This is a genomic window from Cryobacterium sp. MP_M3 (genome assembly GCF_015752155.1).
In the GTDB taxonomy this organism is placed as follows: domain Bacteria; phylum Actinomycetota; class Actinomycetes; order Actinomycetales; family Microbacteriaceae; genus Cryobacterium.
This window is the reverse complement of record NZ_JADOVI010000019.1, coordinates 1-54909: the sequence shown is the minus strand read 5'-3', so window position 1 is coordinate 54909 and position 54909 is coordinate 1. Positions and strand designations below refer to the sequence as shown.

Below are 54909 nucleotides of genomic sequence, written 5' to 3'. Positions count from 1 at the left end.
AGTCCGCGGCCCCCAGCCGGCCCGTGAGGGAGTCCGGTTCGGAAGGCGCTTCCGTGGAGGTGTCGGAGCCGAAGGGGTAGGGCGCTGCCGCCCCACCGGCGACGGCCGCGATGATGGCGCCGAATGTCGCCGCGAAGGCGATTGCGAGCACCACGAACAGCGCCGTGGCGGCGATGCCGACGTAGCCGATGATCAGGCCGGCGAGGGCGAGGCCTCGCCCTGCCTCGCCGCGCCGCTTGATCTGGCCGAGCGCGATGTGCCCGGTGATGATGGCGACGAGGGAGACGAAGAACGACGACACGAGCGACACGATCGCCAGGGTGTTGGTCTTCGGCCAAACGGGATACGGCTGCTGGTCGGACGCCTGCGGGTAGGCCGGGTAGCCCTGCGGCTGGCCGGACGGAACAGCCGGGTCTGCCGGAGTGGTCGGGCCGGTCGGGTCGCTGGTCATGGTTGTCCCCCCTGGTGCACTACGCGGATGGAGCGGTTTGGGCGATCCGGCCGAGCAGTCCGTTGACGAAGCCGGCGGAGTCATCCGTCGACAGGATCTTCGCGGACTCGACCGCTTCGTCGATGGCGACCGCGTGCGGCACGGCATCGTTGAAGAGGATCTCCCAGATGCCGATGCGCAGGATCGCGCGGTCGACGGTGGGCATCCGGGCCAGGGACCAGCCCTGCGAATACGTTTCGATCAGTTCGTCGATCTCCTCGCGATGCTCGACGACCCCGTCGACGATGTCGCGCGCATACAGCCAGGAGGCCATCCGAGCGGGCTCGTTGGCAGCCCGCTCGGCTTCGATCGCGAGCGACTCCGGGATGGTCGTCTGGCGCACATCGGCGGCGTAGAGGATGTCGAGTGCGCGCTTGCGCGCCTTGGTCCGTGCGCTCACTAGTTGACGCGGCCCAGGTAGTCACCGGTGCGAGTGTCGACCTTGACTCGGGTGCCCTGCTCGAGGAACAACGGCACCTGGATCTGGAAGCCGGTCTCCACGGTGGCCGGCTTGGTGCCGCCGGTGGAACGGTCGCCCTGGAGGCCAGGCTCGGTGTAGGTGATCTCGAGCACAACGGATGCCGGCAGCTCGACATAGAGGGGGTTGCCGTTGTGCAGGGCGATGGTCACGTTCTGGTTCTCGAGCATGAAGTTCACGGCGTCGCCGACGACGACGGCCGGAACGTGCAGCTGGTCGAAGTCGGAGATGTCCATGAAGACGTAGGAGTCGCCGTCGGCGTACAGGTACTGGAAGTCCTGGCGGTCGACGTTCTCGGTCTCGATCTTGGCGCCGGCGTTGAAGGTGCGGTCAACGGTCTTGCCGGTGACGACGTTCTTCAGTTTGGTGCGAACGAACGCACCGCCCTTGCCCGGTTTGACGTGCTGGAAATCGGTGACTGCCCACAGCTGGCCATCGATGTTGAGGACGACGCCATTGCGAATATCGGCGGTTGATGCCATGGAAGGGTGTTCCGTTCAATTGGTTCAATTAGGAAGGTGCGCGGCCGAAACGGCCTCAGACGAGTGTAGTTGGCCCCGGGGTCGTGCGCCAAAGGGAGCCTCCGGCCAGGTCAGTGGCCGACGGCCGGCGTCAGAGCGAGCGGGTGATGAAGTCCAGGGCGAGCCGGTAGGACTCGAAGCCGAAACCGGCGATCACGCCGGTCGCCACGGCGCTGACCACGCTGGTGTGCCGGAAGGTCTCCCGCGCGTGCGGGTTGGAGAGGTGCACCTCGACCAGGGTGATGCCCGCCTTGGTGACGAGGGCTGCCGCATCCCGCAGGGCGTAGCTGTAGTGGGTGAACGCGGCCGGGTTCAGGATGACGGGGATGCGCTCGTCGACGGCTTCGTAGAGCCAGTGGATCAGCTCGGCCTCGTCGTCGGTCTGCCGCACGTCGACCGTGACCCCCTCCGGGGCCGCGTCCGTGAGCATGGTGCGCAGTTGCTCGAGGTTTGCCGAACCGTACACATCGGGTTCGCGACTGCCGAGGCGCCCCAGGTTCGGACCGTTCAGGACGAGGACTGTGCTCATCCACCCAGCCTAGGGGGCGGCTCGAGGCCCCGGCCGCTCCCCCGGGTCTTATCGGCGCCGCGGATGGGCATGAAGCGTCGTCGGTCGCTTGAAGACTCGTTCGGCATCGGATTTACTGGTTGGCACACGCCAGACGAAGTCGCCACCGAATTCGTTCCCGTGGCAACTCACATCCGCGCCGTCGCAATCGTCTACCGATCCTCAGCCGGCCGCTCGCGGCGTCGACATCTCGCACGGGAGTTCCATGATGACCGCCCCATCCTCGATCCTGATCACGCCCATCCACGTTGGCGATCTACTCGCCGAGGGCGAGGTGATGCCCATCTATGTACACGTCATCGACCATCCCGATGCGCGCGTATTGGTCGATACCGGTATGACCGAGCTGCACCCGGCGGTGGCAGATCTTGATCCCCGCCTCCATCCCCTGACCGAAGAGGGATTCGACCTTGACACCGTCGACATGGTCGTCAACACCCACCTCCACTTCGACCACTGCGGCGGCAACAAACTCTTCACCGGCAGGCCGATCTACGTTCAGCGCCAGGAACTCGATGATGCCCGCTCCGAGGACGAGTACACGATCCGCGACTGGGTGGACCCGCCCGGGGTGCGCTACGTGCCGGTCGACGGCGAGTTCGAGCTGCTTCCAGGGCTCCGCCTTCTGCCCGCGCCAGGCCACACCCGCGGCACGCAGATCGTCGTCGTCGACACGGGTGAACGACCCCTGATTGTCGCCGGCGACACCGCAGTCTGGTTCGGCGAACTGGACAAGCCCAGCACCCCAGGCCAGTTGCTCATCCGCGCTCTGAATCCAGAACTGGTCTGGCTCTCCCACGTGCACGAGCCCTGGAGACCCGCCCGTTGACCATCCGGCTTCCGGGCGGTCAGTGAGTGCTGAGGCGCGATCGGGTGCCGAGAGACGTCAGCTGATCCCCAGTCGCTCGAAGACCAGCGTGGCCTGGATGCGGTCGCCGCCCCCGAGGCCCTTACTGCCTGAGGCTGACGTCGTGATGGTGTGCAGTCGATAGCCGAGGGCGGCCTGGGCGTTGATCGACCTTTCCAGCTCGGTGAGGTTGCCAGATCCGGTACCGAATAGCTTCTCCTTCAGCACCACCTGCAACACGACGTAGCTCTGCCCGTTTTGCGCCGGTCGTGGTCTACCTCCCGCGACGGACTCCGACTTGATGTGGTCGATCAGCGCGGCGGGACTGTTCACCGGCGCCTCATCTTGCCAGACATCCGTCCACTGGTCGCCGTCCCACCGTCGCTGGCGACCCGAACCGTCGTCGTACCAACCTGCTGCTGCGTTCGCCACCATTGCCTCGTTTCAGTCATTCAGGTCGCGACGCGCCTGCACGTGCGCTTCAACGTATCAGCCGGTTTCGCTGGCGAGACCGGCTGCCTCTGGCGTCGAAACCGAAAGTGGCCCCATGATCGCGGACACTCTGTGCGGCATTGGCTGAGGAGCGCGTCAGCGTGCGAATGCGTCGGAGGCCAGGCAAAGGGCCTCTGTGGTGACGGGCCCGCCATGGCCCTCTGATTCGATGATGACGAGATCACTGGCCGTCCAGGATTGATGCAACAGCCAGGGCGTCACTGAGGGGCCACTGACGTCACGTCGCCCATGGATGAGGACGGCGGGAATATCAGCCAGTTCGCCCACCCGCTCGAGGATTGCGTGCCCTCCGCTCGGAAGGAACCCGTCGTGTGCCCAGTAGTGAGTGACCAAGGTCGCGAAGACGAGGCGACGGACTGGGTCTTCATGCAGCGCACCCGGGTGCCAGTTCGGGTCCAGGGAGACGTGGACCGACTCCCAGTGATCCCAGTCCTGAGCCGCCCGACGGCGATCTTCGATGTCGCCCTGGGCCAGCCGTCGGGCGTAGGCCTCGACGACTCGTTCTCCTGGCCGCCGTCCAGAGTGGGCCTCGAAGCGCGCCCACGCCTCCGGGAAAATCCGCCCGACGGTCTCGGTGATCCAGTCCACCTCCGCCCGGCTGGTGGTGGTCACTGCAGCCAGGATCATCTGGGTGACCCGGTCCGGGTGTGTCAGGGCGTAGGCGAGGGCGAGCGTCGTGCCCCACGAAATCCCACAGAGAAGCCACCGATCCAGATTCAGGTGCATTCGCACCGCTTCGATGTCGGCGATGACCGCCTGAGTGGTGTTCGACGAGATCTGGTCGAGGGAGTCGATCACGAGGGGTCGGCTGCGTCCGCATCCGCGCTGGTCAATTCCGACGATCAGATACCTCTCCGGATCGAAATTGCTTCGGTAGCCGCCCGCACCTAACCCGCTCCCAGGGCCACCGTGCAAGAACAGCGCCGGTTTGCCGCGCGGGTTGCCGGAGAGCTCCCAGTAGATCTGGTTTCCGTCCGGCATTGCCAGCAGCCCTGAATCGAAGGGGCGGATCGGTGGGTAGGACACGGCTACGAGCCAATGAGAGATGAAGGGGACACCTGTCAGACGGATTCTGCGCTCAATGGGTCGGGCGATGAAGTGGGTCGCATCCGCGGCTTGAAGCTGGGTGACGGCGAGGAACTCAGCGTCGTACGTTGTATCCCAGTTCTGTTCGCGCGCGAATCTCCAGGCGGTACGGCGTGAGACTCGGTCACCGAGCAGCCGCATCTTCAGCTCGGTGAGGCGCTCGTGATGCACAAGCGCCAAGGCCTCCGTGAGTTCACCCTTCCGCACGGCCTCAAAGAGCAGGGAGAGCGCCTGGGAGCGGATCACATTCGGAGCGACAATCTGGTGCCTTGGGCTGAGTTGGATGCCGTTGGCGACGATGTGCAGGAGCGTGCGGGCGTCGATGACGTAGCGGGCCATGTCGCGACACTACGCGCGTCTCGGTCGAGCAACCAACCCACTTTCGACATGCGCGGAATTCTCCGGGTCCCGGCGCAAGAGCTTACAGAAGCACTCATCGACTGTCTTGTTATGAACGCTCATCACTTGAGCCGCTATCCGTAAGTGTTGACTTATATAAGCGGTGATGCAATGATATCGCCATGCACGCGCTCGATATCCTCGGTGATCCAGTCCGCCGGCGCATCCTCGAATTGCTCGTCGATGGCGAGGAATCGGCCGGTGATCTCGGCCGCGTCATCCAGTCGGAGTTCGGCATCTCACAACCCGCCGTGTCGCAGCATCTGCGTGTGCTCCGGGAATCCGGGTTTGCGACTGTGCGACCAGATGGCGCGCGACGGCTCTACTCGGTCGATCCGACTCCCCTGGCCCAGGGCGACGCGTGGTTCGACGTGTTCCGCCGATTCTGGGAGCCGAAGCTCGACGCCCTCGGCACTGAGCTCGCGCGCGGGCGACTCGCGCAGAAGAAGGCCGCTGCGGCGGCATCCACCCAGGACAGCAGCACCCACGAGAACGACGTAAAGGGAGACGACCAATGGATGTGAACGCCCAGCTCGAGGCTGTCGCGCGCGGTATCGAGACACGCGACGTGGAGGGCGTGCCGTCATTCGTGCAGACCCTCACCCAGACCTATCCGTCCCCGATCGAAGACGTGTGGGATGCCGTGACCTCTGCTGAGCGGATCCCCCGGTGGTTTCTGCCGGTGAGCGGCGACCTGCGACTCGGCGGCCACTACCAGTTCGAGGGCAACGCCGGCGGCGAGATCCGACGCTGCTCTCCGCCGAGCGGGGGCACCGCAGGCTATACGGTCACGTGGGGCAACGGGATGGGTGAGCCGGCGATCGTGCACGTGCGGCTCACTGCGGTGGATACGGCATCCACCCGCTTCGAGCTCGAGAACGTCGCCGCGGTCGACTCCCTACCCGACGGTTTCTGGGAGCGGTTCGGGCCGTCGGCCACCGGCATGGGCTGGGACTCGGGCCTCCTGGGGCTCGCGTCGCACTTCGGCGATGGTTCAGCGGGCATCTCGCCCGAGGAGGGCCAGGCCTGGCTCGCGACCGATGAGGGCAAGCTCTTTCTGCGCGGATCTGCCGACGCATGGGCCAGAGCGCACGTCGCGGATGGTGCGGATCCCGTCGTCGCGAACGCTGCCGCAACAACGACGTACGGCCTGTACACCGGGGAACTTCCGCCGCCCTCGATGGACTAGCGTCACCGCCGGGAAAGCTCGTGGCCTTGGCGGAGCGGCTCGGCTGATGCGATCGCTGCGGAATATCCCAGTGGCCTCTGTCAGTCCTTCATGTCATCGTGAAATATGACCATCGAACGCATCCGCCCCGAGGGGCTTGTCCATAGTCCAGCCTTCAGCCACGTCGCGATCGTGCCGCCAGGGGCAACCACGATCTACGTCGGCGGGCAGAACTCCGTCGCCGCAGACGGCTCACTCGTCGGTGAGGGCGATGTTGCGGCGCAGTCCATTCGCACTCTGCAGAACGTCAAGACGGCGCTGGCCGCAGTTGACGCAACCATCGACGACGTTGTTCAGTGGACAGTGCTGTTCGTCGATGGGGTCGACCTGGCCGCGGCCTATCAAGCCATTGGGTCTCAACTCGCTTCGGATGAGCCGGCTCTCGTGACGGCGGCTCGAGTTGCCGGACTCGGCGTTCCGGGAGCCCTCGTCGAGATCAGCGCAATCGCCGCCGTCTTTCGGTAGCGGCCACGTTTTCTGTGACTGCTCGTGGATCGTTCGGCCGCCGCAGTGCCGAACCGGGCTATGCCAGGGTCGGCTGCAACAGACCTTCGAGGCGCTGGTAGCTCGTCTCCATTCCGTCGGTCATGCCGGTCGCGAGGACCGCGTCGCGCTGCTCGGCGTTCGCATACGTGATCACGAGCGAGAGCAGGGTCCCACCCTCGACAGCAGTGAGGGTCAGCTCGTTGAGCGTTGCCGGGAAGTCCATCCCGATCATCGCCTCGGTCGTGACCGCCCGGTACGGCTCTACCGACTCGAGCAGCTCCCCGGTGAAACCGAATCGCTCCTCGCCGCCATCCCTCTGCCACTCGTAGCGGTACGTGTCGCCGACCGCCATCGCGACCTCACAGACGGGCATCGCCCAGCCATCCGGGCCGAGGAGCCACTGCTTCATGAGCGCCGCATCGGTATGTGCACGCCACACCTGCTCCACGGTGCCGCGGATGACCCGCGCCACGCGCACCTGGGTGTCGCTGAGGACCTGTGCCTCCGCAATGCGCTCGGTGGCGAATGACGCCAGATCGGCCAGCACCGTGTCGATCTGCGCCATCGCCTCACGGGTACCCTCCAGCATGCCCATGGCCAGGAGCTGCTGCATGTGTTCGAGTGAGTCGAAGTACGAGGTCGTCCTTAGTCGGCTGCCACCGTTCGTCTCCTCGAAAGCGAAGTCCATCCGCGTGGTCGGGAGGCCGGGGTCGGGCCGGCCGGCTGCGTCTGCGAACCTGTCGAGCACCTCGAACGCGCGGGGGGCGTCGGCCGACGTCCAATCCCAGCACCCATAGTGTGCGTCTCCCTCGGGGCCGGTCATCACGTACACGCTGCGTCCGCCTGCCACGGCGTCGTGCCGGAGGAACGTTGCCGGATAGGTCGGCGGTCCCCAGAACCGCTCGAGCTGGCGCGGATCGGTGTACGCGTCCCAGAGCCGAAGGAGCGGGGCCGTGAAGTCGGCGACGATCGTGATGGTGAGCTGGTCGAGGTCCTTCTCGACGGATGTGACGGGCATGATTGTTCCTTTCGGTCAGGTGTCAGGTGTCAGGTGGAGCGGGATCGCTTTCAGCCAGAAGGATGTCGAGGCGGTCAATGCGCGATCGCCAGATCTCGTCGAAGCGGTCGAGGAGGATCTGGGCCTGGCGGATGCGATCAAGGTTCCCCCGCACCATCCGCTCGCGGCCGCGTGGTTCTTTGGTCACGAGCCTCGCGCCCTCCAGAACGGCGACGTGCTTCTGGACCGCCGCGAAGGACATCTCGTAGGAGTCCGCCAACTGAGACACCGACACGTCCGTGAACAGTGTGCGGCGCAGGATGTCGCGCCGCGTCGAGTCCGCGAGAGCGCGGAAGATGCGGTTCACATCCTGATCGGAAAGCTCTGATACAACCATTTGATTGTACAATAATCGACGAGGACGGATCCCGCAACAGCCCGGAGGAATCAGTCCGGCGACTGATCAGACCCCCTCAGGGGGTCCCGGTCCGGGCAGCGTTCACCGGTTCGCCGGGAGGTGCGGCTGGCGGTCATCGTAGGCTGAATCCCACACGTGACGGCAGGAGGCTGAAATGGCACAGACGACGGCAACCGGAACGACCTTGACCGAGGTGATGGCCGAATTGGCTGCTCTCTACGACCCCCGGTCCCGCGAGGTGAACGCCCGGCATGGCGATGACCACGGCGTGAACCTCGGCAAGCTTCGCGCGCTCGCCAAACGGCTGAAGACCCAGCCCCGGCTTGCCGGCGAACTCTGGGCGACGGAGGACACGGCAGCGCGACTTCTCTCCCTGCTGGTCTGCCGTCCGGGAGCGTTGGAGCGCGACGAACTGGACGTCATGGTGCGGCAGGCGAGGACGCCCAAGGTGCAGGACTGGCTCGTGAACTACGTCGTGAAGAAGAACCCGCACGCCGAGGAACTGCGCCGGGTCTGGTTCGCCGACCCCGACCCGGTGGTCGCGAGTGCCGGCTGGGCGCTGACCTCCGAACGTGTCGTGAAGGCACCCGCCGACCTTGATCTTCCCGGTCTGCTCGACACCATCGAGGCGGAGATGCGGGATGCCCCGGATCGGCTGCAATGGGCGATGAACCAGTGCCTGGCCCAGATCGGGATCGAGCACGCCGGGTACCGCACTCGTGCCGTCGACATTGGTGAGCGCCTGGAGGTGCTCAAGGACTACCCGACTCCCCCGGGCTGCACCTCACCGTTCGCGCCGATCTGGATCACCGAGATGGTGAGTCGACAGCACGACAGGTAGGCGCCCGGCGGGCGGCCGGATTCCCTGAGGCAGCCTGGCCGGTCAGACCTTCTTCACCAGGCTGGATTTGAGCTGCATCGGGCCGACGCCGTCCACCTTGCAGTCGATGTCGTGGTCGCCTACACCGTCGACCAGACGGATGCCGCGCACCTTGGTGCCGACCTTGATCACGATCGAGCTGCCCTTGACCTTGAGGTCCTTGATCACCGTGACGGTGTCGCCGTCGGCCAGGACGGTGCCGAACGCATCCGTGATCACGGCCTCTCCGGCCGGCTCTGCCTCGTCGCCGGGCTCGGCGGCCCATTCGTGCGCGCAGAGCGGGCAGACCAGGAGGGCACCCATCTCATAGGTGAGTTCACTGGAGCATTCAGGGCACGGGGGCAGGGTCTCGTTCACCTCCCCAGAATAGTCGAGGGGTGCTGGGCCCCGCTCAGGCGGTCAGGTCGCAGACGCCGTCGTCGTGCGCCACGAACATGCCCGTGATGGGGACGACCTTGCCGAATGCTGCGGCGAGTTCTCCGGCCCAGGCCTGATCGGGAGCGGTCAGGGCCGCGGAGCCGGGCCGTTCCAGGGTCAGGATGACGCTGCCTCCGGGGGCGAGTTCGCCGAGCAGGTCGTTCAGCCCGGCCGCCAGCACGGTCGCACTTCCGGGCTCCGGGCGCAGCGGGATGCCGTCCACCGGGATGAGCAGGGGCAGCTGGCGGCCGTGACGGTCGAGCAGCATGAACCAGAGCTGGGGCCGGATCGCGTGCCCGACCAGGTCGCGCACCCGTTCCCGTGCCTCGTCGCTGGTGGTCACGGGGGCGGAGTCTTCGATGCGGAGGGAGAGTGTCATGCCGATCAGGATGCCCCGGCGTGCGCCGGCGGTGATGCTGTGCACAGGGTCGGCCTCGCCGCGGCCCCGGTGGAGGAGAACCGGGCCAACCGGTCAGGTGAGCGGGTCAGGCCGGCGGATCAGGCGAAGGAGTCCATCAGGCGTGACCGGATGAGGAACCGCACGCCACGCGGTGCCTCCACCGAGAAGCCGCTCCCACGACCGGGGACGACATCGACGGTGAGGAAGGTGTGGCTCCAGTACTCGAACTGCTCGGCGGAGATCCAGAATTCGATCAATCGGGATTCGGCCCCGGCCGGGGCGATGTCGAGGCGGCCGAGGAGTACGTCGCGGTCGGAGGTGATGAACTCCCCGGCGGGGAAGCACATCGGCGAGCTGCCGTCGCAGCAGCCGCCGGACTGGTGGAACATCAGGGGCCCGAATTCGTCCCACAGCTCTCTCAGGGTGGAGACGGCCGTGGCGCTGAGTTCGACCCGGGGCAGCTGCTCCCCCGGCACGGTGATGGTGCCGACGACGGTGGCCGTGGATGCGGGTTCGGACATGGTCTGGTTCTCCTCCGTGTGACGAGTGGCTGGGGTTCCGTGGCTGGGGTTCGGCCGGGGAGCGGCCGCCGCCGATTCGGCGGCGACCGCTCCCCCCGCGATCCGCTCCGGTTAGAAGAAGCCGAGCGGCTTCTCGGAGTACGACACGAGCAGGTTCTTGGTCTGCTGGTAGTGCCCGAGCGCGAGCTTGTTGTTCTCCCGGCCGATCCCGGAGCTCTTGTACCCGCCGAACGCGGCGCCGGCCGGGTAGTGGTGGTAGTTGTTGATCCAGACCCGACCGGCGTGGATGTCCCGTCCGGCCCGGTAGGCCACGTTGCCGTTCCGCGACCAGACGCCGGCGCCGAGCCCGTAGAGGTTGTCGTTGGCGATCGAGATGGCGTCCTCGTAGTCGGTGAAGCTCGTCACGGCGAGCACCGGGCCGAAGATCTCCTCCTGGAAGATGCGCATCTTGTTGTTGCCTTCGAAGATGGTCGGCTCCACGTAGTAGCCGCCGCTCAGGTCGCCGCCGAGGTCGACTCGCTCGCCGCCGAGCGCCAGCCGGGCGCCCTCCTGCTTGCCGATGTCGATGTAGGAGAGGATCTTCTCGAGCTGGTCGTTGCTGGCCTGCGCGCCGACCTGGGTGTCGGTGTCGAGCGGGTTGCCCTGGATCGCCTTGCGGGTGCGCTCGACGGCGGTCGCGAGGAAGCTCTCGTAGATCGGCTTCTGCAGCAGGGCCCGGCTCGGTGCGGTGCACACCTCGCCCTGGTTGAAGGCGAAGAGCACGAAGCCCTCCTGCGCCTTGTCGTAGAAGCTGTCCTGCTCCTGGGCGACGTCGCTGAAGAAGATGTTGGCGCTCTTACCGCCGAGCTCGACGGTGGCGGGGATGATGTTGGCGCTGGCGTACTGGAGGATCAGGCGGCCGGTGGTGGTCTCCCCGGTGAACGCGATCTTGCGGATGCGGGGCGACGAGGCGAGCGGCTTGCCGGCCTCCAGGCCGAATCCGTTGACAATGTTGAGGACGCCGGGCGGCAGGATGTCGCCGATCAACTCGATCAGCACCATGATCGACACGGGCGTCTGCTCGGCGGGCTTCATAACGATCGCGTTGCCCGCGGCGAGGGCCGGGGCGAGCTTCCAGACGGCCATCAGGATGGGGAAGTTCCAGGGGATGATCTGGCCGACGACGCCGAGCGGTTCGTGGAACTGGTAGGACACGGTGTCGTTGTCGAGCTCGGCGTGGTCGCCGTCCTGGGATCGGATCGCAGCGGCGAAGTAGCGGAAGTGGTCGCTCGCCAGCGGCAGGTCGGCGTTGAGCGGTTCCCGGATCGGCTTGCCGTTGTCCCAGGTCTCGGCGACGGCGAGCATTTCGAGGTTGGCGTCGATGACGTCGGCGATCCTGTTGAGCACCGCCGCGCGCTCGGTGGCGGTGGTCTTGCCCCAGGCCGGTGCGGCACGGTGCGCGGCGTCGAGGGCCAGTTCGATGTCTTCGGCCGTTCCGCGGGCGACCTCGGCGAACGGCTTGCCGTCGACCGGGGAGATGTCCTCGAAGTACTGGCCCTTGACGGGCTTGACCCACCCGCCGTTGATCCAGTTCTCATACCGGGGCTTGAAGGTGACTAGCGAGCCGGGGGTTCCGGGCTTGGAATAGACGGTCATGTTCTCTCCTCGTCGACGACATTGTCGGTGGGTGCCGCGTGCTGCGGACCTGGCGTCGAGCCTAGGAAAGGGAAGGTTGCTTCACCGTTGCGGCAGGTTGCGGGCATCCGCGGCGGCGCCCGCGGGGTCGAGTTCCGCCTCGATCCGCTTCAGCCTGGCCACGACGGATGCCCGTTTGGGCGAGCGTGCGGGAAGCAGTTCAAGGCACGCGCGCCACACCTCGCTGTCGTAGGTGGCCTCGTCGGTGCGGGCGTACTCGAGCAGCAGCTCGGCCGAGGCGTCGCTGAGCATGGCTTCGCGCAGTCGAGCGCTGACCTCCGCCCGGATCTCGAGGATGCCGGGCGCCGTCGAACTCGGCAGCACGGGCCCCCGGTACGCCCCGAGCGCCACCCGGTGCGCCCCTCGTTCGAGCAGGGCGAGTACGCGGAGGGCGTCGAGGTCGATGGCCGACTCCAGGCGGTACGGCCGTGAGGCGATACCGATCCGCGGGGTCGCCTGTTCGAGCACCCGGCGCAATCGCACCATTTCGGCGCGGAGGTTGTCGACGGAGTTGGACTGGTCGGTCAGCAGCAGCGAGAGCCGGTCGGCGGACAGGCCGTCGCGATTCCACGCGAGCAGGGTGAGGATCTCGGCGTGCCGCGGGCTGATCACGGCGGAGGTCGTGCCGTCTTCGAGTCGTCCGTGATCGCGGCCGAGCACGTCCAGGCGCGCGGGCAGGGTGCGGATCGGCGCCGTCGGCAGCATGGGCGCCGGCGCGAACACGGCGGCGGTGTGGGGCCTGGTCGTCCGGGGTGGGCCCACCGGGCGGCTGAGCCGCTGGATCCGCAGCTCGGCCTCCATAGCGGCCACAGCGGCCTCGACCAGTGGGAGGGTCTGCGGAGCCACCGCCTCCGCGCCGCCGGTGATGTCGATGACGCCGAGGATCGCCCCCGTGTCCGGGTCGTGGATCGGTACCGCGGTGCAGCTCCACGGATGCGCGAGCTGGCTGAAGTGTTCGCCGCGCTGGATCTGGATGCCGTGGTCCAGGGCGAGGGCCGTTCCGGGTGCACTGGTGCCCACCCGGCGCTCCGACCAGTCGGACCCCTCCACGAACAGCATTCCCTCGGCCTTCCGCCGAACGACGCGGTCGCCGTCGATCCAGAGCAGGCGGCCGAGTTCGTCCCCGATGGCCACGATCAGACCGGAGGCGAAGGCATGCCGGATCAGCAGGTTGTGCACCACGGGCAGAACGGCGGCGAGGGGATGCCGGTCGCGCAGCTCCCGGAGCTCCTCGGCGCTGAGCTCGCGCTCCGGCGCCGGCTTCGACGGGTCGAGGCGGAGGGTGAGCGACCGGTCCCAGGATTCCTGCACAAGCCGGCGTACTCCGGAGCGCACGATCCGGTCGGTGAGCGCGGCCTCGTGTGCCTGTTCCAGCTTCATGAACAGTCCGGGGCCGGGGTCGCCGGTCGGGTCTACGGTCCACGGACTCGTCACGCGAACCTCCGATCGGCTGGGTCAGGGGCGACCGAGGTCCATCCGCCGGTCGTTTGTCATTCTAGACACACCAGACCGGATGCCTGCACAGCCTGCACAACCACCGCCGGTCAGGAACCGATCTCCTGGTACGCGGCGAACAGGAGCGACGCGTCGGGTCCTTCCAGCACGGTCGGCTTGCCGATGTCGTCGAGCACGATGAATCGCAGCATTCCGCTGCGGGTCTTCTTGTCCCGCTGCATGGTGGCCAGGAGGGTGTTCCAGCGGCCGACCGGGTAGCTCGTCGGCAGGGTCAGGGACTCGAGGATGCGGCGGTGCCGGTCGACGGCCTCGTCCGAGAGCCGGCCGCTCAGCCGGGCCAGCTCGGCGGCGAACATCATCCCGACCGCGACGGCGGCACCGTGGCGCCATCCGTAGCGCTCCGCGTGCTCGACGGCGTGGCCGAGCGTGTGCCCGTAGTTCAGGATCTCGCGCAGCCCGGCCTCCTTGAAGTCCTCGCCGACGACGCGCGCCTTCATCTCGATCGCGAGCTCGAGCACCCGCCGGAACTGGGGTGTGGTCGGGTCGGTCACCACGGCGACATCCGCTTCGACGATGTCGAGGATCTCGGGAACCTGGATGAAGCCGGCCTTCACGATCTCGGCGAAACCGGCCAGGATCTCGTTGCGCGGGAGGTCGTCGAGCACGTCGAGGTCGCAGATCACGGCGGTCGGCGCGTAGAAGGTGCCGACCAGGTTCTTGCCTTCGGCGGTGTTGATGCCGTTCTTGCCGCCGACGGCGGCGTCGACCATGCCGAGCACGCTGGTCGGGATCTGCACGAGGCGCACCCCGCGCAACCAGGTGGCGGCGACGAAGCCGGCCAGGTCGGTGACGGCGCCGCCGCCGAAGCCGATGACGGCATCCGTGCGGCTGAAGTCGGCCTGACCCATCACCTGCCAGCAGAACGCGGCAACCTCGACCCGTTTCGCGGCCTCGGCGTCGGGCACCTCGGCGATCAGCACCTCGTAGCGGCCCAGCAGGCTCTCGCGGAGGGCCACTGCCCTCGCGCCGAGGGTGGAGGTGTGCACGATCAGCACCTTGGCGACCTTGTCGCCGAGCTGTTCGCTGATGTCGCCGACGAGGCCGCGGCCCACGATGACCGGGTACGGTTCGGTGCCGCCCACCCGGATCACGGTCGTCGCCGCGTCGTGGGGGGCCGGCACGGCGGACGTCGGGTCGGTGGTTGCAGGCACGGTGGATTCAGGCACAGTTGTTCCGGTCACGATCTCTTTCTTACCCATTTCACGACGTCTCTGGCGATGACGTCAAGCGGTCGATGTGAGGTGTCGAAGCGCACGTTCGCCAGCGCTTCGTACAGGGGCCGGCGTTCGGCGTAGATGCGTTTCCAGTCGGCGAGGCCGTCCTTCAGCAGGGGACGTTTCCCGCCGCCGATGCGGGCCCTGACGGCGTTTGCGGAGACGCTCAGGTAGATCACGGTGCACCGGGCGAGGGCAGCCTGGGTGGCAGGGTCGAGCACGGCTCCCCCGCCCAGGGACACCACGGCGTCCTCGGCGATGGCGTCGGCGACGGCCTGGCGTTCGAGCGCACGGAAGTGCTCCTCGCCGTGCGTCTCGAAGATCTCCCGGATCGAACCGTGAGCGGCCACGATCCGGGTGTCAGTGTCGATGAAGGGGAGGTCGAGGGCCTTAGCGACCCGGCGACCCACCTTCGACTTGCCGGAGGCCATCGGACCGATCAGCACCAGGGGCAGCAACGGATGCTCCGTCACGCTCTCCGCCCCGACCCTGACCGGGTCGTCGAGCGCCGACGGCTCACAGGGAGGCGTCGCTCGACGCGCCCGTTTTGAGGTTCGCGGGAATGTGCGCGAGATAGGACTCCAGGTTGCGCCTGGTCTCCTCGAGGGCGTCACCGCCGAACTTCTCGAGCACCGAGTTGGCGAGGACGAGGGCGACCATGGCCTCGGCGACCACTCCGGCGGCCGGCACGGCGCAGACATCCGAGCGCTGGTGGTGCGCCGGGGCCGCCTCGCTGGTGGCGACGTCGACGGTGCGCAGTGCGCGCGGGATCGTGGCGATCGGCTTCATGCCGGCCCGCACCCGCAGCACGGTTCCGGTGCTCATGCCGCCTTCCGTGCCGCCGGCCTTGTCGCTGACGCGCTGGATGGCCCCGTCAGCCTGGACGAGTTCGTCGTGCGCGTCGGAGCCGCGGCGGGTCGTGCTCAGGAAGCCGTCGCCGACCTCGACCCCCTTGATCGCCTGGATCCCCATCAGAGCGGCCGCGAGCTGCGAGTCGAGGCGACGGTCCCAGTGCACGAACGACCCGAGCCCGGGGGGAAGGTTGTAGGCGAGCACCTCGACGACACCACCCAGGGTGTCGCCCTCCTTGTGCGCGAGGTCGACCTCGGCGACCATCAGGGCCGAGGTGGCGGCGTCGAAGCAGCGCAGCGGGTCGGCGTCGAGCAGGTCGACGTCGGCCGCGGTCGGCAGCGGTGAGTCCTCCGGAACACGGACCGGACCGATCGCGAGGGTGTGGCTGACCAGGGTGATGCCGAGTTCGGCGAGGAAGGACCGGGCGATCGCACCGAGGGCGACCCGGGCGGCGGTCTCCCGGGCGCTGGCGCGCTCGAGCACCGGGCGGGCCTCGTCGAAGCCGTACTTCTGCATGCCGGCCAGGTCGGCGTGGCCGGGGCGGGGGCGGGTGAGCGGGGCGCCGCGGCCGCGGGTGGTTGCCGAGGCGTCCACCGGTTCGGGGCTCATCACGTCGACCCATTTGGGCCATTCGGTGTTGCCGATCCGCAGGGCGACCGGCCCGCCGAGGGTGAATCCGTGCCGTACTCCCCCGGAGAGGTTCAGTTCGTCCTGTTCGAACGACATCCGGGCGCCTCGGCCGTAGCCGAGTTTGCGGCGCGCGAGATCGAGGCGGATCGCATCAAGAGAGACCGGGATCCCAGCGGGCAAACCCTCGACAATGGCGATGAGTTCGGGGCCGTGGGACTCTCCGGCGGTGAGCCAACGAAGCATGCGCTTATTCTTCCACAGGCTGTCGGGTCAGCGCGCCGCGCATCGCGGCGAGCACGGCGTCCTCGCCGGCCAACGGTTCGAACGGATCGCCGCTCACGAAGATGCGCACCTGCACGAGGGCCTGGTGCAGCAACAGCCCCAGCCCGGAGATCACCGTGCCGCCCTCCTCGAGCCAGGACGCCGCCAGGGCGCTCGGCCACGGCGAGTAGCTCACGTCGAAGAGCAGTGCCTGCCTGCGCAGCGGGGCCGGGAAGTCGTCTCGCGGGGTGACGCCGCCGGGCAGGGTGCTGATCACGAGGTCGCTGGCGCGACCGGGCTCGGACGTGCCGGCCCAGGAGGCGACGGTCACCACAACCCCGACGCTGCGGCCCAGTTCGACCAGCGGGGCGGCCTTGGCGGGGGTGCGCGCGAGCACCTCGACCGTTTCGGCGCCCAGCTCGGCGGCGGCGACGATCGCGGAGGCCGCGGTCGCTCCGGCGCCGAGCACGGTCACGTGGCTCGCGCGGCTCAGCCCGCCTTCGGCCAGGGCCCTGACCATGCCGGTGACGTCGGTGTTGAAGCCGTGCAGGGTGCGCCGGCCGTCGGCCAGGCCGACGAGCACCGTGTTGGCCGAGCCGGTCACGGTCGCGACGCGGTCGAGGCCGGCCAGGTGGCCGAGCACCTCATGCTTCAACGGCATGGTCAGCGACAGGCCGCGCCAGTCGGCGTCGAGACCGGCGAGGAACTCGCCCAGGCTGCCTGCCGGGACGTCGATGGCGTCGTAGCGCCAGTCGAGGCCCAGCGCCGCGTACGCGGCCCGGTGCAGGGCGGGTGAGAGCGAGTGAGCGATCGGCGAGCCGAGCACGGCGAGCCGGTTGCCCCCGGGAATTCCGGTGAACGAGGTGGACTCAACCATATTCGGGGTGCTCCTTCATCCAGGCCTGCCATTTCACCACGGCGGCCTCGTGCTCGTCCGCGGTGGTGGAGAAGATCGTCTCCCCGGTGTCGAGGTTCCAGGTGACGAAGAACAGCCAGCTGCCGTCCGCCGGGTGCAGGGCCGCGTCGATGGCGAGGTCGCCCGGGTTGGAGATCGGCCCGACGGGAAGCCCGGGGTGCACGTAGGTGTTGTATTTGTTGCCTGCGTCGGCGCGTTCGGTATCCGTCGTCGTCACGAGGTCGGTCTTGCCGGTGCCGTAGGCCACGGTGGCGTCGGACTGGAGGAGCCCGCTCTCCCACTGGGCCGGGTCGAGCCGGTTGAGGAAGACGCGGGAGACCTTGTAGTAGTCGGGGGCGAGGCCAGCTTCCCGCTGGATGAGCGAGGCGAGCACCACGGTGCGCCACCGGTCGGCCGGGGCGACCCCGGCATCGTCCAGGGCCGTGAACTGCCGGTCGACGAGGGTCTTCACGGCGTCGTGCGCCGACACCCCCGGCGGGAAGGTATAGGTGGCGGGGAACAGGAAGCCCTCGAGGGACGTCGCCTCGGCCGGCAGTCCGAAGGAGGCCAGGTCGGCCGCGGCGGCCGTGAGATCGGCGAGCGGCAGGCTGGTGCCCTCGCTGATCAGCTGGAGCACGTCGACGGCCGCGGTGCCCTCCGGCACCACCACGGTCTGCTTGAGCTTGTTGGCCGGGTCGGCAAGGGCGTCGAGCGCCGCCCGGGCGCTCATCTTCGAGGAGAGCTGGTAGGCGCCGGGCTGGAACACCGGGGCGGGAGATTCCTTGAGCAGCAGGTCGTAGAACGCGTCGAAGCTCTTGACCACGTCCTTGTCGGCCAGGGCGTGGGCGATGTCCTGCCCGGTCTCGCCGTCGTGGATCATGAAGACGACCTTCTTCTCGCCGGTGCCGGTGTAGTCGGCCGGCCCCTGCACGCTGGCGACCAGCTGGCCGATCGGCCCTTGCAGGAATGCCGCGGCGCCGGCGACGAGGCCGACCAGGACCAGGAGCACGATCAGGCAGCCCCAGGCGCCCTTCCGGCTGCGTTTCTCCCGGGGCGGGGCGAGCTGGGTGCGCCGGCCGGATCGCGTGCCGCCGATGTGCGAACCGCGGACGGTGCGCCGGGACGGCAACGGTGTCACCGGGGCGGCGACGACGGGCTCGGCACCCAGGGCGTCTTCCCCCGGTGCGCGTCCGCCGAGGAACGCATCCCAGTCGACGGGGTCTGGGCTGCCCGGCGGGTCAACGGGCTCAGGGGGAAGATTCGACAAGGTTACGGCCCTTCGGTCGGAGCTACGGGCGAGCCGGGTGGCATTCCGAGGGCACGTTCGGTGTCCAGGGCGTGCTGCAGAATTATAGTCGCGGCAACCTGGTCGACCACTGGGCGCTGGGTCTTCGCCTTCCGCCCGGCCGCCCGGAGCACGGACTGCGCGGCCACGGTGGAGAGACGCTCGTCGACCAGCCGCACCGGCACGGGCAGGCTGCGCGCGAGCGTCTCGGCGAACCCGACGGCGTCGTTGGTGGACGCCGTCCGGTTGCCGGAGAGAGCCAGCGGCAGGCCGACCACCACCTCGATGGCGTCCAGTTCGGCGACCACGGCCACGATCCGCACCACGTCGGTGGTGCCGGAGTGGTCGCGGCTGACGGTTTCGACCGGCGTCGCGAGCATGCCGTGCGGGTCACTCCTGGCCAGGCCGATCCGGGCCGTGCCGACGTCAACCCCGACCCGCACGCCGTGTCGCACCGGTCAGCCCGCGACGGTGGTGCGAACGGCTGCGAGGGCGGCCGGGATGGCCGCGACGTTCGTGCCGCCACCCTGGGCGAGGTCGTCTTTTCCGCCGCCGCCGCCGCCGAGGATCCCGGCGACCTGCTTGGCGAGGGCTCCCGCACGGTGCCCGGCATCCCTGGCCGCCTGGTTGGTGGCCACGATGACCACCGGCTTGTCGGCGACCACCGCGGCGAGGGCGACGACCGCCGGATCGCTGCCGAGTCGCTCCCGGGTGGCCGTGACGAGCATCCGCAGGTCGTCCGCGGAGCCCAGGGTGCCGAGGTTTTCTGCCACGACCATGGCAGAGCCGGCACGGGCGGCGGTGGCCACTAGCGCGGGCACCTTGTCGGTGAGCGCCCGCGCCTCGAACGCGGCGATCTTCTTCTCGGCGGCCTTGAGGTTCAGGACCAGGTCGTTGATGCGCTCGGGCAGTTGTTCCTTCGGCGTCTTCAGGCTCGACGTGAGCAGGGACACGATGGAACGCTCGGCGGCGAGGTCGCGGAACGCCTCGAGGCCGACCAGGGACTCGACCCGCCGGTTGGTGGAACCGACGGATGCCTCGCTGACCAGGCTGATCATGCCGATCTCGGCGCTCGTGGAGACGTGCGTTCCGGCGCAGAGCTCCCGCGACCAGGGACCGCCGATGTCGACGACGCGCACGCGGTCGCCGTATTTCTCGCTGAAGAGGGCCATGGCGCCGAGCGCCTTGGCCTCGGCCAGCGGCAGCTCCCGGGTGGTGACGGGCAGGTTGTCGCGGATGGCGTTGTTGGAGATCTCCTCGATCTCGCTGCGGGTCGCCGGGGACAGGGCCTGGTTCCAGGAGAAGTCGAGTCGGAAGAAGCCGGCCTTGTTGTACGAACCGGACTGGTGGGCGTTCGGGCCGAGCACCTGGCGGAGGGCGGCGTGCAGCACGTGGGTGCCGGAGTGCGCCTGGCGGGCGCCGCGGCGCCAGTCGGGGTCGACCACGCTGGTGGCCTGGTCGCCGACGCCGACCTCGCCGCTGGTGACCTGCACCTTGTGGCTGATCAGGCCCTTGACGGGCTTCTGCACATCGATGACCTCGAGCTCGTAGCCGGTGCCGACGATGAGTCCGGCGTCGGCTTCCTGGCCGCCGGATTCGGCGTAGAGCGCGGTCTCGGCGAGGATCACCTCGGCGATTTCGCCGGCCACGGCGCTGGTGACGGAGACGCCGTCGACGATGATGCCGAGCACGGTCGATTCGGTCTGCAGCGTCTCGTAGCCGGTGAAGGTGGTTTCACCCTCGGCGCGGAACGCGCTGTAGACGGAGAGGTCTGCGAGGTGCGTCTTCTTGGCCTTCGCATCGGCCTTGGCCATCGCCCGCTGCTTGCTCATCAGGGTGTCGAAGGCGTCGCGGTTCACGCTCAGCCCGGCCTCCTCGGCCATCTCAAGGGTGATCTCGATCGGGAACCCGTAGGTGTCGTGCAGCAGGAACGCGGTCTGGCCGGGCAGGACGCTCTTGTTGGCCTGCTTCGTCTTCGCGACGGCCAGGTCGAGCACGCTGCTGCCGCTGGCCAGGGTGCGGAGGAAGGTCTCCTCCTCGGCGTAGGCGGCCTGGCTGATCCGGGAGAAGTCGGTCTTGACCTCCGGGTAGGCGCTCGCCATCGCGTCGCGGGACGCCGGGAAGAGTTCGGTGAAGGATGCCGTGTCCACGCCGAGCAGGCGCATCGCCCGCACGCTGCGGCGCATCAGCCGGCGCAGGATGTAGCCGCGACCTTCGTTTGACGGCATTACACCGTCGCTCATCAGCATCAGGGAGGAGCGCACGTGGTCGGCGACGATCCGCATCCGCACGTCGTCGTCGTGGGAGGCTCCGTAGCGGCGCCCGGACAGCTCGGCGGCGCGGTCGAGGACCGGGCGGACCTGGTCGATCTCATACATGTTCTCGACGCCCTGCTTGAGGAAGGCGACGCGTTCGAGACCCATGCCGGTGTCAATGTTCTTCTTGGGCAGGTCACCGAGGATGACGAAGTCGTTCTTGCCGGTGCCCTCACCGCGGAGGTACTGCATGAAGACGAGGTTCCAGATTTCGACGTACCGGTCGTCGTCGGTGGCCGGGCCGCCGTCGATGCCGTAGGCCGGGCCGCGGTCGAAGAAGATCTCCGAGCAGGGACCCGCGGGGCCGGGCTGGCCGGTGGACCAGTAGTTCGTGTCCATGCCGAGGCGCTGGATGCGCGCCTCCGGCAGGCCGAGAGCCCTCCAGTAACGGAAGGCCTCATCGTCGTCTTCGTAGACGGTGACCCAGAGGTCCTTCTCCGCGAAGCCGTAGCCGCCGTCCGCCTCCGACGTCGTGAGCAACTCCCAGGCGTAGCCGATCGCCTGTTCCTTGAAGTAGTCGCCGAAGGAGAAGTTCCCGTTCATCTGGAAGAACGTGCCGTGGCGCGGCGTTTTACCGACCTCTTCGATGTCGTTGGTGCGGATGCACTTCTGCACGCTGGTCGCCCGCGGGTACGGGGCAGGCACCAGACCGGTCAGGTACGGCACGAACGGCACCATGCCGGCAACCGTGAAGAGAAGTGTGGGGTCGTCGCTGACGAGCGAGGCGGAGGGGACAACGGTGTGCCCGCGATCCGCGAAGAAGTCGAGCCAGCGCCCGCGAATTTCAGCAGTCTGCATGTGTTCCGTAGTTCGTTGAGACGAGATGGAGAGGGTTGCCGGGTGGGCAGCCTACGGCTTGGCCAGGTTTCCGATGGCGTTGCCGGCGTCGGTGGCGACGTCGGTCGCTCCTGCGGCGGCATCGCCGATCGCATCGCGCAGTTCGGCCTCGCGCTTGCGATAGCCCTCGGAGATGGCTTCGCCGAATTCCCGGGCCTTCGTGTCGAGGTCGCTGAAGAACTGCTTGCCCTGGCGCGTCTTGCTGGCTTCGCGGGATATGACAAGTCCGACGCCGACGCCGACGACGAACCAGATGAAGTTCTTCATGACAATGCTCCCTGTGGTGTGTGGAGACCCTGATTGCGGAGCCCCTGATGCGGGGTGGGACATGCGTTGGACGGCAGTTGCGGGTCGGTCACGCCGTCGAACACGGGCAAGCCGGTGAATCCCAGACTCGACCGGCACCTTTCCAGCGTAGCCGACCTCGCGCTGTCTCCGAATGACCGAAGCCATGATCCCGAGCCGATCGCGTGTGTTCCGAATTCAGGAGTAGAGCCCGCGCTCAAGGCCGGGCCGGGCATCCGTCGCACTGTTCCGGGTTTCACACCTGAATTCGGAGCGGGTCGAGCGGGCCTAGCCCTTGCGGCGGCGGGCGCGGGACGGCCGGGCGGCCAGGAACGCCGCGCGCACACCGGCCGAGAACCCGGCCAGCTTGACCAGCGGGCCGCCGACGGTCGCCGCGACCAGCGCGACCAGCGCGGAGACGTTGCCGGTGACATCCGCCACATTGCCGGTGATGGTGTCCACCCTGGCCAGCTGCTTGTTGGTCTCCTGGATGGTGGTGGTCGTCTCCTCGAGGATCGGCGTGACGTTCTGGCTCAGCTCACGGATGGCCGCGGTCGTCTCGTCGAAGACGCGGCCCAGTTTCACGAGTGGAACCGCGAGCACGCCGACAAGGACCGCGAACACGGCGGCCGCGATCAGACCGGCGATATCCCCACCTGACATTGACAACCATCCATTCCAGATTCGGCATGCGACGAGGCGCCGCACTCGACCGGGCGCGACGGGACAAAAACGAAAGAGCGGACCACCCCGAAGGGTGATCCGCTCTCCAGCGTAGTTCAGATGCACCGCGCGGCGGCGATGCGGCTGAATCGGGACCTAGCGGGCCGCGTAGTACTCCACGACGAGCTGGACTTCACAGGTCACGGGGATTTCGATGCGCTTCGGGCGGCGCACAAGGCGCGCCTGCAGCTTGTCGATCTCGACCTCGAGGTACGGCGGCAGCTTCGGGAGCACGTCGACGTGACCGCCGGCAGCGGCAACCTGGAACGGCTCCATGCCTTCGCTCTTGGCCTTGACGTGGATGAGCTGGCCCGGCTTCACGCGGAAGGAGGGCCGGTCGACGAGCTGGCCGTCGATCAGGATGTGACGGTGCACAACCATCTGGCGAGCCTGCGCGGTGGTGCGGGCGATGGCCGAACGCACAAGGAGGGCGTCGAGACGGGTCTCGAGGATCTCGACCAGGTTCTCACCGGTCAGGCCCTGGGCGCGACGTGCCTCTTCGAAGGCGATCTTGAGCTGTGCCTCGCGGATGCCGTACTGGGCGCGTAAGCGCTGCTTTTCGCGAAGGCGCACCGCGTAGTCGGAGTCCGTCTTGCGCTTGGTGCGGCCGTGCTCGCCCGGAGCGTAAGGACGCTTCTCGAGGTAGCGCGCGGCCTTGGGGGTCAGGGCGATGCCCAGTGCCCGCGAGAGGCGGGTCTTACTGCGGGTACGTGACTTGGTAGACACGGTGTCCTTTCGATGGAACTGCAAACAAAACGGGGAATCCAGGGCGCTGGCGCTCTCGAAAGAGAACGCCGGGCGTCATGGGAGATCAGAGGGGTGGTGCCACGGGATCCTCGGCTATAGAGGAATCCCCTCAACGTGGGTCTGGACGCAGCCGCATGCCAGACCGGTTGTAGGCCTGATCAGGTTACCACAGCGGAACTTCCCCGTGCGCTCCCGCCGGCAGCCTGCCCGCTACCGGCCGCGGATGATCCGGCGCAGCTTCGCGAGCCGAGCGGACACCTCACGCTCGTTGCCGTGTTCGGTGGGTTCGTAGTACGTGACCGACCTGAGTTCGTCGGGCGGGTACTGCTGGGCGAGCACGCCGAGGGCGTCGTCGTGGGGGTACTTGTACCCTTTGCCGTGGCCCAGCCGTTTCGCCCCGCCGTAGTGGGCGTCGCGAAGGGGCTTCGGAACCCGGCCGGTCTTGCCGGCCCGCACGTCGGCGATGGCTTTGTCCAGCGCCAGATAGGCGGCGTTGGATTTCGGGGCGGTGGCCAGGTGCACCACGGCCTGGGCGAGCGGGATCCGACCCTCCGGCATGCCGATCAGCTGCACCGCGTCGGCGGCGGCCACCGCGATGACCAGGGCCTGTGGGTCGGCCATGCCGATGTCCTCCGACGCGAGCACGATGATCCGGCGCGCGATGAACCGGGGGTCCTCCCCTGCCTCGATCATGCGGGCGAGGTAGTGGAGGGAGGCGTCGACATCCGAACCGCGCACGGATTTGATGAAGGCGCTGATGATGTCGTAGTGCTCGTCGCCGTTGCGGTCGTAGCGCAGCAGCGCCCGGTCCACGGCCAGCGAGACGATCTCGGTGGTGATCAGCGCCGGCTCGTCGGAGCCGGGTTCGACCGCGGTGGCCGCGGAGACGGATGCCGCCTCCAGGGCCGTCAGCGCCCGCCGGGCGTCGCCGGAGGCGAGGCGGATGATCATGGCCCTGGCATCCGGGTGCAGGGTGAACCGCCCCGCGAGGCCGCGCGGGTCAGTGACGGCCCGGTCGACGACGATACCGAGGTCGTCGTCGCTCAGGGTTTCGAGCGTGAGCAGCAGCGACCGGGACAGCAGCGGGGAGATCACCGAGAACGACGGGTTCTCGGTGGTCGCGGCGACGAGGATGATCACGCCGTTCTCAACCCCGGGCAGCAGCGCATCCTGCTGGGCCTTGCTGAACCGGTGGATCTCATCGAGGAACAGAACGGTGGACAGTCCGTACAGGTCCCGGCTGGTGCGGGCCTCCTCCATCACCTGGCGCACGTCGCGCACCCCGGCGTTCACCGCCGAGAGTTCGACGAACCGGCGACCGGAACTGTGGGCGATCGCCTGGGCCAGGGTGGTCTTCCCGGTTCCGGGCGGACCCCAGAGGATGACGGAGACCGAGCCCTGCTCCCCCGTCTTGTCGCTGGCGAGGCTGACCAGCGGGGAGCCCGGGGTGAGCAGGTGCCGCTGCCCGGCGACCTCGGCCAGCGAGGTCGGACGCATCCGCACCGCGAGGGGGGTGGCGCCGCTGCGCAGTCCCGGTTGAACTTCGACCATGGGTCCAGCGTAGTTTGTGCCGGTGACGGGGCCGATCAGGCATCGGGCGCAGTCCGCGCGGCTGGACGGGCGCCGAACGATGCTGGCGTAGAGTTCAACGTGGTCCGGGCTCGCGCGCGCGCCCCGATTTTCCCTGTCTGACCTGGCCCCTGTGGCAGCCCCTGGAGGATTCGACGTGGCACCGAACAAGAAGCAAGACCGCGAAACCCGCGAGGCCAGGTCCCGAGTCCGGGCGTACCAGGCCCGTCGCGCCGTGCACGAACACCAGGAGAAGCGACGCGTGCGCGACAACGTGCTGGCCGGCGCCGGGGTCACCGTCGTCATCGTGCTCGCCATCGTCGCGCAGGTCTTCTTCTTCAACGGCGGACCGGGAACCCCCGCGCCGTCCGCGTCGGCCGGGGCCACGCCCAGTGCCACGCCGACCGCCGCCGCGGGAGCGAACACCGGCGATGTGCCCCCCAGCACCCTCGCAGAGGACCGCAACTGGACCGGGACCATGGACCTCAATGGCATCCCCCTCGGGATCGAGCTCGACGGCGCCGCGGCCCCGCAGGCCGTGTCGTCGATGATCAGCCTGGTCAAGTCCGGCTTCTACAAAGGAGTGTCCTGCCACCGCCTCACCACCGGCGGATTCTCCGTTCTGCAGTGCGGCGACCCCAAGGGCGACGGCACGGGCGGCCCCGGCTACAGCTACGGCCCCGTCGAGAACGCCCCCGCCGACAGCGTCTACCCGGCCGGCACCATCGCCATGGCCCGCCAGGGCGGGAACGCCTACAGCATGGGCAGCCAGTTCTTCATCGTCTACGACGACACGACCATCCCGGCGGACGCCGTGGGCGGTTACACCGTACTGGGCCGGGTCACCAGCGGACTCGACCGGGTGAAGGCCGAGATCGTGGCCGCAGGGGTGGAGGGCGGTGCCACGGACGGCAAGCCCGTCGTCCCGACGACCATCACTCAGGTATCAGTTAAGTAGTTTCAGGCGAACAGCGGTCGGCCTTGCAATAGGCTTGACCGGGTATTGGCTCATTCGTGGGCAGACAACGACATTTAAAGGTGAGGCTCTTGACTACGACAGATCAGCAACCATGGGGTCGCGTAGACGAATCCGGCACGGTTTACGTGCGCGAGGCGACCGGCGAACGTGCCGTGGGACAGTACCCGGACGCTACCCCGGAAGAGGCCCTGGCCTACTTCGAGCGCAAGTACGTTGAGCTCAACGGACAAGTCACGCTCCTCGAACAGCGCGCCAAGGGCGGCGCCCCCGCGGCAGACATCGCGAAGTCCGTCGCGCACCTGACCGAGGCCGTGGCCACCGCGAACGCCGTCGGCAACCTCGCTGCCCTCGCGGCTCGCCTCGGTGCCCTGGGCGGCGCCGTGAGCGAGCTCACCGAGCAGCAGGGCGCCGAGGCGAAGGCAGCGGCCGCCGCTGCCGTCGCTGAGCGCGCCGCCATCGTGGCCGAGGCTGAGGCGCTTGCCGCGGAGGACCCGGCCAAGACGCAGTGGAAGCAGACCAGCGCCGCTTTGGAGGCGCTCTTCGCGAAGTGGCAGGCGCACCAGCACGACGCACCCCGCATCCCCAAGGGCGAGGCCAACGACCTGTGGAAGCGGTTCCGTGCCGCGCGCACAACGATCGAGCAGAACCGCAAGGCGTTCTTCGCCGAGTTGGACAGCGCCCACAAGGACGTTCGCAACCGCAAGCAGCAGCTCATCGAGCAGGCCGAGGCGCTTGCCCCGAAGGGCGCCGACGGCATCCCCGCCTACCGCAGCCTGCTCGACGATTGGAAGTCCGCCGGGCGCAGCGGCAAGAAGCAGGACGACGCCATGTGGGCCAAGTTCAAAGCCGCCGGTGACGTGCTCTACTCGGTCAAGAGCGAGATCGACGCCCAGGACAACGAAGAGTTCGCGGGCAACCTGGCCCAGAAGCTCGAGTTGCTCACCGAGGCCGAGTTGCTGCTCACCGAGACCGACCGCACCAAGGCGCGCACGGCCCTCAGCTCGATCCAGCGCCGCTGGGACGCGCTCGGCAAGGTTCCGCGCGACTCGGTCAAGGTTGTCGAAGACCGCATGCGCAAGGTGGAGGCCGCCGTGCGCAAGCTCGACGACGACCACTGGAAGCGCAACAACCCGGAGACGAAGGCCCGTGCCGAGGGTCTCGCCGGACAACTGCATGACGCCATCGCCAAGCTCGAGTCTGAGCTGGACGAGGCGAAGGCCGGGAAGGATGCCGCAGCCATCGCCGCGGCGACCGAGGCCCTGGAGACCCGCAAGGCGTGGTTGAAGGCCATTGGGCAGTAGGGCGGCGCCGGCGCGCCCGGTTCGTCCACAGCAGTGAGAACGGGGATCTGTCCACAGATCCCCGTTTCGCTTGTCCGGCCGCCCACGACGGCTTCACTCTGGGCGGATGACGACCAGGTTGCGTTCCGTTCTCTCCGGCCGTGACCTGCCCGTCGCTGAGCTGTGCAGCGCCCGGCTGGACGGTGAGCTGTTCGGCCTCGGCGATTTCTGGTGCCCGGTCGACGAGCGTGACTCCCCCGCCACGCGGGCGCAGGCCGCGGCGCTCCTCGTGCCGCCGAGGGCGATCGCTGAACGCCTCACCGCGGCCTGGATCCTCGGGTTCGCACCGGAGCCTCGCCGCCATCACTTCTGCGTGGACGTGGGCGCCCGGGTGCATCTGCAACCCTCGGCCAGGCTCATCCTGCGCGAGGTGACCTGCCCGCCGACGGACACGGTAGCGCTCACCGGCCTCCGGGTCACCCGGCCCCTCCGCACCGTGATCGACCTCGCCCGCTGGCCGGACCCCGACGTCGACGTCATCCCGCTGATGGGTGCACTGCTCAACCTCTGCGGGCCGGACGGCGCCGAGCAGGCGCTGGAGCGCTGCGACCGGGCCTACGTCCCGTTTCGGAGCCTCGCTCTGGGTCGCCTCGCAGCGGTCGAGGGCTGTCGTCAGCCGTCGTTGACCCGGTAGACGTCGTACACGGCGTCGATCCGGCGGACCGCGTTGAGCACCCGGTCGAGGTGGGTGGTGTCCCCCATCTCGAAGACGAACCGGCTGATCGCGAGGCGGTCGCTCGAGGTGTGCACGGTGGCCGACAGGATGTTCACGTGGTGTTCGGAGAGCACCCGGGTGACGTCCGAGAGCAGACCCGACCGATCGAGCGCCTCGATCTGGATCTGAACCAGGAACAGGCTCTTCGAGGTCGGAGCCCAGTCCACGTCGATCATCCGCTCGGGTTCCTTGAGCAGGGACTGAACGTTGCGGCAGCTCGCCTGGTGTACCGACACCCCGGCCCCGCGGGTGATGAAGCCGACGACCTTGTCGCCGGGAACGGGGGTGCAGCAGCGCGCGAGCTTGACCAGGATGTCGGGGGCGCCGCGAACGAGGATCCCGGAGTCGCTGTTGCGAAGAGTCTGGGTTCTGCCGTGCGGGGCGAAGGGAAGGTCGGTCGCGTCGCTCTCCTCCACGCTCTGCAGCGTGGCGACGACCTTCTCGAGCACGGACTGGGTGGAAACGTGACCCTCGCCGACGGCGGCGTAGAGCGCCGACACGTCTTCGTACTTCATCACCGCGGCGACCTCGGCGAACGAGTCCTGGTTCATCAGCTTCTGCAGCGGCAGGTTCTGCTTCCGCATCGCGCGGGCGATGGCGTCGCGGCCCTGTTCGATGGCCTCGTCGCGGCGTTCCTTGGTGAACCACTGGCGGATCTTGTTCCGGGCGCGGGGGCTCTTGACGAAGTTGAGCCAGTCCTTGCTCGGACCGGAATCGGGGTTCTTCGAGGTGAACACCTCGACCACGTCGCCCGTGATCAGCGGGCTCTCCAGGGGCACGAGCCGCCCGTTGACCTTGGCGCCCATGGTGCGGTGGCCGACCTCGGTGTGCACGGCGTAGGCGAAGTCCACCGGGGTGGCGCCGGTCGGCAACCCGATCACCCGGCCCTTGGGGGTGAAGACGTAGACCTCCTTGGCGCCGATCTCGTAGCGGAGGGAGTCGAGGAATTCACCGGGGTCGGCCGTTTCGGCCTGCCAGTCAGAGATGTGCGCGAGCCACGCCATGTCGGTGTCGCTCTGCGGGCCGGGGCCGGAACTCTTCCCGGTGGTCTGCTCCTTGTACTTCCAGTGCGAGGCGACGCCGAACTCCGCCCGCTGGTGCATCTCCTGGGTGCGGATCTGGATCTCGACCGCTCGGCCGCTGGGCCCGAGAACCGTCGTGTGCAGAGACTGGTACAGGTTGAACTTCGGGGTGGCGATGTAGTCCTTGAACCGGCCGGGCAGCGGCGTCCACCTCGCGTGGATGGCCCCGAGCACGGCGTAACAGTCGCGCACCGAGTTGACCAGCACGCGGATGCCGACAAGGTCGTAGATCTCGTCGAACTCGCGGCCGCGCACCACCATCTTCTGGTAGATCGAGTAGTACTGCTTCGGCCGGCCGGCCACCTTGCCCCTGATCCGGGCGGCCTTGAGGTCGTCGACGATGGCATCGATGACGTGCTGCACGAATTCTTCGCGCTGGGGGGTGCGCTGCTTGACCAGGCTCTCGATCTCGGCGTAGAGCTTGGGATAGAGCACGGCGAAGGAGAGGTCTTCGAGTTCCCATTTGATCGTCTGGATGCCCAGTCGGTGCGCGAGCGGGGCGTAGATCTCCAGCGTCTCGGTCGCCTTGCGCACGGCGGACTCCGCCGGCACGAAACCCCAGGTGCGCGCGTTGTGCAGCCGGTCGGCGAGTTTGATGATGAGCACGCGGATGTCCTTGGACATCGCCACGATCATCTTGCGCACGGTCTCGGCCTGGGTGCTGTCGCCGTACTTGACCTTGTCGAGCTTGGTGACACCGTCGACGAGCATCGTGATCTCGTCGCCGAAATCGGACCGAAGCTGGTCGAGCGTGTACTCGGTGTCTTCGACGGTGTCGTGGAGGAGCGCCGCCGCGACGGTCTTGGGCCCGATGCCGAGGTCGGCGAGGATCTGGGCGACCGCGACCGGGTGCGTGATGTACGGTTCGCCGCTCCGGCGGAACTGGCCCTCGTGGGCGCCTTCGGCGGCGGCATAGGCGCGCTCGATGATCGACAGGTCCACCTTGGGGTGGTGCATCCGCACGGTCTTCAACAGGGTGTCGACCGCGCCGGCCGGCTGGGCCCGGGAGAATATCCGGGGCACCAGGCGCCGGAGGGAGGCTGGTGGCAACGCCGCCGACGACGCCGAGGCAGGTGGAGTCGTTATCTCGGTCATCGCGTCACCTCACTTCCTCTCCCAATTATCGCCCCTCGCAGAGTTGAATCAGGTTACCGGATGTCGGGCGGCCCCGATGACCGGCGCCGGGGGCACGGTTCACACGGAGACTTCGACCTTGGAGGCCGAGCCGGCCTTGGCGCGCACGAGCAGCGCCTTCTTGTCACGCTTGCGCACATCGGGTTCGCGGGTGCGCAGCTGTGCGTAGAGGGGCGAGGCGATGAAGATGGTCGAGTAGGCCCCGGCGATGATCCCGATCAGGAGGGCGAGTGAGATGTCCCTCAGGGTTCCGGCTCCGAGCACGAACGCGCCGATGAAGAGGATGGAGCCGACCGGCAGCACGGCGACGATCGAGGTGTTGATCGACCGCACGAGCGTCTGGTTGACGGCGAGGTTCACCGACTCGGCGAAGGTGCGCCGTGATTCCGGCCCGTCCTCCCGCGTGTTCTCCCTGATCTTGTCGAACACCACGACCGTGTCGTAGAGGGAGTAGCCGAGGATGGTGAGGAAGCCGATGACGGCGGCCGGGGTGATCTCGAAACCGGTGATGCCGTAGAACCCGGAGGTGATGACCAGGTCGTGCAGCAGGGCGACCATGGCGGCCAGCGACATCTTCCAGGTGCGGAAGTACAGTGCCATGCCGATGGCGGCGAGCACGAGGAAGATGATGAGGCCGCGGAGGGCCTGGCCGGTGATGTCTGCGCCCCAGGACGGTCCGATGAAGGACGCCGTCACCTTGTCGGCCGGCACACCGTACGAGTCGGCGAGGGCGTTGCGCACCGAACGGGTCGCCTCGCTGCTGAGCTGGTCGGTCTGAACCCGGATGCCGGTGGTGCTGACGTTGGACACCTTGGGCACCGCGGAGGGCACGACGCTGTTCACGGCCTTGGCTGCGATCGCCTGGTCCTGCTTGGGCACATCCGACACCACGAATTCGGAACCGCCGGTGAACTCGATGCCGAAGACGAAACCGCCGCGGAGCTGGGGCACCACGAGGGCGATCAGGATCATCACCGCCGCGACCGTGTACCAGGTCTTGCGTCGTCCGACGATGTTGAACGAACGCTTGCCGGTGTGCAGGTCGTTGCCGAACTGGGAGAAGCTGGCCATTAGGAATCCTTCCCGTCGGTCGACCGATCCGTACTGGAACCGACGAGTTCTGCCGCCTTGCGCTCGGCGATGGTTTGACGCTTGGCTGCCTCGCGGCTGGCCGAGGCCAGCTTTCCGGACGGCAGCTGCGGGGAGGGAGCGAACTTGGCTCTGCCCCGGTAGGTGGCGCCGAGTGCTCGCGGGTCGAGCCCGGAGAACCGGTGGCCCTCGTTGAAGAACCGGGTCTGGGCGAGCAGCTGCAGCATCGGGTGGGTGAAGAGCATCACGACGGCAACGTCGACGATCGTCGTGAGGCCGAGGGTGAGGGCGAAGCCCTTCACGTTGCCGACGGCGACGATGAAGAGCACCCCGGCGGCGAGGAAGTTCACGGCATCCGACGCCAGCACGGTGCGGAGCGCGCGCTTCCAGCCGGCCTCGACCGAGGACTCGAGTCCGCGGCCGTCGCGCAGTTCGTCGCGCACCCGCTCGAAGTAGACGATGAACGAGTCGGCGGTGATGCCGATGGCGACGATCAACCCGGCGACACCGGCGAGCGAGAGACGGTAGCCCTCCCGCCAGGACAGGATCGTGATCAGCAGATAGGTGATCAGGGCCGCCACGGTCAGGGAGGCCACCGTGACCAGCCCGAGCAGCCGGTACTGCACGAGCGAGTACATCACGACGAGGATCAGGCCGATCAGGCCGGCGATCAGTCCGCTGCCGAGCTGGGTCGAGCCGAGGGTGGCCGAGATGGTGTCCTGGCTCTGCACGGTGAAGCTGATCGGCAGGGCGCCGAACTTGAGCTGGTCGGCGAGCGTCTTGGACGAGTTCTGGGTGAAGTTTCCGCTGATCTGCGCGTTGCCGTCGGTGATCACCGCCAGGGTGCGAGGAGCGGAGATGACCTTGCCGTCGAGAACGATGGCGAACTGGTTCTGCACACCCTTCAGCCCGCTGAGACGGGTGCTGACCGTGGCGAAGTCCTTGGTTCCGGTGCCGTCGAAGGCGATGTTCACGACCCATTCGCCGGTGGTGGCGCCGCTCTGGGTGGTCTTCTGGCCGTTGGTGGCGTTGGAGACGTTCTGGCCGCTGACCTCGACCGGGCCGAGGATGTACTTGACCGACCCGTCGGACTCGCAGGTGACGAGGGGTTCCTTGGCCGGCGCCACATTGGAGGTGTCGATCTTGCTGCAGTCGAACGCGTCGTACTGGGCCTGCAGGGCCGGCGTGACGTAGCTGAGGTCGCTGCCGTTGGTCGGGACCGCGGTGGGGGTGCTGGAGAGGTTCGGGTCGACCGTGGGCGACGGGGTCGCACTGGAGGTGGCGCCGCCGACGCTGGCCGCCGAGGGTGCCGCCGCAACGAGGACCGGGCGGAATTCGAGCTTCGCCGAGGATTCGATCCGGTTGATCGTCGCGTCATCCGGGATCCCGGGGATGGACACGACGATGTTCTGGCCGCCCTGGGTGTTGATCTCCGCTTCGGAGACACCGGCCGAGTCGATCCGCTGCCGGATGATCGACACGGCCTGGTTCAGCTGTTCCTGGGAGACGGACTGACCGGACTCGAGCTTCGGCGCGAGGATGATCTGCGTGCCGCCCTCGAGGTCGAGGGCCAGCTTGGGGGCCCAGGAACCGCCTCCGGCAAGGACGCCGGCGCTGTTGAGGGCGATGAGACCGACAATGATCACGCCCAGCCAGGTCAGGGAACGCCAGGCCTTCTTGACCGGAGTCGACTTTGCCACCTTGAAACTCAGCTTTCTAATCACATGCCCGCGCCGATGGCGCGGGCATGGGAGAGGGGTTGGTTACGCGTCGCCCTTTTTGGGTTCTTCGTCGGATTCTGCATCGGTGACGCGCTGGCCGAACTCGGGTTCGCCCATGACGATCGCGTCGTCCTTGTTCAGCTGCGCGGTCGGGGCAGGCTCGACCTCCGACTCGGTCTCGGCCACGGTGGGCTCGACGACGCGCGCGATGGTCTGGCGGTGCAGGTGCACGACGGTGCCCGGGGCGATCTCGAGGGCGACCTTGTTGGCTTCCTCATCGATTGACAGGATGGTGCCGTACATGCCGAAATTGGTCATGACCTCGGCGCCTGCCACCATCTGGGACTGCAGTGCCGCCTGGTCCTTCTGGCGCTTGCGGCCATTGCGGAACATGAAGAAGACAAGCACGGCCAGAACGGCGAGCATGACAAGAGTCAACGGATCCATAAAACTGTGAAACCTTCCGGTTGCGGCGCGGTGGCCGAAGCATTCGCGAGCGGCTCGTGACGAACCAACTCGAATTATAGGTCATCCAGGGTGAGGGCGACCGGAGGCGCGGCACCCTGCGGATCGACGAGACCGAAGTGCCGCCAGGCCGCCGGAGTGGCCACGCGCCCACGCGGGGTGCGCGTGAGGAAGCCTATCCGCACCAGGAACGGCTCGACGACCGCCTCGATGGTCTCCGACTCCTCGCCGACCGACACGGCCAGGGTGTTCAACCCGACCGGCCCACCCCCAAAACGGGTCAGGATGATCTGCATGACCTCGCGGTCGAGCCGGTCCAGCCCGATCGCGTCCACGTCGTAGAGTTCCAGCGCCGCATGCACGGCGGCCAGGTCGGCGTCTCCCCCGTGCACGAGGGCGTAGTCGCGCACCCGGCGCAGCAGGCGATTGGCGATCCGCGGGGTTCCGCGGCAGCGCCCGGCGATCTCCGCCAGGGCGTCCCGGCCGATCGGGAGGTCGAGCAGCGCGGCCGCGCGGCCGAGCACCTGTTCCAGTTCCGACTCCGCGTAGAACTCGAGGTGCGCGGTGAAGCCGAACCGGTCCCGGAGAGGGTTCGGCAGCAGGCCGGACCTCGTCGTGGCGCCGACCAGGGTGAACGGAGCAAGGTCGAGCGGGATGGATGTGGCGCCGGCTCCCTTGCCGACCATGATGTCGATCCGGAAGTCCTCCATCGCCAGGTAGAGCATCTCCTCGGCGGATCGTGCCATCCGGTGGATCTCGTCGATGAAGAGGACCTCGCCGGGCACGAGGGAGGACAGTACCGCGGCCAGGTCCCCGGCGTGCTGGATGGCCGGGCCGCTGGACATCCGCAGCGGCCGGTTGCCCTCGTAGGCGATGATCATGGCCAGGGTGGTCTTGCCCAGTCCGGGCGGACCGGCCAGCAGGATGTGGTCGGGCGTGCGGTTCTGCATGGTCGCGGCGGTGAGCAGCAGCTGCAACTGGCCGCGAACCTTGTGCTGGCCGACGAACTCGCCCAGGCTGCGGGGTCGCAGGGCACCCTCGAAGGCGAGTTCCGCCTCGCCCTCGAGCACCGGGTTGGTCACTTCGACGCCGGGGTCGCCGGCCAGGCCGGGGTTAGTGGTCATGAGCGACGCTCCGATGCCTGCTGGGCCGGGCCGAGGCGGGCCAGGACCAGGCGGAGCAGGCTGGCCACCCCCACCTGGTCAGGGTCGGCGGCTTCGGCGAGCGTCTCCTCGACCGCCTGCGCGGCCACCCGCTCCGACCAGCCCAGGCCGATCAGCGCGGCCTGCACGCCCGCCGCGGCGGTGCTGGCGACCGGGCGGCCGGGCGCGGAGGCCACGGTGGTGACGAAGAGCTTGCCGGCCAGGGACAGCACGATGAGCTTGGCGGTCTTCGGCCCGATGCCGCTGACCTTGCGGAAGACGCCGTCGTCGTCGGCTGCGACCGCCTGCGCGATCTGGTGGGGGGTGAGCACGGCCAGCACGCCGAGGGCGGACTTGGGGCCGACCCCGGTCACGCCGACGAGTAGTTCGAAGACCGAGAGTTCGTCGACCCCGGGAAAGCCGTAGAGGGTGAGGGAGTCTTCCCGCACGAAGAGGGTCGTGGCCAGGCGTGCCTCGGTGCCCGTGCGGAGCGAGAGCGCCGTGGTGGGGGTGACCTGGACGGCCAGGCCCACTCCCCCGACCTCGATCACGACCGTGGAACCCAGGGCGGAGAGGACGAGGCCACGTACGGAGGAGATCACCGCTTAAGACTACGGGGCACGGGCGACACCGAGCTTCGTTCGGCGGCGCGCCACGCCCGCTGGGCCGGGGTCAGGGTGCCGGACGGGACGCCGGCGGCGGTGGGCAGGGTTCCGCCGGAGATCCCGGTGCGCCAGGCATGGCAGATCGCGAGGGCGAGGGCGTCGGCGGCATCCGCGGGTTTGGGCACCTCGGTGAGGCCGAGCACGCGGGCGACCATGGCCCCGACCTGGGCCTTGTCGGCCGAGCCGTAGCCAGTGATCGCGGCCTTGACCTCGCTCGGGGTGTGCAGCGTCACCGGCAGGCCGCGCTGGGCCGCGAGCAGCAGGGCGACACCGCTGATCTGGGCGGTGCCCATCACGGTGCGCACGTTGTTCTGCGCGAACACCCGCTCGATCGCGACGAAGGCCGGCTTGTGCCGGTCGAGCATCTCCTCGAGTCCCCGGCTGATCAGCAGCAGCCTCTGTTCCAGCGGCAGCTCCGGGGCGCTCCGCAGCACGGTGACATCGACGAGGGTCGCGGTGCGGTTCCCCGCCACGTCGACGACGCCCACACCGCAGCGGGTGAGCCCGGGGTCGATGCCGAGCACCCGGACGCTCATCGGCCGCTACTCGTTTTCGGCTTCGAGCTCCGCCATGACCTCGGCCGACACGTCGTAGTTGCTGTAGATGTTCTGCACGTCGTCGAGTTCCTCGAGCGCGTCGATCAGCCGGAACACCTTGCGGGCGGTCTCGGCGTCGACCTCGACCTTGAGCTGCGGGATGAACGCGACGTCGGCGGAGTCATAGTCGATTCCCGCCGTCTGCAGCGCGGTGCGGGTGGCTACGAGATCGTGCACCTCGCTGAGGACCTCGAACTTGTCGCCCTCGTCGATGACCTCTTCCGCGCCGGCATCCAGGACCGCGGCGAGCACTTCGTCCTCGGTGACGTTGTTGCCCTTGGGGACGACGACGACGCCCTTGCGGTGGAAGTTGTAGGCGACGCTGCCAGGGTCGGCCATGTTGCCGCCGTTGCGGGTGACCGTGGTGCGCACCTCGGCCGCGGCGCGGTTCTTGTTGTCGGTGAGGCACTCGATCATGATGGCGACGCCGTGGGCGGCGTAACCCTCGTACATGATGGTGGAGTAGTCGACGGCCTCGCCGGTGAGTCCGCCGCCGCGCTTGACCGCGCGGTCGATGTTCTCATTGGGGACCGAGGTCTTCTTGGCCTTCTGGATCGCGTCGACCAGGGTCGGGTTGCCGGACAGGTCGATGCCGCCCATCCGCGCCGCGACCTCGATGTTCTTGATCAACTTGGCGAAGGCCTTGGCCCGACGAGAGTCGGTGACCGCCTTCTGGTGCTTCGTTGTCGCCCACTTGGAATGTCCGGACATGAATCTCCCGTTTGTCTCGCTTGGCTTCGGATCGGTGCCGACCTGCTGCCGCCGGCCGCAATGCCGCGTGGTCGTCGCACCGATGGGGTGCTGCTCATTCTAACCCGAGGCGCCCGGCGGGGCGCCGCTTCACCCGGCCGGTGGCGCGGCGAGCAGCTTGTCCAGGGTGCGCAGGTTGCGGGTCGTCGTCGTCGTCCGGTACCTGGCCTTGCCGGTGACCTTGCTGAACGGGCTCGTGATTCCGACGCTGCGGAGCACCTGCCAGTAGAGCACCCCGTCCCCGGGCGCCGCCTGTTCGATGGCCGGGTCCAGCCCGGACGCCGCCGTGGCGAGTTCGTCGAGCACGGCCGGCTCAGAGCCGAAGACCACGTACGGATGCCAGCCCTCCCGTCCGGGATCGAACGGGTAGTCCCGCACCACCCGGGCCAGGCTCCCGGTGTCGACGAGTACGATCCACGCGTCGTAGCCGAACCTGTCGCCGAGGGCGCGTTCGATCCGCGCCTTGATGGCCGGGGCATCCGTCTGGTCGGTGTCGAAGAGCACGTTGCCGCTCGCGAGGACGGTGCGCACGCCGGTGTGGCCGAGCTCCTCGAACGTGCCGCGGAGGTCGTTCATCGCGATCGTGATGCCGTTGACGTTGATGCCGCGCAGCAGCGCGACGAAGCCGGTCATGGGCGGAGCTCAGCCACGGAAGCCGACCCGTGCGACCGTGCCCAGGAAGTATTCGTGGAACCGGTGCTCGCCGGTGATCTCGGGGTGGAAGGAGGTGCCGAGCAGGTTCCCCTGTTCGACGGCGACGCAGCGCCCGTCGGCGAGGCTGGCCAGCGCCCTGGCCCTCGGCCCGACGGTCTCGACGACGGGCGCGCGGATGAAGACCGCGTGCACCGGGTCCGCGCCGAGGACGGGAACGTCGAGGTCGGTTTCGAACGACGCCGTCTGGGAGCCGAAGGCATTGCGGCGCACCGCGATGTCGAGCCCGCCGAGGCTCTCCTGGCCGCGGATGGCGTCGAGGACCGTGTCGGCGAGCATGATCAGGCCGGCGCAGGTGCCGTAGACGGGCAATCCCGCCTGAATCCCGGCGCGGAGCGGCTCGGCCAGGCCGAACGCGCGCGCCAGTTTGTCCATCACGCTGGACTCGCCACCCGGGATCACCAGGCCGCTGATGCGGTCCAGTTCCTCCGGGCGGCGAACGAGTTCGACCTCCGCGCCGAGCCCCCGGAGGAGCGCGGCATGCTCACGGAAGTCACCCTGAAGGGCGAGAACTCCAACGCTCACGAACTGCGGACTACCAGCCGCGCTCGGAGAGGCGGTGCGGTGCGGCCAGGTCGGACACGTTGATGCCCACCATGGCTTCGCCGAGGCCCCGCGAGACGGCGGCGATGACGCTGGGGTCGTCGTAGAACGTGACGGCCTTGACGATGGCGTTGGCGCGCGCCTGCGGGTTGCCCGACTTGAAGATGCCGGAGCCGACGAACACGCCGTCCGCGCCCATCTGCATCATCATGGCCGCGTCGGCCGGGGTGGCCACGCCGCCGGCGACGAACAGCACGACGGGGAGCTTGCCGGTGGAGGCGATCTCGGCGACGAGCTCGTACGGGGCCTGCAGTTCCTTGGCGGCGACGTACAGCTCGTCCTTGCTCAGCGACGAGAGGCGGGCGATCTCACCCTTGATGGTGCGGATGTGCTTCATCGCCTCGGAGACGTCGCCGGTGCCGGCTTCGCCCTTCGAGCGGATCATCGCGGCACCCTCGGTGATCCGGCGCAGCGCCTCACCCAGGTTGGTCGCACCGCAGACGAACGGAACCGTGAAGTTCCACTTGTCGATGTGGTTGACGTAGTCGGCCGGGCTCAGCACCTCTGACTCGTCGATGTAGTCGACGTTCAGGGCCTGCAGCACCTGGGCCTCGACGAAGTGGCCGATCCGGGCCTTCGCCATGACCGGGATGGAGACCTCGGCGATGATGCTGTCGATCAGGTCGGGGTCGCTCATCCGGGCGACACCACCCTGGGAACGGATGTCGGCCGGCACGCGCTCGAGGGCCATGACGGCGACGGCACCGGCATCCTCGGCGATCCGGGCCTGTTCGGCGTTGACGACGTCCATGATGACGCCGCCCTTCATCATGTCGGCGAGTCCGCGCTTGACGCGGCTCGAACCAAACTGCTCGGCGGAAGTGGTTTCAGTCATAGCCTTGATTCTATTCCTTGCATTTTGTGGGTTTCGCACGACGAAGTGCCGCGCGGAGCGTGAAGGTGAAGCTAGTTCTCGTCTTTCGGCCAGCCGTCGGCGACCTCGCGCCGCACCTCGCCGAGCAGCCGGGGAACGGCCTTCGTCCTGGCGATGATCGGGAAGAAGTTCGAGTCCAGGGCCCACCGCGGCACGATGTGCTGGTGCAGGTGTTCCGCGATGCCCGCACCCGCGACCCGGCCCTGGTTCATGCCGATGTTGAAGCCGTCACAGTGGGACACCTCGCTGAGCACGCGCATCGCCACCTGGGTCAGGCTACCGATTTCGGCGACCTCCTCGGGCGTCGCCTCGTCATACGTCGCAATGTGCCGGTACGGGCAGACGAGCAGGTGCCCGCTGTTGTACGGGAACAGGTTGAGCAGCACGTAGGCGTGCTTCCCGCGCGCCACGATCAGCGCCTTCTCGTCGGTCATCTCGGGGGCGCGGCAGAACGGGCAGTCGGATTCGTCCGGCTGCTGGCCGTCCTGGATGTAGACCAGGCGGTGCGGCGTCCACAGCCGTTGGAAGGCATCCGGTACCGCGGCGAAGTCGGACGAGTGCTCGATCCCCTCGAACCGGTCGTCCGCGGACTCCCCGGTGCCGGCCGTGCCGGTACCGACCTCGTCGTTCCCGGGGGCCATCTAGCTCTGCCCCTGGCCGGTGACCTGGGCGCGGGTCTCGATCGCGGCGACGATGCGGCTGATGGCATCCTCGATCGGAACGCCGTTGTCCTGGCTGCCGTCGCGGAAGCGGAAGCTGACCGCACCGTTGGCCTGGTCCTCCTCACCCACGATCAGCTGGAAGGGCACCTTTGCCTTGGTGTGGTTGCGGATCTTCTTCTGCATCCGGTCGTCGGAGTGGTCGACCTGGGCACGCACGCCTGCCGCCTTCAGCCGGCCGATGATCTCATCGAGGTAGGGCCCGTACTGCTCGGAGACGGGGATGCCGACGACCTGCACCGGGGACAGCCAGACCGGGAACGCCCCGGCGTAGTGCTCGGTGAGCACCGCGAAGAACCGCTCGATCGAGCCGAACAGGGCACGATGGATCATCACCGGGCGCTGGCGGGACCCGTCGGGCGCCGTGTATTCGAGGTCGAACCGCTCCGGCAGGTTGAAGTCCAGCTGGATGGTCGACATCTGCCAGGTGCGGCCGATCGCGTCCCGCGCCTGCACCGAGATCTTCGGACCGTAGAAGGCCGCTCCGCCCGGGTCGGAGACGAGTTCCAGCCCGGATGCCTCGGCGACCTCGGCGAGAGTCTGGGTGGCCTCTTCCCACGCTTCGTCGCTGCCCACGAACTTCTTCGGGTCCTTGGTGGAGAGTTCGAGGTAGTAGTCCTCGAGACCGTAGTCGGCAAGGAGTTTCAGCACGAAGTTCAGGGTGGAGGTGAGTTCCTCCTTCATCCCCTCCTTCGTGGTGTAGATGTGGGCGTCGTCCTGGGTCATCCCGCGCACCCGGGTGAGGCCGTGCACCACGCCGGACTTCTCGTAGCGGTAGACCGAGCCGAACTCGAACAGCCGCATCGGCAGGTCGCGGTAGCTGCGGCCGCTGGAGCGGAAGATGAGGTTGTGGAACGGGCAGTTCATCGGCTTGAGGTAGTAGTCGACGCCCTGGCGGGTCATGTGCCCGTCGGCATCGTATTCGGCGTCGAGTTTCATCGGCGGGAACATGCCGTCGGAGTACCAGTCGAGGTGCCCGGAAGTTTCGAACAGGTTCGACTTGGTGATGTGCGGCGTGTAGACGAAGTCGTACCCGGCCTCGGCGTGGCGCTTGCGGGAGTAGTTCTCCATCTCCTGGCGGATGATGCCGCCCTTGGGGTGGAAGACGGGAAGTCCGGAGCCGATCTCCTCCGGGAAGCTGAACAGGTCGAGTTCGGCGCCGAGTTTGCGGTGGTCGCGCTTGGCGGCCTCCTCCTGGCGGGCCTGGTAGGCGCGCAGCTCGTCCTTGGTGGGCCAGGCCGTGCCGTAGATCCGCTGCAGTTGCGGGTTCTTCTCCGAGCCGCGCCAGTAGGCGGCGGCCAGCCGGGTGAGCGAGTATCCGTTGCCGATCATGCGGGTATTGGGCAGGTGGGGACCGCGGCAGAGGTCCTTCCACATGGTCTCCCCCGTCTTCGGGTCGACGTTGTCGTAGATGGTCAGTTCGGCGCCCCCGACCTCGACGGACTCGTTGTCGGCTCCCAGCTCGGCACTAGCGTCGTCGCCGCTGGGTGACGCGCCCTTGAGCCCGATCAGTTCGAGCTTGTACGGCTCGGCGGCGAGCTCCGCCCTGGCCTCGTCGGCGGTGACGACCCGGCGCACGAACCGCTGGCCCTGGCGGATGATCCGGTCCATGGCCTTCTCGAGCGACTTGATGTCATCCGGGGTGAATGGTTCGGCGACGTCGAAGTCGTAGTAGAAGCCGTCGGTGACGGGCGGGCCGATGCCGAGCCGCGCGGCCGGGTTGACGGTCTGCACGGCCTGCGCGAGCACGTGTGCGGCCGAGTGCCGAAGGATGTTGAGGCCGTCGGGGGACGACAGGGTGACCGGCTCGACGGCATCCGTCGGCGTCACCGTCGCGGCGAGGTCCTTGAGCTCGCCGTTGACGCGCATTGCGACAACGGACCGGTCGGTGAAAAGCTCAAAGCCGTCAACCACGTGTGTAACTCCTCAGTTGTGTGCGAACCCCTCCAACTTTAGCGGCGCACGAGAAGCCTTCGTCCCCGCTATCCGGCCAGGACGGCGTCCCGGTCGGGTAGCGCGATCGTGGCGGCGCGCGGAAGCCGCCGGAACAGGTGCTCGATGGTTGCCGGCGGCGCCGCCAGGACCTTGATCAGGCCCGGCCGCTCCGCACCCGGCTTCGGGTCGAAGGCGATCGCCACAGCGTGGAGCACGGTGCCGGTGTCGATCAGTTCGGCCAGCCCCGCCGCGATCCGGGGGGCTGACCTGGCCGACCCTGCGTCCGCTGGACGAGTGCACGGACACGGCGCCGCCGGCAGCCGGATGCCCGGGCTCACGTACCAGGGAGACCATCGCTCCGGGCTGGATCAGGCCTTCGCGGGCGACGATGGTACGCGAATCGACGTTGCGCAGCCAGATCGTCCAGATCCCGAGGCCTCGCAGGTGCACATTGCTGATGCTCACGAGCAGGCCCGTCGTCGGCTCGGTCAGCCACAGCTCCCCGCCGTGCGGCTGCAGGTAGAGAGTGGGCAGTCCCCCGGCGTCGGCTACGAGCAGTCTCGCCCAGTCCTGCGGCGGGAGATAGCGACTGAGAGCGACCCCAGGGCGTGCGGTCGAGGACACTGCGGGCGCGGAGGCAGCCGACGGCGGAGTGAGAGCAGGCACTGCATCCGAGGCGCGGCGACGGGGAACGGCGGTCCCGGCCGACCGGCCGGCCACCCGGATGCCCCAGGTGCCCCAGATGGCGACGCCGATGATCACGGGCAGGGACAGTGCGACCAGCACGAACAGTTCCATCGATTAACCTCCACCTTGAGACTGGCGGACCTGCGCCGGCGCCGCCATCCCCAGTACGGCCACGCCGCGCCGGTGCGGCCGCACGACGCTGCCCCTCCAATTGGGCGGTGCGCCCGGTCGCGGGCCCTTGGGAGGATCAGAGCAGGCTAGGGAGCACAGTGAGCGATTTCGACCGGAAGATCGGGCGGCGGCCCGGAGGCACACCCGCCTGGCTTGTGGTGCACTCCGTCGTGTCCCGCGTGTCGATGGGGCCCCGGGGTGCCGCGAAGCGACGGCACCGAACCTACGAGCCCGTGCCCATCACGGAGATGGTCTTCTATCCGTTCGAGGGGCTGCAGGAGGTTGTCGGCGAATCCCATTACTACGCCGGCATTCACCGTGTCGTGTCGGCCTGGAAGGACTCGGGTGCCGCCGATGCCCCGATTCTGGCCATCCTGCGGCCCGAACCCGGCAACCCCGTCGACACCCATGCGGTGCGCGTCGATCTCCGGTTCGGTGATGTCACGGAGACCTGCGGGCACATCCCTGCCTATCTCGCGGCCGGCTGGGGCCAGGGGCTGCGGCCGCACCTGGAGGCCGGGCGCCAGCCGGTGGCCCACGCGTCCGTGTTCGGCGGCACGCTGGAGAAGCCCGATTACGGTGTCTGGCTCTCGACGGAGCGGGCGCTGCGGCGACCCCGGCTCCGTCCCTGACACCGCACACCGAGGTGCGCGATCACCTCCGGGCAAAGAAAAAACCCCCGGAAGGCCGGGGGTTTGTCTGTGGGCGATACTGGGATCGAACCAGTGACCTCTTCCGTGTCAGGGAAGCGCGCTACCGCTGCGCCAATCGCCCATATCTTGATATCAATCCTCAAGAATGGAGGTGGATACGGGATTCGAACCCGTGTATACGGCTTTGCAGGCCGCTGCCTCGCCTCTCGGCCAATCCACCACATAGGGTCCACACCAAAAAGAACCGACCTCTCGGCCGATTCAATTCGAGCGGATGACGAGATTCGAACTCGCGACCCTCACCTTGGCAAGGTGATGCGCTACCACTGCGCCACATCCGCAACTGCCGGCATTTCTGCTGACTTGAAGACTCTAGCCGATTCCGGCGGGGATCGGCGCACCCTGGGCTCGATCCGCGCGGCGGACCCGGAAAACGGTCCGTACCGGGATTCCGGGCAAAGAAAAAACCCCCGGAAGGCCGGGGGTTTGTCTGTGGGCGATACTGGGATCGAACCAGTGACCTCTTCCGTGTCAGGGAAGCGCGCTACCGCTGCGCCAATCGCCCATATCTTGATATCAATCCTCAAGAATGGAGGTGGATACGGGATTCGAACCCGTGTATACGGCTTTGCAGGCCGCTGCCTCGCCTCTCGGCCAATCCACCACATAGGGTCCACACCAAAAAGAACCGACCTCTCGGCCGATTCAATTCGAGCGGATGACGAGATTCGAACTCGCGACCCTCACCTTGGCAAGGTGATGCGCTACCACTGCGCCACATCCGCAACTGCGCGCATTTCTGCGCGCTTGAAGACTCTAGCCGATACTCCGGTGGATATTCAAACCGAGCCGGCCCGGCGTGTTGAGCCCCTCCCGATGTGCGCCGCATCCCTGCTCTGGGCTAGTATCAGAACTCGTGGTCGCAGCTCTGGCCACACAAGGGCGATTGGCGCAGTTGGTAGCGCGCTTCCTTCACACGGAAGAGGTCATCGGTTCGAGTCCGGTATCGCCCACACACTGAAAACCCCGGTCCTCCGGGGTTTTTTTGTGCCCCGACCAGCTGGGGCGCGGATCGTGCGAGACTGACGCGACGGAAGGAATCACCGGTGGACGACCCGCGCGCGAACATGGAGGGCAACGGCCTCCTCGGACTCGGCGCCCCCCGGGTCGACTGGTCGAAGACGCCGGGACGCGTTCCGGGGTTCTGGCTGTCACTGGCCGGGATCATCCTGGCCGTGCCCGTTCCCGCCGCCGGGCTCATCTTCGCGACCATCGGCGTCACGCTCTCCGGCAAGGCCGTCAGTGTCATCCCGGCCGGCGCGCGCGGCCGCCGGCTGGCCCTCGCCGCGATCATCCTGGCCCTGATCTCGATCCTCGTGGCCCTGGCCCGCATCTTCTCCTAGCCGCACCGGCGATTGCAGGAACACCGCCGCCGCGAGCAGCACCTCACTCGTCACGGCGATGCCCAGGTTGAGACCGAAGAGCATGATCGTGAACGGCGGAACGATCATCAAGGCGGTCGACACTCCGACGCGCCAGTCGCGCACCGCCACTGCGGTGTCGGCTGGAGACCCGGCCGGATGCTCGAAGCGGCCGAACAGGGCCGCGACGCCGACCAGGGCCCCGACGGCGACCAGGAGCACGAGGGGGCGGGTCAGCCACCAGCCGGCGCCTCCCGGGGCCGGCTCCGGCATGGGCAGAAGCAGCATCGCACCGACGATGAGCCCCAGAACGGGAAGGTGCCAGAGGTACACCGTCATCATCCGGGTGCCGATTCCGGCCACGACGCGCCGCACGAACGCACTCCGGGCCAGGCGGTCCAGCTGCGGGCGCAACGCCATCAGCGCTGAGAACTGGCCCACCGCCAGCACCGCCAAGGCAGTCGTCGGCGGATTGAGGTTGTCCAGCATGTTCGCCGGGTAGGGTCCGACGGTCGTCAGCAGACCGAGCAGGGCGTAGCTCGCCCCTGCGAGCGCGACGAGGAGTCGACGCCGTCGTCGGCCGAACCAGCCATCCGCAGCCCAGAGGCCCAGCTGCTGCACGAAAAGCCAGACGAAGGTCATATTGAGCAGACCGAGTTCCGGCGTGTGCGTCCCCAGCCGCAGGGCGTCGACACTCACCATCGCCCCGGCGAGGCAGATCAGCAGCCGAATCGGCGCGCGTGCGTGCAGCGTCGCCATGCCCGGCAGGAAGGCCTGGCAGAAGGTGTACGCGGCGAGGAACCACAGCGGCGAGACGACCCCGGTCGCGATCTCAGCGACGGTGTCCGGGCCCAGCCCGGCGAGGTGCATGGCGAGGATCGCCAGGGCCAGGAACGCGAACAGCGGCAGGGTCGGCCAGGCCAGGCGCAGCACCCGCGCACGGATGAAGACGGCCGCGGTTCCGCCCCGCGCCTCGACCCGGCGCCAGCTCAGCGCCCCGGCGAATCCTCCCACCACGAAGAACAAGGGCATCACCTGGGCCACCCAGGTCACGGGCGTGAACCAGGGCTGCAGGGTCAACGTGCGCTGGACCACCAGCCGGTGGTCACCGGCAACGGATGCGCCCAGCATCAGCAGGTGCCCGACGACCACGATGACGAGACCGGCGACACGAGTCAGGTCCATCACCGGATCTCGCGGCTCAGACCTGCCGGAGGCGACTGCCGCGGCTGGGCGGCGCGTTGCCTGTCGGCGCGTTGCCTGTCGGCGCGTTGCCTGTGCCAAACCCCACCTCCGTTTCGGCGGAGCTGCTGATGTGGCCCAGTGTGGCACCGAATGGCCCCGGCGTCGCGGCCACCGCCGTCCGGCGGGAGCTCCCCCCGCACCAACCGTTTTGGACGACCGTGGAGAACCTCTTACGGTTGAGGACGTTGAAGCTCCATTCCCGACGAGGCGCAACACCGGTGAATCACGACGGAAAGAGACCGACCATGACGCTGAACCCTCCCAGCACCGATGGTTCCGCCGCTCGTGCCGGTTTCCTCAGCCCGCAGCCGCCAGCCAACCCGTCGACTGCAGGGCCGGCCCAGCACGGGTGGCAGGGGCAGGTGGTGCGACTGACCCGCGGACTCATCCCCTGTGGCCCCGGTCGCGCTGAGCGCGTGCAACGCCGGGCGATCACCGGAGTCCAACGCGGCTTCGACGGACCGAGGACGATCGTGGTGCTCAATCCGAAGGGCGGAGCGAACAAGACGACCGCGACGTTGCTGATCGCCGCGACCATGGGCATGTACCGCGGCGGTTATACCCTCGCCTGGGACAACAACGAGTCGATGGGCAACCTCGGAGTGCGGATCATGACCGCCGGGCACACCAATACCGCCATGGATCTTCTGCGGGACCTCGGCCGTTTTGACAACGGGCATTCGATTCGGCTCGGTGACCTGGACAATTACGTTCACCCCCAGGGGGATGCCCAGTTCGACGCGCTGGCTTCCGATCTCGACCCGGCGGGGGTGTCCACCATCGACGGACCGGCATACCGTAGGCTCTTCGGCATTCTCAACCGGTTCTACCGGGTCCTGGTCGTCGACACGGGAAACAACATGCGCGCCTCCAACTGGGAGGCCGCAGTCGAAACGGCGGACCAGCTCGTCGTCGTCTCCACGATTCGCGAGGACACCGGCTACGGCGCGGCCGCACTCCTGGAGGGACTGCGCCAGAAGGGACACGCCGACAAGGTGGCCCAGGCCGTCACGATCCTCACCATGCCGGCCACGGCCGTCGACCCCGCGCTGTCGAGGCGGCTGCACGACCACTTCGGCCAGCTCACCCGGGCTGTCTGCGACGTGCCATACGACGCGGCCATCGTCACCGGTGGACCGCTGAACATCCACTCCCTCGCGCCGCAGACCCGCCGGGCCTGGCTGCACGCCACGGCGACGATCGCGGAAGGCCTCTGAGCCGTGGAGGCTCTTCTCGAGTTCTGGGGGCGCGTCTGCGCCCACCAGGACCCGCTCCCCGCCGCGACGGCGCTGCTCACCGTTCTCACGGCCGGCCTGTTCGTCCTCGTCCCGGCGTTGTGGCGGCGCGCACGACATCTGGTGACCATCGCGCACGAGGGCGGCCACGCCCTGGTGGCCACGCTGACCGGCCGCCGGCTGGGCGGCATCCGTCTGCACTCGGACACGTCGGGACTCACGGTCAGTCGCGGTCGGCCGCGCGGATTCGGCATGATCCTCACCCTGCTCGCCGGATACACCGCCCCGGCCCTGCTCGGCCTCGCGGCGGCCGCGATCCTGGGCGCCGGCTATGCCAGCGGGCTGCTCTGGCTGCTGCTCGCCGCGCTCGCCTTGATCCTCGTGCAGATCCGCAATTGGTTCGGGCTGTGGTCCGTGCTGGTCACCGGCGCCCTGATCCTCGCGCTCACCTGGTTCGGCACTCCCCTGGTCCAGGGAATCGGCGCTCTGCTGCTCACGACGTTCCTGCTGTTGGGCGCCGTGCGGACGGCCATCGAGCTGCAGGTGTCCCGGTCCCGTCGCGGCGGGCTCTCCTCGGATGCCGACCAGCTCGCCCGGCTCACCCACGTCCCGGGCCTCGTCTGGGCTGCGCTGTTCGTCCTGGTGGCGGTTCTGTGCGTCGGACTCGCGGCGAGCGTTCTCCGGATCAGCGCCTGACCGCACAGCGCCGGCGTCATTGACCGCACCGGTAGGGTCCCGGCTCCGTACCGGGCCGTCGGCGCCGCCGGCGGGCGACGCGCCTCAGCCGGCTCCACCGAACCAGGTGGTCACGCCCGGCGAGTAGAGCACGGAATCGGGCGGCCGGGCGGCCACGCCCGGGAATCCGGCCGCGTCGAGAAGGGTGTCCTCGAGCCGCACCAGTTCTGCCCGGTAGAGGGGCCACGGCTCATGGTGGTTGCGCAGGTGCACCGTTCGACCGCGCACCGTGCTGAAAAGCGCCCAGCGCGCGGTGAGGAAATCGGCCAGGGGGTCACCCACGACGGGCTGGTCCGTGCTGCGCGCCACGATGTCAGTGCGGGCGGACACCGCCAGGTGCCTGCGAGAGCTGTAGTGGAACTCCCCCGCCGCCGAGCGGGTGAGCGTGGTGCGAGACCAGCGGTACGGGATCCGGAACAGGGTCCGCGCGGCAATCACCGCTGCGAGCCTCGAGGCCTCCAGGGACACGAAGACCACTCCGCGATGGCCGTCGGCATCGACGGCGTAGAGGCGTACGTTGACTTCGACGAAACTGCCGAAGTACGGCACCGGCGGGCTTCCCCAGACCGTCGCCCGGTCGAGCACGAACGGGATCAGGCCGATCCAGCTGCTGCCGTCGAACTCATCCGGAACGAGCCCGGCGGGCAGGAGCGGGGCGACCTGCGCCGCCTCCACCCGCCAGTGCAGGAAGACCAGGTGCGACCACCGCTGGCTTGCCGAGGCGCGGCCCGCAAGCGGCGGCGCGATGGCCGAAATCGGTTGGGGTGCTGCAGCCGTCATAGCGGACCTTCCCGGCCATGGCCGTGTGACCTTGTGGCCGTTCCATTATCCGGCTATCCGTTGATCCGTGGGGCGACGAGGACGGCAAGCCGGCTCAGTCCCGCCTCGAGGTCACCGATGTCGGCGCCTGGCCCCTGCAGGGCGTTCAGTTGCACCCAGTTGCCGGCGTCGGCAGGGGGCCGCCAGAGTGGTGCCGGCGCGCCCGCACGCGTCACCTCCTGCGTCACGCGCGCCAGCAACGGCTGAACGCGCGCCGCGACGGCCGCGTCATCGGCATCCGCGTCGGCCATGATCCCTTCCATGACGACGTCGATCCACACGGTCCCGACGAGGATATTCGCCGTGCAGCTGGACTCCGTTCCTCGTCCGAAACAGACGACAGCGGCGGCATCCCCATAGGGGGCGCCCGCGCCGCTGATCACGTACTTGTAGATGGACGCGTAGCGGTCCCATTGGGCGACGGCATCAGGCAGGACGAGCACGGTCACACCGCGATAGCCCGGTGCTGTGCCACCGGGCTGGGGCACGACACCGTTGCCGGCGCTGCAGGCCGTGCCGCCACGCTGCGCGACCGAGTAGGCGGCCGGCGTCGCGTATCCGGGATTGGCGGTGAACTCGACCGGGGACAGCCCTGTTGCCACCCCCGCGAGACGAGGGCGTCCGGGAGCAGGCCGGCGCAGCTCAGTCCGAGACGGGATTACGGTTCGGCGGCTGTCGTCGGCGGTGCGGCGGATTTGCGGCTCGCGCCGCCCTGGCCGTCTCGGCTTAGGAGACCGGAGAGGCCAGGGCGTCGTCGACGACGGCCTGCTCAGCAGCCGGGAGGGCCGGCGCCCGGGTGGGGGCCGGCGTGGACAGCGACGTGTGCGCGGTCGCCGCGGCCGCTCCGGCCGCGACGCCGCCCACGAGGTTGCCGAGCAGTTCCCGGATGCCGAGTCCCATGGTCGACTTCAGCACCCCGTCGACCTCGGTGAAGCCCGCGGCGACGTTCTTCGTCAGCTGGCTGGCGCCATCCGTGGAGATGACCGTGAGGTTGTCGATGTTCGACATCGGTGCGGCCAGCTCGCGGGCTATCTCGGGCAGCATCTCAACCATCCGCAGCTGGATCAGCGCCTCCGACTGCTGGGCCACCGCCTCGGCGGACAGCCGGGTGGCGGTCGCCTCGGCGGTGCCGCGGGCGAGGATGGCGTCGGCGTTGGCCTGGCCCTCCGCCCGGATGGCTTCGGCGATCGACTTGCGGCTGTCCCGGTCGGCGTTCGCCGCGGTCACGGCCGCGTCGGCGGCCGCCACCGCGGTGACCCGGATGCGGTAGGCCTCGGCATCCGCGACGGCGTTCACCTCGGATTCCAGCTCGGCCTTGCGCAGGCTCGCCCGGCGCTGGGCGGTGAGTTCCTGCTCCTGCACGATCGCCTGCTGGGTCTTGGCCTCTGCGAGCGGCCGGGCGCCGGCAGCCTCCGCCGCGGCCTTGTCGGTGTCGAGCTGCAGGGCTGCGCGGCGCAGGGCGAGTGTGTTCTGGGCGACGGCGATGGCCTGCTCGGCGGCGATCGCCGCCTCCTGGGCCTCCCGGTTGGCCTGGTGCTCGGCGACCTCAGCCTGGCGGCGCACCTTGGCCTGCTCGGCACGGCCCATGTCCTTGATGTAGTCGTTGGCGTCGCTGATGCCCTTGATCTCGAAGGAGTCGACGTCCAGGCCCTGGTTCGCCAGCGATTCGCGGGCGGTGGCGAGCACCGAGGCGCCGAGCTCATCGCGCTTCTGGATGATCGTCATCACGTCGGTCGCGCCGATCGAGGAGCGCAGGGAGCCCGACAGCACCTCGAGTGCGAAGTTGTCGATGTTCTTGTCCTGGCCGAGGAAACGCTGGGCGGCCGCGCGGATGGCATCCGGGTCGTCGCCGACCTTGACGATGGCGACGGCTTCGACCGTGAGGGTGATGCCCATCTTGTCCTGGGCGATGGCCGTGATCTCGATGGCACGGCTGCGGAGGCTGATCTTGAAGGCCTTCTGGAAGAACGGGGTGATGAACACGCCCTGGCCGTGCACGACCCGCTGCCCGGACTGCTCGAGGGTGGCACCGTCGACGATGGTCTTCTTCGACTTCTTGCCGGTGATGATGAGCGCCTCGTCCGGGCCGGCGTTCTTGTAGATCGACCGGGCGTAGAGCAGCACGATCAGGAAGGCGAGGACCGCCAGCACGATGAGCCCGGGAATGGGACTGAGCAGGAAATCAAACATTGGTTCCTTTCGGTGTCCGCCCTGGCGGCGGCAACGCTGATCACCGGCTGTGAGGCCGGCGACAGGACCCCCCGCACGGCGTGCATCCGCGTCCTGTGCACCCCACGTTATCGGGAGGCCAGCCTCCCCGCTCCCGGCGTCGGCGCCGCGGGTGAAAAAATAATCCCCGACACGGTTTCGTTGAACGAAACCGTGACGGGGAATCTCGCGATGTTCGGGTGCACCGCCAGCAGGTCGAGTTTCCCGCGGGAACGAGAGCGCGGCAAGGGGCTGGACAATGACCGCAGTCGGGACTAATGAGGTCCTGGCCCACGGAGAGGGGCGGAGCCCGGTCGAAACCGGACTCCGCCCCACGAGTACCAAGCTGCAGCGGGTCAGACCGCGTCGAGCGCGTAGCCCTCTTCGCCGTGAACGATGGTGTCCACTCCGGCGACCTCGTCTTCGTTGTTGATCCGGAATCCGATCGTCTTCTGGATGACCCAGCCGATGGCGTAGGCCATGACGAACGAGAAGATTGCGATTCCAAAGGCGGCCAGCGCCTGCACGCCGAGCTGCTTCAGGCTGCCCGTGTCGAGGAGGCCGATGCCGGAACCGAAGATGCCGATGAACAGGGTCCCGATCATGCCGCCGATGAGGTGGATGCCCACCACGTCGAGGGAGTCGTCGAAGCCCCACTTGAACTTGAGGTCGATGGCGACAGCGCAGACCGCGCCGACCAGCACGCCGAGTACGATCGCCCAGCCGGGGGTGAGGATGTTACAGGCCGGGGTCACGGCGACCAGGCCGGCGACGGCACCGGACGCGGCACCGATCGACGTGGGCTTGCCGTCCTTGATCTTCTCGACGATCAGCCAGCCGAGGATTCCGGCGGCGGGGGCGGCGAGCGTGTTCACCCAGGCGAGGGCGGCGATTCCGTCGACGGCGGCTTCCGAGCCGGCGTTGAAGCCGAACCAGCCGAACCAGAGGAGAGCGGCACCCAGCAGCGTCAGCGGAACGTTGTGCGGCTTGGAGATCCCCTTCTTGAAGCCGACGCGCTTGCCGAGGACCAGCGCGAGGGCCAGTCCGGCGGCACCGGCGTTGATGTGCACCGCGGTGCCACCGGCGAAGTCGTTGACCCCGAGTGCGGCCGGAGCCCAGCCGTCGGTGAGGTTGAAGACCCAGTAGGCGACCGGGAAGTAGACCAGCGTCGACCAGACGGCGGCGAAGATCAGCCAGGCGCCGAATTTCGCCCGGTCGGCGATCGCGCCGGAGATCAGGGCGACGGTGATGATGGCGAAGGTCGCCTGGAAGCCGGCGAAGGCGAGACCGTTGAGGTCCGGCGCCAGGGCACCGTCCTTGCCTGCGCCGAGCAGCCCGCTCAGGCCGAACAGCGACGACGGGTTGCCCAGGAAGCCGGGGATGAGCGCGGGCCCGAACGCCAGTCCGTACCCGTAGAGCACCCAGAGCACGCCGACGACGCCCATGGCGCCGAAGCTCATCATCATCATGCTGATGACGCTCTTGGCCTTGACCATTCCGCCGTAGAAGAACGCGACTCCGGGCGTCATCAGCAGCACTAGGGCCGCGGCGACGAGCAGCCACAAGGAATTGAGGTTCAGGGTTAGTTCGTCCGTTGTGGCGTTCGCCAGGACTGACAGTTCAACCATGGGGATGGTCACCTCTCTCTAACTAAGGATCGCCGTCGACGTGCACAGGGTGAGCAGTTGATCGTGTCTCGGCGGGTACAAGTGTTAGTTTGGAACTGCCACGTTTCGGCGAATGCGCGCGGATGTTTCGGCCGCGTTACGCGGTCGGCGAACGTGTTAACATCGCGTTTCAGACCCGCCCCGGCGGCCGGAGACGGGCCGAGGCTCCGATCAGTCGTGCGGCGGGAGCTCCCCCGTGGTCAGCGCCACCAGGCGCGACTGGGAACGCTGGTACTTCTTGCGGTACCCGCCGGACAGCATCTCCTCGTCGAAGATCTCGTTCAACGGCTGGCCGCTGGCGATGATCGGGATCTCCGCGTCGTAGACCCGGTCGATGAAGGCCACCAGGCGCAGGGCATCCGTCTGATCGGTCAGCAGGTAGGCGTCGGTGAGCGCGATCACATCGATGCCGTTGATGATCTTGATGTACTTCGACGGGTGCACCGTGCTCAGGTGCCGGATCACGGCGCCGAAATCGTCGAAGGTGACGGTCGAGCCCCGCTCCACGAGGGCGCCGACCAGGTGCTCGAGCACCTCCGCGGCCACGGCGATCGCGTGGCCCTCGATGTCCCGCCGGCGGTAGTCGAGGCCGTCGATCCGCACGATCTCGAAGTTCGCCGACATCGCCTGGATCTCCCGGAGGAAGTCGATCGCCGCGAAACGGCCCTCGCCCAGGGAATTCGGCGGGGTGTTCGAGGTGGCGGCGACGCGAGTCCCCGAGGCGACGAGTTCCGCGAGCAACCGGGTCATCAGCATCGTGTCGCCCGGGTCGTCCAGCTCGAATTCGTCGATGCAGATCAGGCGGGCACCCGAGAGCTGCTTGACCGTAGCCGCGTAGCCGAGGGCGCCGACCAGCGCCGTGTACTCGATGAAGGTGCCGAAGTACTTGGGTCCGGGAGCCGCGTGCCAGAGCGCGGCGAGGAGGTGCGTCTTGCCCACTCCGAAGCCGCCGTCGAGGTAGATGCCGGGTAGTTCCGGTTTGGGCTTGCGGGTGCGGGAGAAGAACCCGCTCGGACGCTGGGGCAGCCACGCGCCGGCGAAGGCGTTCAGCCGCTCGACGGCCTCCAACTGCGACGGGAAGTCGAGGTCCGGCCGGTAGGAGTCGAAGGAGGCGTGCTCGAACTGGGGCGGCGGCACCAGCTCTGCGACGATTTCGGCTCCGGTGATGCTGGGGGAACGATCGGTCAGCCGAGGCTGACGGCGAGGCGCCTCTGGAGCCATGGTGGAACACCCGCGTTTCTGTGTCGATTGGTGGGGACACGCCCCCGGGTCATCTCGTGACCGGTCGGATGCGTTCGCCGCCCACACCGCGTAGATTCGAAGAGCGGGCGCTGACCAGCCTAAACCGCAGCCAAATCAATCCTGTGTCGTTCCGACGCTCCCCGGAGGTAATTCCCATGTCCGTCGCCCTCGATCCGGCCCCCAAGTTCGCCGCCTACGCCCATCCCGAGCGCCTTGTGTCCACCGAGTGGCTGCAGGCGCACCTCGGCGAACCCGGCCTCGTCGTGGTGGAGTCCGATGAGGACGTGCTGCTCTACGAGACCGGGCACATCCCCGGCGCGGTCAAGATCGACTGGCACACCGAACTCAACGACCCGGTGGAACGCGACTTCGTGGACAGCGAGGCGTTCGCCGCAGTGCTCGGGTCCAAGGGGATCGCCCGGGACACGACGGTAGTCATCTACGGCGACAAGAACAACTGGTGGGCCGCGTACGCGCTGTGGGTGTTCACCCTCTTCGGGCACGCCGATGTGCGCCTGGTCGACGGCGGCCGCGACAAGTGGATCGCAGAGGGACGGGAGACCACGACCGCCGCCACCCCGGTGGCACCTGTCGTCTACCCGGTCGTCCCCCGCAATGATGCACCGATCCGCGCCTTCAAGGATGATGTGCTCGCCCACTTCGGAAATCCGTTGATCGACGTGCGGTCCCCGGAGGAGTACACCGGGGAGCGCACGCACATGCCGGCCTACCCGGAGGAGGGCGCCCTCCGCGGCGGCCACATCCCGTCGGCGGCGTCGGTGCCGTGGGCCCGTGCCGCCGCACCGGATGCGACCTTCCGCACCCGCGACGAACTCGACGCCATCTACCGCGGAGAGGCAGGCCTCTCCGACGGCGACACGGTGATCGCCTATTGCCGGATCGGGGAACGCTCCAGCCACACCTGGTTCGTGCTCACCCACCTGCTCGGCTTCGAGGGCGTGCGCAACTACGACGGTTCCTGGACCGAATGGGGCAACGCCGTGCACGTGCCGATCGCGCTCGGCACGGAGCCGGGCGTCGCCCCGCTCCCCCGCTGACCGCCTGCCACCGCTTGACCACGGCTCATCTGCCGGGCGCCGTCCTTCAGCGGCGCGTGGCAGACTACTCCCGATGACTTCCACCGAATTGCCCGCGAAACTGGGCTCTCCTGACGCTTCCGTGGGTTAGTCTCGGCCGGGAAGCACGGGTTTGTGCCCGCCGAGGCTGAGCATCGCGAGGGCGATGAGGGCGTCGG

At 68.1% G+C, this 54909-nt stretch carries 56 protein-coding genes and 7 tRNA genes (1 of these 63 only partly in view); 13 read left to right on the top strand and 50 right to left on the bottom strand.

The window, feature by feature from the left end:
- The 4 genes from IWX89_RS16535 to IWX89_RS16520 form a co-directional block, all read right to left on the bottom strand.
- Nucleotides 1-451, bottom strand: the beginning of a protein-coding gene (locus IWX89_RS16535) for a DUF4190 domain-containing protein (protein ID WP_196904630.1). The gene continues 548 nt to the left of window position 1, outside the view; 451 of the gene's 999 nt are visible here — the first part of the coding sequence; the start codon lies at nt 449-451; the stop codon falls past the left edge of the window.
- A gap of 19 nt (nt 452-470) precedes the next feature.
- Entirely contained in the window at nt 471-890 is a 420-nt protein-coding gene (gene nusB, locus IWX89_RS16530; protein ID WP_134539725.1) for a transcription antitermination factor NusB, read from the bottom strand.
- Entirely contained in the window at nt 890-1450 is a 561-nt protein-coding gene (gene efp / locus IWX89_RS16525) for an elongation factor P (RefSeq protein ID WP_196904629.1), read from the bottom strand. The genes nusB and efp overlap by 1 nt, the downstream gene beginning before the upstream one ends.
- Nucleotides 1451-1580: 130 nt before the next feature.
- Nucleotides 1581-2018 (bottom strand): type II 3-dehydroquinate dehydratase, encoded by a 438-nt coding sequence (locus IWX89_RS16520; protein WP_196904628.1) that lies wholly within the window; start codon nt 2016-2018, stop codon nt 1581-1583.
- 247 nt (nt 2019-2265) lie between these two features.
- Here IWX89_RS16520 and IWX89_RS16515 point away from each other — a divergent pair, with 247 nt between their 5' ends.
- Nucleotides 2266-2886, top strand: a complete 621-nt coding sequence (locus IWX89_RS16515) for an MBL fold metallo-hydrolase (protein WP_196904627.1) — start codon at nt 2266-2268, stop codon at nt 2884-2886.
- Nucleotides 2887-2943: 57 nt separating this feature from the next.
- Here the strand turns inward: IWX89_RS16515 and IWX89_RS16510 are convergent, their stop codons facing one another.
- Both IWX89_RS16510 and pip read right to left on the bottom strand, forming a co-directional pair.
- Nucleotides 2944-3339, bottom strand: a complete 396-nt coding sequence (locus IWX89_RS16510) for a DUF4177 domain-containing protein (RefSeq protein WP_231383414.1) — start codon at nt 3337-3339, stop codon at nt 2944-2946.
- Between the two features lie 153 nt (nt 3340-3492).
- Nucleotides 3493-4842 (bottom strand): prolyl aminopeptidase, encoded by a 1350-nt coding sequence (gene pip / locus IWX89_RS16505; protein WP_231383413.1) that lies wholly within the window; start codon nt 4840-4842, stop codon nt 3493-3495.
- Between the two features lie 182 nt (nt 4843-5024).
- Here pip and IWX89_RS16500 point away from each other — a divergent pair, with 182 nt between their 5' ends.
- From IWX89_RS16500 to IWX89_RS16490, 3 genes are all read left to right on the top strand, one after another.
- The gene (locus IWX89_RS16500) at nt 5025-5426 is read left to right on the top strand and encodes a helix-turn-helix transcriptional regulator (RefSeq protein ID WP_196904626.1); all 402 of its coding nucleotides are present in this window, start codon (nt 5025-5027) and stop codon (nt 5424-5426) included.
- Nucleotides 5417-6091, top strand: coding sequence for an SRPBCC domain-containing protein (locus IWX89_RS16495; protein WP_196904625.1), 675 nt, complete (start codon nt 5417-5419; stop codon nt 6089-6091). The genes IWX89_RS16500 and IWX89_RS16495 overlap by 10 nt, the downstream gene beginning before the upstream one ends.
- Nucleotides 6092-6196: 105 nt before the next feature.
- Nucleotides 6197-6595, top strand: a complete 399-nt coding sequence (locus IWX89_RS16490; RefSeq protein ID WP_196904624.1) for a RidA family protein — start codon at nt 6197-6199, stop codon at nt 6593-6595.
- A gap of 58 nt (nt 6596-6653) precedes the next feature.
- Here the strand turns inward: IWX89_RS16490 and IWX89_RS16485 are convergent, their stop codons facing one another.
- Together IWX89_RS16485 and IWX89_RS16480 are read right to left on the bottom strand one after the other, a co-directional pair.
- A complete protein-coding gene (locus tag IWX89_RS16485; RefSeq protein ID WP_196904623.1) occupies nt 6654-7634 on the bottom strand; it encodes an SRPBCC family protein in 981 nt (326 codons plus the stop codon).
- 22 nt (nt 7635-7656) lie between these two features.
- The gene (locus tag IWX89_RS16480) at nt 7657-8010 is read right to left on the bottom strand and encodes a helix-turn-helix transcriptional regulator (protein ID WP_196904622.1); all 354 of its coding nucleotides are present in this window, start codon (nt 8008-8010) and stop codon (nt 7657-7659) included.
- A gap of 175 nt (nt 8011-8185) precedes the next feature.
- On the opposite strand from IWX89_RS16480, the gene IWX89_RS16475 reads away from it, so the two are divergent.
- Nucleotides 8186-8872, top strand: a complete 687-nt coding sequence (locus tag IWX89_RS16475) for a DNA alkylation repair protein (RefSeq protein ID WP_196904621.1) — start codon at nt 8186-8188, stop codon at nt 8870-8872.
- 42 nt (nt 8873-8914) lie between these two features.
- On the opposite strand, the gene IWX89_RS16470 is transcribed toward IWX89_RS16475, so the two are convergent.
- The 16 genes from IWX89_RS16470 to IWX89_RS16395 all read right to left on the bottom strand — a co-directional run bounded on the left by IWX89_RS16470 (nt 8915) and on the right by IWX89_RS16395 (nt 25033).
- Nucleotides 8915-9268: a zinc ribbon domain-containing protein YjdM gene (locus tag IWX89_RS16470; RefSeq protein ID WP_196904620.1), complete on the bottom strand. Its 354-nt coding sequence runs from the start codon at nt 9266-9268 to the stop codon at nt 8915-8917.
- Between the two features lie 34 nt (nt 9269-9302).
- Entirely contained in the window at nt 9303-9752 is a 450-nt protein-coding gene (locus IWX89_RS16465; RefSeq protein WP_196904619.1) for a hypothetical protein, read from the bottom strand.
- 74 nt (nt 9753-9826) lie between these two features.
- A complete protein-coding gene (locus IWX89_RS16460; RefSeq protein ID WP_196904618.1) occupies nt 9827-10249 on the bottom strand; it encodes a DUF779 domain-containing protein in 423 nt (140 codons plus the stop codon).
- A 111-nt stretch (nt 10250-10360) separates the two neighbouring features.
- On the bottom strand, nt 10361-11884 hold the full coding sequence (locus IWX89_RS16455) for an aldehyde dehydrogenase family protein (RefSeq protein WP_196904617.1): 1524 nt from the start codon (nt 11882-11884) through the stop codon (nt 10361-10363).
- Nucleotides 11885-11965: 81 nt separating this feature from the next.
- Complete coding sequence (locus IWX89_RS16450) at nt 11966-13357, bottom strand: transcriptional regulator (protein ID WP_307836600.1); 1392 nt, start codon at nt 13355-13357, stop codon at nt 11966-11968.
- A gap of 110 nt (nt 13358-13467) precedes the next feature.
- Nucleotides 13468-14619: a 3-dehydroquinate synthase gene (aroB, locus tag IWX89_RS16445; protein ID WP_374220533.1), complete on the bottom strand. Its 1152-nt coding sequence runs from the start codon at nt 14617-14619 to the stop codon at nt 13468-13470.
- The gene (locus tag IWX89_RS16440) at nt 14616-15107 is read right to left on the bottom strand and encodes a shikimate kinase (protein WP_374220534.1); all 492 of its coding nucleotides are present in this window, start codon (nt 15105-15107) and stop codon (nt 14616-14618) included. Before IWX89_RS16440 ends, aroB begins: the two co-directional genes overlap by 4 nt.
- Nucleotides 15108-15168: 61 nt before the next feature.
- Nucleotides 15169-16377, bottom strand: coding sequence for a chorismate synthase (aroC, locus tag IWX89_RS16435; RefSeq protein ID WP_196904615.1), 1209 nt, complete (start codon nt 16375-16377; stop codon nt 15169-15171).
- Between the two features lie 4 nt (nt 16378-16381).
- Nucleotides 16382-17272, bottom strand: a complete 891-nt coding sequence (locus tag IWX89_RS16430; RefSeq protein WP_196904614.1) for a shikimate dehydrogenase — start codon at nt 17270-17272, stop codon at nt 16382-16384.
- Complete coding sequence (gene mltG / locus IWX89_RS16425; RefSeq protein WP_196904613.1) at nt 17265-18557, bottom strand: endolytic transglycosylase MltG; 1293 nt, start codon at nt 18555-18557, stop codon at nt 17265-17267. Before mltG ends, IWX89_RS16430 begins: the two co-directional genes overlap by 8 nt.
- 2 nt (nt 18558-18559) lie before the next feature.
- Nucleotides 18560-19030 (bottom strand): Holliday junction resolvase RuvX, encoded by a 471-nt coding sequence (gene ruvX, locus IWX89_RS16420; protein ID WP_196904612.1) that lies wholly within the window; start codon nt 19028-19030, stop codon nt 18560-18562.
- A 3-nt stretch (nt 19031-19033) separates the two neighbouring features.
- Nucleotides 19034-21688: an alanine--tRNA ligase gene (gene alaS / locus IWX89_RS16415; protein WP_196904611.1), complete on the bottom strand. Its 2655-nt coding sequence runs from the start codon at nt 21686-21688 to the stop codon at nt 19034-19036.
- A gap of 51 nt (nt 21689-21739) precedes the next feature.
- Nucleotides 21740-21994 (bottom strand): hypothetical protein, encoded by a 255-nt coding sequence (locus tag IWX89_RS16410; RefSeq protein ID WP_196904610.1) that lies wholly within the window; start codon nt 21992-21994, stop codon nt 21740-21742.
- A gap of 306 nt (nt 21995-22300) precedes the next feature.
- A complete protein-coding gene (locus tag IWX89_RS16405) occupies nt 22301-22675 on the bottom strand; it encodes a DUF948 domain-containing protein (RefSeq protein WP_196904609.1) in 375 nt (124 codons plus the stop codon).
- A gap of 156 nt (nt 22676-22831) precedes the next feature.
- Nucleotides 22832-23461 (bottom strand): 30S ribosomal protein S4, encoded by a 630-nt coding sequence (rpsD, locus tag IWX89_RS16400; RefSeq protein ID WP_134524780.1) that lies wholly within the window; start codon nt 23459-23461, stop codon nt 22832-22834.
- Between the two features lie 231 nt (nt 23462-23692).
- A complete protein-coding gene (locus IWX89_RS16395) occupies nt 23693-25033 on the bottom strand; it encodes a replication-associated recombination protein A (protein WP_196904608.1) in 1341 nt (446 codons plus the stop codon).
- 175 nt (nt 25034-25208) lie between these two features.
- Between IWX89_RS16395 and IWX89_RS16390 the strand changes: the two genes are divergently transcribed.
- The 3 genes from IWX89_RS16390 to IWX89_RS16380 all read left to right on the top strand — a co-directional run bounded on the left by IWX89_RS16390 (nt 25209) and on the right by IWX89_RS16380 (nt 28004).
- Complete coding sequence (locus IWX89_RS16390; protein ID WP_196904607.1) at nt 25209-26009, top strand: peptidylprolyl isomerase; 801 nt, start codon at nt 25209-25211, stop codon at nt 26007-26009.
- An 89-nt stretch (nt 26010-26098) separates the two neighbouring features.
- Nucleotides 26099-27331: a DUF349 domain-containing protein gene (locus IWX89_RS16385; RefSeq protein WP_196904606.1), complete on the top strand. Its 1233-nt coding sequence runs from the start codon at nt 26099-26101 to the stop codon at nt 27329-27331.
- Between the two features lie 106 nt (nt 27332-27437).
- Nucleotides 27438-28004: a hypothetical protein gene (locus tag IWX89_RS16380; RefSeq protein ID WP_196904605.1), complete on the top strand. Its 567-nt coding sequence runs from the start codon at nt 27438-27440 to the stop codon at nt 28002-28004.
- Here IWX89_RS16380 and IWX89_RS16375 read toward each other — a convergent pair.
- From IWX89_RS16375 to IWX89_RS16310, 14 genes are all read right to left on the bottom strand, one after another.
- The gene (locus IWX89_RS16375; RefSeq protein ID WP_196904604.1) at nt 27983-30262 is read right to left on the bottom strand and encodes a bifunctional (p)ppGpp synthetase/guanosine-3',5'-bis(diphosphate) 3'-pyrophosphohydrolase; all 2280 of its coding nucleotides are present in this window, start codon (nt 30260-30262) and stop codon (nt 27983-27985) included. The genes IWX89_RS16380 and IWX89_RS16375 overlap by 22 nt on opposite strands.
- A gap of 99 nt (nt 30263-30361) precedes the next feature.
- On the bottom strand, nt 30362-31372 hold the full coding sequence (gene secF, locus IWX89_RS16370) for a protein translocase subunit SecF (protein WP_196904603.1): 1011 nt from the start codon (nt 31370-31372) through the stop codon (nt 30362-30364).
- Nucleotides 31372-33090: a protein translocase subunit SecD gene (gene secD, locus IWX89_RS16365; RefSeq protein ID WP_196904602.1), complete on the bottom strand. Its 1719-nt coding sequence runs from the start codon at nt 33088-33090 to the stop codon at nt 31372-31374. Before secD ends, secF begins: the two co-directional genes overlap by 1 nt.
- Before the next feature lie 63 nt (nt 33091-33153).
- Nucleotides 33154-33558 carry a preprotein translocase subunit YajC gene (gene yajC, locus IWX89_RS16360; protein WP_196904601.1) on the bottom strand — a complete coding sequence of 135 codons (405 nt, stop codon included), beginning with the start codon at nt 33556-33558 and terminating at the stop codon, nt 33154-33156.
- 74 nt (nt 33559-33632) lie between these two features.
- Entirely contained in the window at nt 33633-34700 is a 1068-nt protein-coding gene (ruvB, locus tag IWX89_RS16355; protein WP_196904600.1) for a Holliday junction branch migration DNA helicase RuvB, read from the bottom strand.
- Nucleotides 34697-35320 carry a Holliday junction branch migration protein RuvA gene (gene ruvA, locus IWX89_RS16350; RefSeq protein WP_196904599.1) on the bottom strand — a complete coding sequence of 208 codons (624 nt, stop codon included), beginning with the start codon at nt 35318-35320 and terminating at the stop codon, nt 34697-34699. The genes ruvB and ruvA overlap by 4 nt, the downstream gene beginning before the upstream one ends.
- Nucleotides 35317-35919 (bottom strand): crossover junction endodeoxyribonuclease RuvC, encoded by a 603-nt coding sequence (ruvC, locus tag IWX89_RS16345; protein ID WP_196904598.1) that lies wholly within the window; start codon nt 35917-35919, stop codon nt 35317-35319. Before ruvC ends, ruvA begins: the two co-directional genes overlap by 4 nt.
- Nucleotides 35920-35925: 6 nt before the next feature.
- Nucleotides 35926-36690, bottom strand: coding sequence for a YebC/PmpR family DNA-binding transcriptional regulator (locus IWX89_RS16340; protein WP_196904597.1), 765 nt, complete (start codon nt 36688-36690; stop codon nt 35926-35928).
- Nucleotides 36691-36819: 129 nt separating this feature from the next.
- Nucleotides 36820-37362, bottom strand: a complete 543-nt coding sequence (locus IWX89_RS16335; RefSeq protein WP_196904596.1) for a DUF1697 domain-containing protein — start codon at nt 37360-37362, stop codon at nt 36820-36822.
- A gap of 9 nt (nt 37363-37371) precedes the next feature.
- A complete protein-coding gene (gene pdxT / locus IWX89_RS16330) occupies nt 37372-37965 on the bottom strand; it encodes a pyridoxal 5'-phosphate synthase glutaminase subunit PdxT (RefSeq protein ID WP_196904595.1) in 594 nt (197 codons plus the stop codon).
- A gap of 10 nt (nt 37966-37975) precedes the next feature.
- Nucleotides 37976-38878 carry a pyridoxal 5'-phosphate synthase lyase subunit PdxS gene (gene pdxS / locus IWX89_RS16325; protein ID WP_134509284.1) on the bottom strand — a complete coding sequence of 301 codons (903 nt, stop codon included), beginning with the start codon at nt 38876-38878 and terminating at the stop codon, nt 37976-37978.
- 71 nt (nt 38879-38949) lie between these two features.
- Entirely contained in the window at nt 38950-39558 is a 609-nt protein-coding gene (locus IWX89_RS16320; RefSeq protein WP_196904594.1) for an HIT domain-containing protein, read from the bottom strand.
- Entirely contained in the window at nt 39559-41505 is a 1947-nt protein-coding gene (gene thrS / locus IWX89_RS16315; protein ID WP_231383417.1) for a threonine--tRNA ligase, read from the bottom strand.
- A 113-nt stretch (nt 41506-41618) separates the two neighbouring features.
- A complete protein-coding gene (locus IWX89_RS16310; RefSeq protein WP_196904592.1) occupies nt 41619-41909 on the bottom strand; it encodes a hypothetical protein in 291 nt (96 codons plus the stop codon).
- A 618-nt stretch (nt 41910-42527) separates the two neighbouring features.
- Here IWX89_RS16310 and IWX89_RS16305 point away from each other — a divergent pair.
- Nucleotides 42528-43061, top strand: coding sequence for a hypothetical protein (locus IWX89_RS16305; protein WP_196904591.1), 534 nt, complete (start codon nt 42528-42530; stop codon nt 43059-43061).
- Between the two features lie 70 nt (nt 43062-43131).
- Here the strand turns inward: IWX89_RS16305 and IWX89_RS16300 are convergent.
- From IWX89_RS16300 to IWX89_RS16275, 6 genes are all read right to left on the bottom strand, one after another.
- Nucleotides 43132-43203, bottom strand: a tRNA-Val gene (locus tag IWX89_RS16300).
- A gap of 25 nt (nt 43204-43228) precedes the next feature.
- Nucleotides 43229-43302: transfer RNA gene (locus IWX89_RS16295), tRNA-Cys, on the bottom strand.
- Nucleotides 43303-43351: 49 nt separating this feature from the next.
- Nucleotides 43352-43423: transfer RNA gene (locus IWX89_RS16290), tRNA-Gly, on the bottom strand.
- Nucleotides 43424-43575: 152 nt separating this feature from the next.
- Nucleotides 43576-43647, bottom strand: a tRNA-Val gene (locus IWX89_RS16285).
- 25 nt (nt 43648-43672) lie between these two features.
- Nucleotides 43673-43746: transfer RNA gene (locus tag IWX89_RS16280), tRNA-Cys, on the bottom strand.
- A 49-nt stretch (nt 43747-43795) separates the two neighbouring features.
- A tRNA-Gly gene (locus IWX89_RS16275) sits at nt 43796-43867 on the bottom strand.
- A gap of 155 nt (nt 43868-44022) precedes the next feature.
- Here IWX89_RS16275 and IWX89_RS16270 point away from each other — a divergent pair.
- Nucleotides 44023-44095, top strand: a tRNA-Val gene (locus tag IWX89_RS16270).
- A 198-nt stretch (nt 44096-44293) separates the two neighbouring features.
- On the opposite strand, the gene IWX89_RS16265 is transcribed toward IWX89_RS16270, so the two are convergent.
- Nucleotides 44294-45688 carry an acyltransferase gene (locus IWX89_RS16265; RefSeq protein ID WP_196904590.1) on the bottom strand — a complete coding sequence of 465 codons (1395 nt, stop codon included), beginning with the start codon at nt 45686-45688 and terminating at the stop codon, nt 44294-44296.
- A 305-nt stretch (nt 45689-45993) separates the two neighbouring features.
- Between IWX89_RS16265 and IWX89_RS16260 the strand changes: the two genes are divergently transcribed.
- Nucleotides 45994-46965 carry a hypothetical protein gene (locus IWX89_RS16260; protein WP_196904589.1) on the top strand — a complete coding sequence of 324 codons (972 nt, stop codon included), beginning with the start codon at nt 45994-45996 and terminating at the stop codon, nt 46963-46965.
- A gap of 3 nt (nt 46966-46968) precedes the next feature.
- Nucleotides 46969-47679 carry a M50 family metallopeptidase gene (locus IWX89_RS16255; RefSeq protein ID WP_196904588.1) on the top strand — a complete coding sequence of 237 codons (711 nt, stop codon included), beginning with the start codon at nt 46969-46971 and terminating at the stop codon, nt 47677-47679.
- An 84-nt stretch (nt 47680-47763) separates the two neighbouring features.
- On the opposite strand, the gene IWX89_RS16250 is transcribed toward IWX89_RS16255, so the two are convergent.
- From IWX89_RS16250 to zapE, 5 genes are all read right to left on the bottom strand, one after another.
- Complete coding sequence (locus tag IWX89_RS16250; protein WP_196904587.1) at nt 47764-48498, bottom strand: YqjF family protein; 735 nt, start codon at nt 48496-48498, stop codon at nt 47764-47766.
- Between the two features lie 53 nt (nt 48499-48551).
- Nucleotides 48552-49139 carry a hypothetical protein gene (locus IWX89_RS16245; RefSeq protein ID WP_196904586.1) on the bottom strand — a complete coding sequence of 196 codons (588 nt, stop codon included), beginning with the start codon at nt 49137-49139 and terminating at the stop codon, nt 48552-48554.
- Between the two features lie 124 nt (nt 49140-49263).
- Entirely contained in the window at nt 49264-50727 is a 1464-nt protein-coding gene (locus IWX89_RS16240) for a flotillin family protein (protein ID WP_196904585.1), read from the bottom strand.
- 374 nt (nt 50728-51101) lie between these two features.
- The gene (locus IWX89_RS16235; RefSeq protein ID WP_196904584.1) at nt 51102-52373 is read right to left on the bottom strand and encodes an ammonium transporter; all 1272 of its coding nucleotides are present in this window, start codon (nt 52371-52373) and stop codon (nt 51102-51104) included.
- 210 nt (nt 52374-52583) lie between these two features.
- Nucleotides 52584-53633 carry a cell division protein ZapE gene (gene zapE / locus IWX89_RS16230; protein ID WP_196904583.1) on the bottom strand — a complete coding sequence of 350 codons (1050 nt, stop codon included), beginning with the start codon at nt 53631-53633 and terminating at the stop codon, nt 52584-52586.
- Between the two features lie 176 nt (nt 53634-53809).
- On the opposite strand from zapE, the gene IWX89_RS16225 reads away from it, so the two are divergent.
- Nucleotides 53810-54712 carry a sulfurtransferase gene (locus tag IWX89_RS16225; RefSeq protein WP_196904582.1) on the top strand — a complete coding sequence of 301 codons (903 nt, stop codon included), beginning with the start codon at nt 53810-53812 and terminating at the stop codon, nt 54710-54712.
- Nucleotides 54713-54909 lie beyond the last annotated feature (197 nt).

Excerpts from the sequence above, each read along its gene's own strand:
- efp (WP_196904629.1), bottom strand. The coding sequence starts at position 1,450 with ATGGCATCAACCGCCGATATTCGCAATGGCGTCGTCCTCAACATCGAT.
- IWX89_RS16520 (WP_196904628.1), bottom strand. The coding sequence starts at position 2,018 with ATGAGCACAGTCCTCGTCCTGAACGGTCCGAACCTGGGGCGCCTCGGC.
- IWX89_RS16515 (WP_196904627.1), top strand. The coding sequence starts at position 2,266 with ATGACCGCCCCATCCTCGATCCTGATCACGCCCATCCACGTTGGCGAT.
- IWX89_RS16510 (WP_231383414.1), bottom strand. The coding sequence starts at position 3,339 with ATGGTGGCGAACGCAGCAGCAGGTTGGTACGACGACGGTTCGGGTCGC.
- pip (WP_231383413.1), bottom strand. The coding sequence starts at position 4,842 with ATGGCCCGCTACGTCATCGACGCCCGCACGCTCCTGCACATCGTCGCC.
- IWX89_RS16500 (WP_196904626.1), top strand. The coding sequence starts at position 5,025 with ATGCACGCGCTCGATATCCTCGGTGATCCAGTCCGCCGGCGCATCCTC.
- IWX89_RS16495 (WP_196904625.1), top strand. The coding sequence starts at position 5,417 with ATGGATGTGAACGCCCAGCTCGAGGCTGTCGCGCGCGGTATCGAGACA.
- IWX89_RS16490 (WP_196904624.1), top strand. The coding sequence starts at position 6,197 with ATGACCATCGAACGCATCCGCCCCGAGGGGCTTGTCCATAGTCCAGCC.
- IWX89_RS16485 (WP_196904623.1), bottom strand. The coding sequence starts at position 7,634 with ATGCCCGTCACATCCGTCGAGAAGGACCTCGACCAGCTCACCATCACG.
- IWX89_RS16480 (WP_196904622.1), bottom strand. The coding sequence starts at position 8,010 with ATGGTTGTATCAGAGCTTTCCGATCAGGATGTGAACCGCATCTTCCGC.
- IWX89_RS16475 (WP_196904621.1), top strand. The coding sequence starts at position 8,186 with ATGGCACAGACGACGGCAACCGGAACGACCTTGACCGAGGTGATGGCC.
- IWX89_RS16460 (WP_196904618.1), bottom strand. The coding sequence starts at position 10,249 with ATGTCCGAACCCGCATCCACGGCCACCGTCGTCGGCACCATCACCGTG.
- IWX89_RS16455 (WP_196904617.1), bottom strand. The coding sequence starts at position 11,884 with ATGACCGTCTATTCCAAGCCCGGAACCCCCGGCTCGCTAGTCACCTTC.
- aroC (WP_196904615.1), bottom strand. The coding sequence starts at position 16,377 with ATGCTTCGTTGGCTCACCGCCGGAGAGTCCCACGGCCCCGAACTCATC.
- IWX89_RS16430 (WP_196904614.1), bottom strand. The coding sequence starts at position 17,272 with ATGGTTGAGTCCACCTCGTTCACCGGAATTCCCGGGGGCAACCGGCTC.
- alaS (WP_196904611.1), bottom strand. The coding sequence starts at position 21,688 with ATGCAGACTGCTGAAATTCGCGGGCGCTGGCTCGACTTCTTCGCGGAT.
- IWX89_RS16410 (WP_196904610.1), bottom strand. The coding sequence starts at position 21,994 with ATGAAGAACTTCATCTGGTTCGTCGTCGGCGTCGGCGTCGGACTTGTC.
- IWX89_RS16405 (WP_196904609.1), bottom strand. The coding sequence starts at position 22,675 with ATGTCAGGTGGGGATATCGCCGGTCTGATCGCGGCCGCCGTGTTCGCG.
- IWX89_RS16395 (WP_196904608.1), bottom strand. The coding sequence starts at position 25,033 with ATGGTCGAAGTTCAACCGGGACTGCGCAGCGGCGCCACCCCCCTCGCG.
- IWX89_RS16380 (WP_196904605.1), top strand. The coding sequence starts at position 27,438 with ATGACGACCAGGTTGCGTTCCGTTCTCTCCGGCCGTGACCTGCCCGTC.
- IWX89_RS16375 (WP_196904604.1), bottom strand. The coding sequence starts at position 30,262 with ATGACCGAGATAACGACTCCACCTGCCTCGGCGTCGTCGGCGGCGTTG.
- secF (WP_196904603.1), bottom strand. The coding sequence starts at position 31,372 with ATGGCCAGCTTCTCCCAGTTCGGCAACGACCTGCACACCGGCAAGCGT.
- yajC (WP_196904601.1), bottom strand. The coding sequence starts at position 33,558 with ATGGATCCGTTGACTCTTGTCATGCTCGCCGTTCTGGCCGTGCTTGTC.
- ruvB (WP_196904600.1), bottom strand. The coding sequence starts at position 34,700 with ATGACCACTAACCCCGGCCTGGCCGGCGACCCCGGCGTCGAAGTGACC.
- ruvC (WP_196904598.1), bottom strand. The coding sequence starts at position 35,919 with ATGAGCGTCCGGGTGCTCGGCATCGACCCCGGGCTCACCCGCTGCGGT.
- IWX89_RS16340 (WP_196904597.1), bottom strand. The coding sequence starts at position 36,690 with ATGTCCGGACATTCCAAGTGGGCGACAACGAAGCACCAGAAGGCGGTC.
- IWX89_RS16335 (WP_196904596.1), bottom strand. The coding sequence starts at position 37,362 with ATGACCGGCTTCGTCGCGCTGCTGCGCGGCATCAACGTCAACGGCATC.
- pdxS (WP_134509284.1), bottom strand. The coding sequence starts at position 38,878 with ATGACTGAAACCACTTCCGCCGAGCAGTTTGGTTCGAGCCGCGTCAAG.
- IWX89_RS16320 (WP_196904594.1), bottom strand. The coding sequence starts at position 39,558 with ATGGCCCCCGGGAACGACGAGGTCGGTACCGGCACGGCCGGCACCGGG.
- thrS (WP_231383417.1), bottom strand. The coding sequence starts at position 41,505 with ATGCGCGTCAACGGCGAGCTCAAGGACCTCGCCGCGACGGTGACGCCG.
- IWX89_RS16265 (WP_196904590.1), bottom strand. The coding sequence starts at position 45,688 with ATGGACCTGACTCGTGTCGCCGGTCTCGTCATCGTGGTCGTCGGGCAC.
- IWX89_RS16260 (WP_196904589.1), top strand. The coding sequence starts at position 45,994 with ATGACGCTGAACCCTCCCAGCACCGATGGTTCCGCCGCTCGTGCCGGT.
- IWX89_RS16250 (WP_196904587.1), bottom strand. The coding sequence starts at position 48,498 with ATGACGGCTGCAGCACCCCAACCGATTTCGGCCATCGCGCCGCCGCTT.
- IWX89_RS16240 (WP_196904585.1), bottom strand. The coding sequence starts at position 50,727 with ATGTTTGATTTCCTGCTCAGTCCCATTCCCGGGCTCATCGTGCTGGCG.
- IWX89_RS16235 (WP_196904584.1), bottom strand. The coding sequence starts at position 52,373 with ATGGTTGAACTGTCAGTCCTGGCGAACGCCACAACGGACGAACTAACC.
- zapE (WP_196904583.1), bottom strand. The coding sequence starts at position 53,633 with ATGGCTCCAGAGGCGCCTCGCCGTCAGCCTCGGCTGACCGATCGTTCC.
- IWX89_RS16225 (WP_196904582.1), top strand. The coding sequence starts at position 53,810 with ATGTCCGTCGCCCTCGATCCGGCCCCCAAGTTCGCCGCCTACGCCCAT.